This window comes from Paenibacillus filicis (genome assembly GCF_038070315.1).
Lineage (GTDB): Bacteria > Bacillota > Bacilli > Paenibacillales > NBRC-103111 > Paenibacillus_G > Paenibacillus_G filicis.
This window is the reverse complement of the sequence record NZ_JBBPCC010000007.1, coordinates 57,672-115,342: the sequence shown is the minus strand read 5'-3', so window position 1 is coordinate 115,342 and position 57,671 is coordinate 57,672. Positions and strand designations below refer to the sequence as shown.

At 54.0% G+C, this 57,671-nt stretch carries 52 protein-coding genes, 1 pseudogene and 1 other annotated feature (2 of these 54 cut by a window edge); of the genes and pseudogenes, 7 read left to right on the top strand and 46 right to left on the bottom strand.

Annotated features, from left to right (window positions below; genetic code table 11):
• The 21 genes and pseudogenes from WMW72_RS12830 to ggt form a co-directional block, all read right to left on the bottom strand.
• Window positions 1-1,067, bottom strand: the 5' portion of a protein-coding gene (locus tag WMW72_RS12830; protein WP_341415877.1) for a response regulator transcription factor. 538 nt of this gene lie to the left of the window's left edge; only the first 1,067 of its 1,605 coding nucleotides appear in the window; it begins with the start codon at window positions 1,065-1,067; its stop codon lies off the left edge, out of view.
• A 12-nt stretch (window positions 1,068-1,079) separates the two neighbouring features.
• Entirely contained in the window at window positions 1,080-2,849 is a 1,770-nt protein-coding gene (locus WMW72_RS12825; RefSeq protein ID WP_341415876.1) for a cache domain-containing sensor histidine kinase, read from the bottom strand.
• Between the two features lie 82 nt (window positions 2,850-2,931).
• On the bottom strand, window positions 2,932-4,524 hold the full coding sequence (locus WMW72_RS12820) for a type 2 periplasmic-binding domain-containing protein (RefSeq protein ID WP_341415875.1): 1,593 nt from the start codon (window positions 4,522-4,524) through the stop codon (window positions 2,932-2,934).
• A 77-nt stretch (window positions 4,525-4,601) separates the two neighbouring features.
• Complete coding sequence (locus WMW72_RS12815) at window positions 4,602-5,477, bottom strand: carbohydrate ABC transporter permease (RefSeq protein ID WP_341415874.1); 876 nt, start codon at window positions 5,475-5,477, stop codon at window positions 4,602-4,604.
• An 11-nt stretch (window positions 5,478-5,488) separates the two neighbouring features.
• Complete coding sequence (locus tag WMW72_RS12810; protein WP_341415873.1) at window positions 5,489-6,391, bottom strand: ABC transporter permease; 903 nt, start codon at window positions 6,389-6,391, stop codon at window positions 5,489-5,491.
• 228 nt (window positions 6,392-6,619) lie between these two features.
• Window positions 6,620-6,952, bottom strand: a pseudogene (locus tag WMW72_RS12805) (serine hydrolase domain-containing protein); the annotation flags it as partial.
• Complete coding sequence (locus WMW72_RS12800) at window positions 6,861-7,262, bottom strand: methyltransferase (RefSeq protein WP_341416026.1); 402 nt, start codon at window positions 7,260-7,262, stop codon at window positions 6,861-6,863. The pseudogene WMW72_RS12805 and the gene WMW72_RS12800, both read right to left, overlap by 92 nt.
• Before the next feature lie 217 nt (window positions 7,263-7,479).
• Window positions 7,480-7,683, bottom strand: a complete 204-nt coding sequence (locus tag WMW72_RS12795) for a hypothetical protein (protein ID WP_341415871.1) — start codon at window positions 7,681-7,683, stop codon at window positions 7,480-7,482.
• 514 nt (window positions 7,684-8,197) lie between these two features.
• Window positions 8,198-9,265 carry an ABC transporter substrate-binding protein gene (locus WMW72_RS12790; RefSeq protein WP_341415870.1) on the bottom strand — a complete coding sequence of 356 codons (1,068 nt, stop codon included), beginning with the start codon at window positions 9,263-9,265 and terminating at the stop codon, window positions 8,198-8,200.
• A 36-nt stretch (window positions 9,266-9,301) separates the two neighbouring features.
• On the bottom strand, window positions 9,302-10,621 hold the full coding sequence (locus WMW72_RS12785; RefSeq protein WP_341415869.1) for an FAD-binding oxidoreductase: 1,320 nt from the start codon (window positions 10,619-10,621) through the stop codon (window positions 9,302-9,304).
• Between the two features lie 42 nt (window positions 10,622-10,663).
• Window positions 10,664-11,533, bottom strand: coding sequence for a fumarylacetoacetate hydrolase family protein (locus WMW72_RS12780; RefSeq protein WP_341415868.1), 870 nt, complete (start codon window positions 11,531-11,533; stop codon window positions 10,664-10,666).
• Window positions 11,530-12,369 carry a creatininase family protein gene (locus WMW72_RS12775; RefSeq protein ID WP_341415867.1) on the bottom strand — a complete coding sequence of 280 codons (840 nt, stop codon included), beginning with the start codon at window positions 12,367-12,369 and terminating at the stop codon, window positions 11,530-11,532. Before WMW72_RS12775 ends, WMW72_RS12780 begins: the two co-directional genes overlap by 4 nt.
• A 47-nt stretch (window positions 12,370-12,416) precedes the next feature.
• A complete protein-coding gene (locus WMW72_RS12770; protein ID WP_341415866.1) occupies window positions 12,417-13,613 on the bottom strand; it encodes an amidase in 1,197 nt (398 codons plus the stop codon).
• A gap of 17 nt (window positions 13,614-13,630) precedes the next feature.
• A complete protein-coding gene (locus WMW72_RS12765) occupies window positions 13,631-14,080 on the bottom strand; it encodes a cupin domain-containing protein (RefSeq protein ID WP_341415865.1) in 450 nt (149 codons plus the stop codon).
• A complete protein-coding gene (locus WMW72_RS12760; protein ID WP_341415864.1) occupies window positions 14,077-14,859 on the bottom strand; it encodes a cysteine hydrolase family protein in 783 nt (260 codons plus the stop codon). Before WMW72_RS12760 ends, WMW72_RS12765 begins: the two co-directional genes overlap by 4 nt.
• Before the next feature lie 24 nt (window positions 14,860-14,883).
• On the bottom strand, window positions 14,884-15,939 hold the full coding sequence (locus WMW72_RS12755; protein ID WP_341415863.1) for an ABC transporter substrate-binding protein: 1,056 nt from the start codon (window positions 15,937-15,939) through the stop codon (window positions 14,884-14,886).
• 50 nt (window positions 15,940-15,989) lie between these two features.
• Window positions 15,990-16,772, bottom strand: a complete 783-nt coding sequence (locus WMW72_RS12750; RefSeq protein WP_341416025.1) for an ABC transporter permease — start codon at window positions 16,770-16,772, stop codon at window positions 15,990-15,992.
• Between the two features lie 155 nt (window positions 16,773-16,927).
• Window positions 16,928-17,743 (bottom strand): ABC transporter ATP-binding protein, encoded by an 816-nt coding sequence (locus tag WMW72_RS12745; RefSeq protein WP_423227544.1) that lies wholly within the window; start codon window positions 17,741-17,743, stop codon window positions 16,928-16,930.
• A gap of 309 nt (window positions 17,744-18,052) precedes the next feature.
• Window positions 18,053-19,432, bottom strand: coding sequence for an amidohydrolase family protein (locus tag WMW72_RS12740; protein ID WP_341415862.1), 1,380 nt, complete (start codon window positions 19,430-19,432; stop codon window positions 18,053-18,055).
• Window positions 19,433-19,444: 12 nt separating this feature from the next.
• Window positions 19,445-21,169, bottom strand: coding sequence for a CocE/NonD family hydrolase (locus WMW72_RS12735; RefSeq protein WP_341415861.1), 1,725 nt, complete (start codon window positions 21,167-21,169; stop codon window positions 19,445-19,447).
• Between the two features lie 139 nt (window positions 21,170-21,308).
• Window positions 21,309-22,889: a gamma-glutamyltransferase gene (ggt, locus tag WMW72_RS12730; RefSeq protein ID WP_341415860.1), complete on the bottom strand. Its 1,581-nt coding sequence runs from the start codon at window positions 22,887-22,889 to the stop codon at window positions 21,309-21,311.
• Window positions 22,890-23,116: 227 nt separating this feature from the next.
• On the opposite strand from ggt, the gene chrB reads away from it, so the two are divergent.
• The 3 genes from chrB to WMW72_RS12715 all read left to right on the top strand — a co-directional run bounded on the left by chrB (window position 23,117) and on the right by WMW72_RS12715 (window position 25,893).
• On the top strand, window positions 23,117-23,698 hold the full coding sequence (chrB, locus tag WMW72_RS12725) for a chromate efflux transporter ChrB (protein WP_341415859.1): 582 nt from the start codon (window positions 23,117-23,119) through the stop codon (window positions 23,696-23,698).
• Window position 23,699: 1 nt separating this feature from the next.
• The gene (gene chrA / locus WMW72_RS12720; RefSeq protein WP_341415858.1) at window positions 23,700-24,236 is read left to right on the top strand and encodes a chromate efflux transporter ChrA; all 537 of its coding nucleotides are present in this window, start codon (window positions 23,700-23,702) and stop codon (window positions 24,234-24,236) included.
• A 64-nt stretch (window positions 24,237-24,300) separates the two neighbouring features.
• Complete coding sequence (locus WMW72_RS12715) at window positions 24,301-25,893, top strand: PucR family transcriptional regulator (RefSeq protein ID WP_341415857.1); 1,593 nt, start codon at window positions 24,301-24,303, stop codon at window positions 25,891-25,893.
• Between the two features lie 36 nt (window positions 25,894-25,929).
• On the opposite strand, the gene WMW72_RS12710 is transcribed toward WMW72_RS12715, so the two are convergent.
• The 7 genes from WMW72_RS12710 to WMW72_RS12680 are packed head-to-tail and all read right to left on the bottom strand — an operon-like array spanning window position 25,930 to window position 33,819.
• Window positions 25,930-26,919: an ABC transporter ATP-binding protein gene (locus tag WMW72_RS12710; protein ID WP_341415856.1), complete on the bottom strand. Its 990-nt coding sequence runs from the start codon at window positions 26,917-26,919 to the stop codon at window positions 25,930-25,932.
• A complete protein-coding gene (locus tag WMW72_RS12705) occupies window positions 26,906-27,931 on the bottom strand; it encodes an ABC transporter ATP-binding protein (protein WP_341415855.1) in 1,026 nt (341 codons plus the stop codon). Before WMW72_RS12705 ends, WMW72_RS12710 begins: the two co-directional genes overlap by 14 nt.
• 12 nt (window positions 27,932-27,943) lie before the next feature.
• Window positions 27,944-28,747, bottom strand: a complete 804-nt coding sequence (locus tag WMW72_RS12700) for an ABC transporter permease (RefSeq protein WP_341415854.1) — start codon at window positions 28,745-28,747, stop codon at window positions 27,944-27,946.
• Window positions 28,748-28,760: 13 nt separating this feature from the next.
• Window positions 28,761-29,699, bottom strand: a complete 939-nt coding sequence (locus WMW72_RS12695) for an ABC transporter permease (protein ID WP_341415853.1) — start codon at window positions 29,697-29,699, stop codon at window positions 28,761-28,763.
• A gap of 27 nt (window positions 29,700-29,726) precedes the next feature.
• Complete coding sequence (locus WMW72_RS12690; protein ID WP_341415852.1) at window positions 29,727-31,349, bottom strand: ABC transporter substrate-binding protein; 1,623 nt, start codon at window positions 31,347-31,349, stop codon at window positions 29,727-29,729.
• Window positions 31,346-32,086 carry an HAD family hydrolase gene (locus WMW72_RS12685; protein ID WP_341415851.1) on the bottom strand — a complete coding sequence of 247 codons (741 nt, stop codon included), beginning with the start codon at window positions 32,084-32,086 and terminating at the stop codon, window positions 31,346-31,348. The genes WMW72_RS12690 and WMW72_RS12685 overlap by 4 nt, the downstream gene beginning before the upstream one ends.
• The gene (locus WMW72_RS12680) at window positions 32,083-33,819 is read right to left on the bottom strand and encodes a CocE/NonD family hydrolase (RefSeq protein ID WP_341415850.1); all 1,737 of its coding nucleotides are present in this window, start codon (window positions 33,817-33,819) and stop codon (window positions 32,083-32,085) included. Before WMW72_RS12680 ends, WMW72_RS12685 begins: the two co-directional genes overlap by 4 nt.
• A 385-nt stretch (window positions 33,820-34,204) precedes the next feature.
• Between WMW72_RS12680 and WMW72_RS12675 the strand changes: the two genes are divergently transcribed.
• Window positions 34,205-35,542, top strand: coding sequence for an LLM class flavin-dependent oxidoreductase (locus tag WMW72_RS12675; protein ID WP_341415849.1), 1,338 nt, complete (start codon window positions 34,205-34,207; stop codon window positions 35,540-35,542).
• A gap of 69 nt (window positions 35,543-35,611) precedes the next feature.
• On the opposite strand, the gene WMW72_RS12670 is transcribed toward WMW72_RS12675, so the two are convergent.
• Together WMW72_RS12670 and WMW72_RS12665 are read right to left on the bottom strand one after the other, a co-directional pair.
• A complete protein-coding gene (locus WMW72_RS12670; protein ID WP_341415848.1) occupies window positions 35,612-36,490 on the bottom strand; it encodes an SRPBCC family protein in 879 nt (292 codons plus the stop codon).
• A gap of 24 nt (window positions 36,491-36,514) precedes the next feature.
• Window positions 36,515-36,994 carry a MerR family transcriptional regulator gene (locus WMW72_RS12665; RefSeq protein ID WP_341415847.1) on the bottom strand — a complete coding sequence of 160 codons (480 nt, stop codon included), beginning with the start codon at window positions 36,992-36,994 and terminating at the stop codon, window positions 36,515-36,517.
• Between the two features lie 275 nt (window positions 36,995-37,269).
• On the opposite strand from WMW72_RS12665, the gene WMW72_RS12660 reads away from it, so the two are divergent.
• Entirely contained in the window at window positions 37,270-38,142 is an 873-nt protein-coding gene (locus WMW72_RS12660) for a LysR family transcriptional regulator (protein WP_341415846.1), read from the top strand.
• 2 nt (window positions 38,143-38,144) lie between these two features.
• On the opposite strand, the gene WMW72_RS12655 is transcribed toward WMW72_RS12660, so the two are convergent.
• From WMW72_RS12655 to WMW72_RS12645, 3 genes are all read right to left on the bottom strand, one after another.
• Window positions 38,145-39,221, bottom strand: coding sequence for an NAD(P)H-dependent flavin oxidoreductase (locus WMW72_RS12655; protein ID WP_341415845.1), 1,077 nt, complete (start codon window positions 39,219-39,221; stop codon window positions 38,145-38,147).
• A 32-nt stretch (window positions 39,222-39,253) separates the two neighbouring features.
• Window positions 39,254-39,571, bottom strand: a complete 318-nt coding sequence (locus WMW72_RS12650; protein WP_341415844.1) for an NIPSNAP family protein — start codon at window positions 39,569-39,571, stop codon at window positions 39,254-39,256.
• Between the two features lie 109 nt (window positions 39,572-39,680).
• Window positions 39,681-40,424, bottom strand: a complete 744-nt coding sequence (locus tag WMW72_RS12645; protein ID WP_341415842.1) for an SDR family NAD(P)-dependent oxidoreductase — start codon at window positions 40,422-40,424, stop codon at window positions 39,681-39,683.
• 413 nt (window positions 40,425-40,837) lie between these two features.
• On the opposite strand from WMW72_RS12645, the gene WMW72_RS12640 reads away from it, so the two are divergent.
• Window positions 40,838-41,206: a MerR family transcriptional regulator gene (locus WMW72_RS12640; RefSeq protein ID WP_341415840.1), complete on the top strand. Its 369-nt coding sequence runs from the start codon at window positions 40,838-40,840 to the stop codon at window positions 41,204-41,206.
• Between the two features lie 86 nt (window positions 41,207-41,292).
• Here the strand turns inward: WMW72_RS12640 and WMW72_RS12635 are convergent, their stop codons facing one another.
• From WMW72_RS12635 to WMW72_RS12590, 10 genes are all read right to left on the bottom strand, one after another.
• A complete protein-coding gene (locus WMW72_RS12635) occupies window positions 41,293-42,726 on the bottom strand; it encodes an aldehyde dehydrogenase family protein (RefSeq protein ID WP_341415839.1) in 1,434 nt (477 codons plus the stop codon).
• Window positions 42,727-42,888: 162 nt separating this feature from the next.
• Window positions 42,889-43,905, bottom strand: a complete 1,017-nt coding sequence (locus WMW72_RS12630) for a serine hydrolase domain-containing protein (RefSeq protein WP_341416023.1) — start codon at window positions 43,903-43,905, stop codon at window positions 42,889-42,891.
• A 44-nt stretch (window positions 43,906-43,949) separates the two neighbouring features.
• Window positions 43,950-44,774 (bottom strand): MerR family transcriptional regulator, encoded by an 825-nt coding sequence (locus WMW72_RS12625; protein WP_341415838.1) that lies wholly within the window; start codon window positions 44,772-44,774, stop codon window positions 43,950-43,952.
• 244 nt (window positions 44,775-45,018) lie between these two features.
• Window positions 45,019-45,558 (bottom strand): GNAT family N-acetyltransferase, encoded by a 540-nt coding sequence (locus WMW72_RS12620; protein WP_341415837.1) that lies wholly within the window; start codon window positions 45,556-45,558, stop codon window positions 45,019-45,021.
• Window positions 45,559-45,655: 97 nt separating this feature from the next.
• Window positions 45,656-46,366, bottom strand: coding sequence for an amino acid ABC transporter permease (locus WMW72_RS12615; RefSeq protein ID WP_341416022.1), 711 nt, complete (start codon window positions 46,364-46,366; stop codon window positions 45,656-45,658).
• Window positions 46,356-47,093 (bottom strand): amino acid ABC transporter permease, encoded by a 738-nt coding sequence (locus WMW72_RS12610; RefSeq protein ID WP_423227543.1) that lies wholly within the window; start codon window positions 47,091-47,093, stop codon window positions 46,356-46,358. The genes WMW72_RS12615 and WMW72_RS12610 overlap by 11 nt, the downstream gene beginning before the upstream one ends.
• Before the next feature lie 65 nt (window positions 47,094-47,158).
• Window positions 47,159-47,983 carry a transporter substrate-binding domain-containing protein gene (locus tag WMW72_RS12605; protein ID WP_341415836.1) on the bottom strand — a complete coding sequence of 275 codons (825 nt, stop codon included), beginning with the start codon at window positions 47,981-47,983 and terminating at the stop codon, window positions 47,159-47,161.
• 153 nt (window positions 47,984-48,136) lie between these two features.
• On the bottom strand, window positions 48,137-49,474 hold the full coding sequence (locus WMW72_RS12600) for an LLM class flavin-dependent oxidoreductase (RefSeq protein WP_341415835.1): 1,338 nt from the start codon (window positions 49,472-49,474) through the stop codon (window positions 48,137-48,139).
• 41 nt (window positions 49,475-49,515) lie between these two features.
• Entirely contained in the window at window positions 49,516-50,535 is a 1,020-nt protein-coding gene (locus tag WMW72_RS12595) for an LLM class flavin-dependent oxidoreductase (protein WP_341415834.1), read from the bottom strand.
• A gap of 255 nt (window positions 50,536-50,790) precedes the next feature.
• Window positions 50,791-51,813: a LacI family DNA-binding transcriptional regulator gene (locus WMW72_RS12590; RefSeq protein ID WP_341415833.1), complete on the bottom strand. Its 1,023-nt coding sequence runs from the start codon at window positions 51,811-51,813 to the stop codon at window positions 50,791-50,793.
• A gap of 353 nt (window positions 51,814-52,166) precedes the next feature.
• On the opposite strand from WMW72_RS12590, the gene WMW72_RS12585 reads away from it, so the two are divergent.
• Window positions 52,167-55,178 carry a glycosyl hydrolase gene (locus tag WMW72_RS12585; protein WP_341415831.1) on the top strand — a complete coding sequence of 1,004 codons (3,012 nt, stop codon included), beginning with the start codon at window positions 52,167-52,169 and terminating at the stop codon, window positions 55,176-55,178.
• 77 nt (window positions 55,179-55,255) lie between these two features.
• On the opposite strand, the gene asd is transcribed toward WMW72_RS12585, so the two are convergent.
• From asd to WMW72_RS12570, 3 genes are all read right to left on the bottom strand, one after another.
• Complete coding sequence (gene asd / locus WMW72_RS12580; RefSeq protein WP_341415830.1) at window positions 55,256-56,332, bottom strand: aspartate-semialdehyde dehydrogenase; 1,077 nt, start codon at window positions 56,330-56,332, stop codon at window positions 55,256-55,258.
• Window positions 56,333-56,425: 93 nt separating this feature from the next.
• Window positions 56,426-56,693: a binding site (T-box leader), on the bottom strand.
• Between the two features lie 63 nt (window positions 56,694-56,756).
• Window positions 56,757-57,098, bottom strand: coding sequence for a DUF1801 domain-containing protein (locus WMW72_RS12575; RefSeq protein ID WP_341415829.1), 342 nt, complete (start codon window positions 57,096-57,098; stop codon window positions 56,757-56,759).
• Between the two features lie 47 nt (window positions 57,099-57,145).
• Window positions 57,146-57,671 carry the 3' portion of an SDR family NAD(P)-dependent oxidoreductase gene (locus tag WMW72_RS12570; protein WP_341415828.1) on the bottom strand. Its footprint extends 197 nt past the window's final position, so 526 of the gene's 723 nt are visible here — the last part of the coding sequence; its start codon lies beyond the right edge, outside the window — the gene reads right to left on this strand; the stop codon is at window positions 57,146-57,148.

Sequence of the window (57,671 nt, the reverse complement as noted above, 5' to 3'; positions counted from 1 at the left end):
TTCAGAAGCGACGACAGCTCGTCTCGATCGGAAGCCGTAGATACTCGGTCCAGCAGGCCTTCGAACCGCTCGAACAGGACGTGCGTATCGGCTTCGCTGTAGACCAGACGGCGGCTTGGCGTTACGACCATGCCGAAGCTGAAGTAAAACGAATCCGCTAACGCTGCCGAAGCTTGGCGATAAGCGGCCGCTGCCTGCTCCCAGCCCTGATGCCGGCGGCTCACCCCGATGGAAACGGATAGACGCAGGAAAGCTTTCATATGGGCAAGAATCTCCTCGGCCAGCTCCAGCCCTTTGGTATCGGCACCGTGTTCTCCGGCTGCTTGAAGCTTGGACAAGCCGACCAACGTGTCGGCGGACATCTCGCATACGAAACATCCGCCCGAAGCCTGAAGAACCTCCTCCATAATATTCAGCATGCCGTACTTGAGCGAATGACGGTCGGCAGGCGAATACTCGGCGGAGAAGCCCGCATAATCGTCAAGACGCACTACAAAGCAGGCGTACTGGCTAGGCTGAAAGTCTGGGGCATACTCTTGGCTTCTTCGCTTCATCGCCGAGGCGCTCAGTTCGCCTCGCAGCAGCTCCTCGAGCAACTGCTTGCGCATCCGATGCGAATCGCCCTTCACCGATCCGCTGAGGCTGTGCAGCCGGCGGTCTCTCTCCTCCCAAGCCAGCACATTGTCCCGCGCCTTGGCCAGAGCGGCCAGCACCTCCTGCTCCCTAAGCGGGACCTTGACCAAATATTCGAAGACCCCCATGGCGATCGCCTGCTTGGCGTAGGCAAAGTCCGAATAGGAGCTCAGGATGATAAACTCAATGCGAGGATGGCTGACTCGAAGCTCTCGGATCATCTCCAAGCCGTTCTTGCCGGGCATGACCACATCGGTCACAATCAAGTCTGGCTTCAGACGGGAGGCCAGCTCCATTCCTTCATCGGCTGAATAGGCCGTACCGATCAGCCTATACGGCAGGCGCTGTTCCTCCCAACGCTCGAACATCCGCTGCAGCCGCCGCACCATCGGCGGCTCGTCGTCGACTATCAGGCAAGTGATGACTTCTCGCATGTTCAGTCCCCCTTAAGTGGCTAGGCTGCTCCGCTCGCCGGCTCCCAGATCGGGAAACCGCAGCGTGACCCGGGTCCCCCTGTTTTCCTCGCTCCAAACGCTGAGGCCATAGCATTCTCCGTAATTCAGCTGAATCCGCTGATGAATGTTATACAAGCCAATTCGTTTGCGCCGTCCCGCTTCATCGCCGTTCTCCTGAATAGGCAAAAGCAGGGCCGACACCTTCTCGGCAGACATCCCCACCCCATCGTCCGTAACCTCAATTAGGAGCTGCCCCTCCATTCGAACCGCAGTCATTCGAATTGCTCCTGCGAATCTACCGCCGCTATAGCCGTGAAAAATACTGTTCTCGACGATCGGCTGAAGTGCCATTCGGAGTACGGGATGCGACAGCATGTCGGGATCGATCTCTTCTATCAGCTCGAACACGCTATCGTAGCGAATATTCTGAATATGCAAGTAATCCCTTACATTACGCAGCTCCTCGCTCAGGCTAGCCCGGTCGGAGAAGTCCGTAATGCCATATTCCAGAATGGCAATCAGCGCCCCGATCAAATTGTCTACTTCCTCGTATCTGCCGGCCTCGACCACATTGCTGATGGAGCCTAACGTATTATAGAGAAAATGCGGATTGATCTGCGATTGCAGCACCTGGATTTCGAGCTCCTTCTTCCTGCGCTCGCTGAGGTTGACATGGTCGAGCAGCGTACGGATTCGCCCTAGCATCGTGTTGAACGTGTCGGTCAGCTCGCCGAATTCATCGCTCCTGATCTTCGGAATCGTGACATTCAGGTCGCCCTGCCTTACCTGACTCATCTTACGGATCAAGGCATAGACCGGTCTCCGAATCATCCGGGCCACGATGGCAGCCGTTACCATACTGAGGAGGATCCCTACCGCCAGTATCCCGAAGAAGAAGGATTCCAGCCGTTGAAGGGAATTCTTCAGCGAGGTATTGTCCGAGAAGGCGAACACAATCCACTTCGTACTAGGAATAAAGCCTTTCATCACAGTGACGGGAATGCCGTTCATCGGCTCCCGGAACACATCATCCTTCTGATGGATCAGCTCCAGGCTATCCCGTTCATCGAACAGAAGCCGGTGGTCCTTCACCCGAAACGGTCCGCTTGCAGAAGGCTCGACAATGACGTGTCCCTGATCGTCGAGAATGGCCAACTGAAGATTGCTGCCGTGACTGATCCGGTCCATTCGCTCCTGCAGAGCCGTCAGATTGAGATCGAGTGCAATGACCATCGGCTCCCCGGCGAACGTTAACGCTTTGGTGAACGTCACCGTCCAGCCGGAGAAGAACGATGGATAAGGTCGGCTTACCGAGATACTGCCGTAAGCATTGCTGTAGGCCGACCAGTACAGTTCCTCGCGGGCTGGCAGCGGATCGTTCAGTACCTTGGTGACGGGATTGCCTCCGACGATGGACAGGTCTTCCCGGATAAAGTACACATCCGTCAGCATCTCCGAATGCGTGCGATATACTCCCTCAAGCCCCGTTTGAGCTGCGCTCATATCGCCCCGCCACGTTTCGGATGACGAAGATAATAAGGCCATCGTGTTGTGAATAAGAGCCACATACAAGTCCATATACTGCTGCTCCTTCAAGAGAAGCTGCTTGGCCCGTTCCAGCTGGCTGGAGGAAATTTCATTCTTAATGTACCGGTACGACAGGGCGCTCACAATCACTTCCGAGCTCAGCACAAAGATGAAGCATACCAGGAATAATCGGAACGAAATCGTGTGAAACAGCCTTCGAGCCCTGCCCGGCATACAGTCCACTCCTGTAGGGTTAGTGTCGTCCGAATCCTCAGACGGAAGAAGAGGAGAACGGCATCTCCTCTTCTAGGTACGATTATCTCAGCACGCCATCGCTTTGGAGCTGTTTCGTGTAATGGGCGACGGCTTCGTTAAGCTTAAATTTATCCTGCAGGGTCTTCACGTACGTATCCCAATTGCCGAGCGGCTCCTTGCCGGTGACGAACTTGAGCATCATCTCATTGACATATTTGACGCGGTCTTGCGCGAGCGGATCGTTCGGGTCGTCGAATACCCGAGGATTGACGTTATTGTCCTTCAGATAGCTAGTATTGATTTTCTGATTGGCCCCTGTGACCTGGGGATTCTTGAAGTCGAAGTATACGTTGTCATTGGCTTTACGGACGAAGGCGTAATTATAGCGCCACTCCACTTCCTTCTCATTGTAGGTCGTCCTGTCGATTAAGGCAGGCTGGCCGTTTGTGATCTTAAAGGTTTTATCCTTCAGCCCGTAAGCCAGATACAGATAAGCATCCTGATTCGTGTACAAATATTGAATGAACTGCATCGCTGGCTTGGTCTTGGCCGTATCCTTAAGCGCTTCCTTGGAGAGCCCGATCATGGCTTGCTGGAAAGGCTTCACATCGAGAATCTGGTCGCCGTACGGACCTTTCGGCGGAGGGATCTGCTTCCACTCGGGCACGCTTCCGCCAGCATCCTGCATCTTCTTTTGTTCGGCCGGCTCCATACGGCGCCAGTCTGCGATCATGATGCCGACCTTGCCCTGATACATCTTATTATCCCGCTTCAAATTGTCGTCAATGGTTACCCAGTCGGGATCTACCACCTTAGCTTGGATCATATCTTGAATGAACTGCAAGGCTTCTTTGGTTTTCGGGTCTGTGTTGTACACGACGACCTTACCGTCCCTGATATCAACGAAGTTAGGCTGTACCCCGAACATCCAGAAGATTTGCTGGAAGCCTTGACCGCCGCCGGTGCCGTACCCGAGCGAGCCGTCCTTCGGCAGCATGGCCAGGAATCCGTAGGTGTCGTTTTTGCCGTTTCCGTCCGGATCATTGAATGTAAACGCCTTCATAACGGTTAATAGCTCTTGCGGATTCGTCGGGACCTGCAGATTCAGCTTCTTCAGCCAAGTCTCATTGATCCACCAGCCGTTTACACCACCTACCGCTTCAGAGCCTGGAAGTCCGATCATATGGCCCTTATATTTCATAGGCTCTAGCCGGGAAGGATCGAAGGCCTTGGTCAGCTCCGGCACTTCTTTGAGCGCATCGTCGAGCTCTGCGACGAGCCCTTGCTCGTAATATTTAATCGCGCTGGCACGGTCCGGGAACGTGAGTATGTCGGGAATTTGGTTCGATGAAATGAGCAGGTTCAGCTTGTCTTTCCAATTCTCGCCCCCGAGCGTCATTTCCAACTCGATGTTATTATCCTTCTCGATCATTTGGCGAATCGGATCGTTTTCCCTAGAAGGCATCGGCGTCGTCTGTCTGTATCCGATCGTGTTGTAAAAGTTAAGCTTAAGCTTCTTCTGCGCTTCCGTCGGGGTCCCGCCCCCCTCCTTGCCGGTTGCTTCCGGCTTCGGATCGCTCTTGCTGCAGCCGTTGGCTGTGATGCCCAGCACGATTGCGAGCGCGAGCATAGCATGTGCCTGTTTTTTTCTCATGAATGAACCTCTCCCCTTCGTTTATTATACAGGTTTATATCAAGAGTTTCCTCAAGATAATGATCATGAAGATCTCGCTAGCCCTTTACCGAGCCGAGCAATACACCCTTGGTGAAATGCTTCTGGATGAACGGGTACACGACTAGAATCGGCAGCGTCGTCACCACAACGGAAGCCATCTGTACCGAGATGGGATTCACCGAATTGGTGGCCTCAGCCGCATCTCCGCTGATCGCTACGGAGGCCAGCAAGATTTGTCTTAAGAAAAGCTGCAAAGGCTGTTTCGAGGTATCGTTGATATATAATAAGGCATCGAAATAGCTGTTCCAGTGCCACACGGCGTAAAATAAGGAGATGGTGGCGATAATCGGCACGGAAAGCGGCAGAACGATACGGAACATAATGGCTATCTCCCCCGCTCCATCGATCCTTGCAGCTTCATCGATAGCTTCTGGCAGCTGCTCGAAGAAGCTTTTGACGATCATCAAGTAGAAGGCATTGACGAGGCCGGGAATGATGAGAGCCCACGGCGAGTCGAGCAGACCGAGCTCCTTCACCAGCAAATAGCTCGGGATGATGCCCCCGTTGAACAGCATCGTGAAGACGATGAACATCAGAAAGGCGCTTCGGCCGGGCAGCGACTTGCGGGATAAGGGCAGCGCCGTTAAGAGGGTGAAGAAGAGATTGAGAGCCGTACCGACCCCGACCCGGAACAACGTAGCCTGATAAGCGTCCGTTAACCGGCCGCCCTTCATAATCTCCTGATAGGCAGTCCAGGTTACCTTGGCAGGGATCAGGACAAGTCCGTCACGTTTGATGACCTCGGATATCGGGGTGACCGAAACGCTAATGACGTAGATGAACGGAATTACGCAGGTAATGGCGAACAAGGCGAGCAGCATATAGTTTAGGATTTGGGCGATGCGCTCGCTGCGGGTCAGATGATGATTCATAGAGCTTCCTCCTACCAAATTTGTCCGTCGAATCTTTTGGCCAGACGGTTAGCGCCGAGCACGAGCACGAAGCCGATGACGGACTTGAACAAGCCGACTGCCGTCGCGAGTCCGATCCGCCCCTCCTGCAGTCCGACCCGGTATACCCAGGTTTCAATGACATCGGCTTTTTCCTGATTCAGCGGATTCATCATCATATAAATTTGATCGAAGCCTACATCGAGAATGGCGCTCAGACGCAGGATTAGCATCAGCACAATAACGTTGCGGATCCCCGGCAGCGTGACGCTCCAAAGCTGTCTCCAGCGCGACGCCCCGTCGACCGTTGCCGCTTCGTACAGGGACGGATCAATTCCCGTTAAAGCCGCCAAGTAAATAATGGCTCCCCACCCGACCGACTGCCAAATATCTGTTCCCACGATAAGAGGTCTAATCAAGCCAGGCTCAGTGAGGAAGGAGATGCGATCCAGATGGAAGGCGGTGAGCAATTGGTTGATGAGGCCCGTACCGGGCGCGAGGAAGGCGACCAGCAGGCCGTAGATGATCACCCATGACAAAAAATGAGGCAAATACGTCAAGGTTTGAATGGTACGCTTGAATCCCTTGGATGTGACGCTATTCAGCATCAAAGCCAAAATGATCGGAGCAGGGAAAGAAAACAACAGTTTATACAACGAAATGAGAATCGTATTTCCAATAATTTGGTAGAAATAAACCCCTTCGAAGAAGAGCTTGAAGTTTTGCCATCCCACCCATGGACTTTCCCAAAGCCCCTTGAGCACGTTGTAGTTTTTGAAGGCGGCGGTGATATACACCATGGGGACGTACTTGAATACTGCAAAATACAGCAACCCCGGGAGCAGGAGCGCATACATGATGCGGTATCGGTAGACCTGCCGAGCTATTCGGACCATAAGTGTCTCTCCTCTTTCTCTGTCTGATAGCTTTATTTTAGCTGCTGGAGCAAACCTTACGGTCCAAAATCTTCGGTAAATGGTTCGTTATCTTCGAGTGTCCAATCCATTCGTCGTTCTTTGGAGACCTAATCATAGGAGGAGCATGGGTTTCGGGTGAGAAGATTCTAACCGGACAGATTCGGCCAACAAAAAAAGCCCGCGCCTTAAGGCGGGCTTAGCATGGTGCTAATCGAGTACAGCCGGGAGAATACGTTCCTTAATCAGGCTCCACCGATCACGGGGATTGACCATGAAGGCCGATGAAATAACTACGATCATGTCTTGCTCAGGCATGCAGCAAATGATATGACCGCCATCGCCTATGGCGGCAAAGGCGCCGTCCCCTTCGTTCAGCCACCATAGATAGCCGTATTTATGAGGAGTCATCGCTGTGGATTCGTCGATCCATGCACGGGAAATGACTTGCTTATGGTCCCACATGCCGCGGTTCAGATAGAGGAATCCAAATCGAGCCATATGGCGGGGGCTTAGGGTAAGCCCCCACCCACCCGTGGAAGAATACGTGGCCGCTAGCGGCGATATTGCGGCGGGCACATTGCACCGCAGAGGGGTCGACATCTGCGGCGTACAATTCAGCCTGCCTCAGGCATCTGACTATTGCGGTACCCACTGCGCCCGAGCCGCAGCATAGATCAACGACGATGGGATTTGCCAACGGCTCAGCCAGCCGGATAGCCTGCTGAACCAGAAATTCGGTACGCCTGCGAGGGATAAAGACGCCGGGGTCCACCGCGATCCGCAGGCCGCAGAATTCCGCCCAGCCGACAATATGCTCGAGCGGCAAACTGGCGATTCGCCGGCTTACCATGTCCTCAAGCTCCGAGCGTGACTGTGCTGCAGAGATGAGCAGCTCCGCCTCATCCTCGGCGAACACGCAGCCGGCAGCCCGAAGTTGGTTGGAGATCCTAGTATGAATGCCGTATCTACTCCTATGTCTAGCAGAATGAGGTTCGTATGCTATCTCCACTGAAAGTGCCCGTAGAGCGATATACATAATTATCCACCTAGTCCTGGCCGTATGCAACCTATGCTCGTGAGGAATGACGAATCTCTTGATTCCATAATGCCTGGAAATATTCGCTGTTACGGATCAAATGGTTGAAGTCACCCTCATCGATGATCTCGCCGTCTTTTACAAGTAAGATTTGATCCATGTCTTTGATAAATTGAAGCCGATGAGCGACGATGATTAAGGTTTTGTCACGGAACAACTGTAATAAGGTGTTCATACTACTTTTCTCCGTCAAAGTCTAGGCTGCCGTTGCTCCATTGAACTCTTCCCTTCAACTTCCAGAGGAGCCCCTGATCTTGAATTGCCCAATTTCATGCTGACCCTCAACATCGTATAACGGAATTAGCCGATCTCTGTTTGAAGCCATACGGGCCAGTGCTTCCTCTGGTGTGCGAGGCATATCGCCTCGTAATTCCTTAGATTTCACATATCCAAGAGTTCCGTCAACGCCGTAAGCTTTAATTAAATTCGGTTCTGTATCTAAAGAAGAAGTGTCCAATCCAGAGCCATAGGTTTGTCCATTTTCATTCTTGGGAAATGGTATAGATCGATATCCGTTACTATAACATATAGCAGCGTTCATAAACGTAACAAGTGAATGATACGTGAATAACCGGAGTCTGACTTGATGGAGTCATTCCCCTCTCCCTCTTCTCATGAACACGACGACAAAACAATGGCTGCCTGCGGTATAATTCAAATCCGCAGGCAGCCATTTAGGCTCAGCTTTTTTATTTGGCAGGCAAGAACTGGGTCGTGAACGCACGTTCGATCGGCTCGCTTTTCTTCAGGACGCCCATTTCCAGCAGCTGTTTCTGCACTTCTGACCAACGCTCCTTGGTCATCGTGCCCGTGCCCTTCGTCGCTGCATCTCCGCTATAGGCGAAATCTCCTAATTGCTTCGCACTGAACTGCATCATCTCAAGGCTCAGGTCCGGATTTTTCTCATGGATCGAAGGATTGATTTCATCAAAATGATCCTTGTAATAGTCCCAGCCCTTCACGGTTGCTTCAACAAACGCCTTGACTTGGTCCGGGTGCTCGGCGATCATCTTCTCCGTCGTGAAGTAGACGTTCGAATAGATGTTATAGCCGGAATCCGCGTTGAGCAGCATGCCGAAGTTGACCCCCTGCTTTTGTAAGGTGAACGTCTCGGATGTCGCGTACCCTTGGGTAACAGCCTGCGGATCGTTGACAAAATTGACAAGAGACCCGGTGTATTTCATCTCTTGCGCCTTGCTCAGCTTATATTTGTTTTTCATAAACTCCCAGAAGCTAGCCGTCGATCCGACATACACCTTGTGGCCATTCAAATCGGAAAAGTCTTTAATCCCGGATTCCTTGTGATAGAACAACGCCTGAGGGCTTTTCTGGAATGCCGTGGCGATCGCCACGATCGGAATGCCTTCCTGCCGGGCTACTAAAATATCATCCCCGTTCGCCATGCCGAATTCCGCTTTGCCTGAGGCGACAATCTGGGTGGAGGATACCGAAGGACCGCCAGGCGTCAAGGTCATGTCGAGACCGGCATCCTTGTAGAAGCCTTTGGCCAGTGCAGTAAAGTTGCCGCCATGCTCAGGCTGAGGGAACCAGTTAAGAACCAGCGTCGCTTTGACGGAAGTTTTAGGGGCCGAAGCCGTCGGTGTGGAGCTTGCCGCAGGGGAGCTGGAAGCATTCGACGAAGGTGCGTCGAGTTTACTTCCACAAGCACCGAGAAATCCCATGGATAAGACCAAACCTAGCGATAAGAATAAGCGGCGTTTTTTAATGGCTCCGACAGATGTGCTCAACTGCTTCATAAGAACGTCCCCTCCGATTGGTTGTTTGTCTCTAAGTCATCCGATTTTGCCAGGATTCAGCAAACTTAGCGGGTCATTGGCTTGTTTGCGAAGCTGCATGCTGACGACTGCGCCTCGTCCGCCGTTATCGAGCATCCACGTATGCGGATCGTAGATTTCCACGCCGATGGAGCGGCATGTCGCGATGATATGGTACAGCCGCTCTTCCGTCGTGAAGCGCACCACGGGGAGCGCATTGGGCAGCAGCTGTCCGCCGCTCCGAATCCATTCGAAGTGCATCAGCAACTCGTCTCCGAACATCGCCTTGAGCGTTCGCAGCTGTTCCAGATAACGACCCGGTTCGAACCCCGCCTGCAAATACGTGTACGCAGAGTCCGCTTTCAGTGCCCACAACGTCGTATGATTCCATGTAAAGTCGGACAAGCCGATGGTTTTACGGTACATCTCCGGGCCGATGATATGGCCTACCTCTCCCTTGAAGGAGGCAGCGATCTCCGATAATTGGGTCAGCGAGCCTTCTGCGACCTCGGTGAAGACCACATGCTTATTCGGGGACAGCACCTTTTGAAGAGGCTTAAAGAATGAGGGCAGCGGCCATTCGATCGGAGTGACGAGCCTCTTGGGAACGGAGTCGTCCAGGGATAGTGCCTCGCCGAACTGGAGCGCCCCCTCAAATTCGTCAAACTGAACGACAACCTGTGTCCAAGCCGTCTTCGCCGCGAGCGGAATCGTAACCTCGGTCATAATGCCTGTCGTTCCGTAATTGTGAATGTAATCCACCAGCGCCTCGCCGGAAATCTCAAGCCGCTGCGGTTGCTCCTCCAACGAATAAACGACCGCCGACAGCACATTGCCGTCCCAAAGGCTGCCCCAGGTGATGGAGCCGACTCCACCGGAGCCGCCGGACACAAACCCGCCTACCGTCGCCTTTGCATACGTGCTCGGATAAATCCGGAGCTCCTGCCCCTGCTCACGCGCCGTTTTCTCCAGAACCCCCAGCTTCACACCGCACTGTACACGCGCATAGCCGTCACCGATCTCCACAATCCGGTCCAGTCTGCTCAGATCGAGCACGATGCCGCCTTGCAGCGGAATCGATTGGCCGTAATTCCCCGTACCTGCCCCCCGCGCGGTAACCGGGATCCGGTGCCGATACGCGAAAGCCAGCACTTCTTCGACCTCCCGCTCGTTCTTGGGTGCGATGACGGCATCGGCTTTCTTATCTTTCAGCCGTTTATCGAGTACCGGGGAATACCAGTAAAAATCCTTCGAAAGCTTTTCCAGCGTTTCCTCATCCGTATAGAGCAAAACGCCATCTAAATCCGCTTCCGCTCCTGCTCTCCATGTCAGTGACATGCACCGCACCTTCTTTCTCGAATAGTTATAGCGTCCTATCACTTACGGAATTTCTAACTGCACCGGGTTGATCAAGCCGTCGAAGCCACTGATTCGGCACTCCGCTTCGTCCCCTTCGTGGATATCGATCGAACCTGGAGTTCCGGTCATAATGATATCGCCGGGAAGAAGTGTCATCATCTGTGAGAAATAAGATACAATAAACCATGGATTGTAGATCATGCTCGACACCGTGCCTTCGTGAGTCACTTGGCCGTTCAACGCGGTTTGCACTTTCAGAGCCTCCAGCTCCTCCACCTCGTCCAGTGTGACCAGATGCGGACCGAAGCTGAAAAATGTATCGAAGCATTTTGAGCGGCCGAGAAATCGGGGGTTGCGCGCGTGAATATCTTGCGCCGTCATATCGAGCGTAGGCACCAGACCCGCTACAACGTCCCTGGCCTCCTCCGGGCTTATGGATTTACAAGCCTTGCCGATCACAAGTCCAAGCTCGGCTTCTGCGGTAATGCGCCCTGCCCCCTGCGGCAGCCTGATCAGGTCACCAGGACCGATTAAGCTCGTATCGGGCTTCATGAAGCAGATCGGCTCAGCATCTGGAGGAGTAACCTTCATCTCGCCGGCTTTCTCCGAATAATTAGCGCCGATCCCCCATATTTTTCGAGGGTTCCGATATAGCGGACCGTAGACAGCATCTCGCAGAGGAAGAGCTTCCAGCCCGAGCAGCCGTTCTTCTCCCTCGTCCCGATACCAGGCACTCAGTCTGTCCAGCTCCCCCAGAACGAGAAGACTCATAAGGTCTGTGCTCCAGCTCATGTCCAGCGCTTGATTTAAGGTTCGGAGTGCAACGACGCCTTGCCTCGTCACGATCGCCGCTTCCTCGGAGCTGCCGAGCTTAACTGTCGCGAGCTTCATCGCTTAACCTCCGCTTCCAGCGGGCTCAAGCCTCCCCTAACTTGCTCCACGTCGAAGGAGCAAAGCTCGGCTAGCGCCAGCGCAAGCGTATCGGTAATTCTTTCCTGCATGATCTCGCCTTTGGCCGCGGTCGCTTGAGTCGCATCCCCGCATATGCCGCTGGCTGATATATCTTCCATGCGCCACGCAAAGCGAATGCGTCCCTCTAGCGTCAAAAACTTCATGCCGCCCAGATCTGGCACCTCGGCAATAAGAAACTCATCCTGTACCCATCCCGGCTTAATCGCCTTCACGATAGAGGTCTCATAATCTCCACCGTGGATGCCGTATTCCAGCTCCTCCGGAGCGATAATACCTTCCGCCCCCCCAAGGCTGGACGGGGACAAATAAAACACCGTCATCCCATATTGGATGCGAATTTCCCGCGAGACGACATTGAGCAGATCGACATTGCCCCCATGCGTATTGAACAGCAGCAGCTTACGGAAGCCGCTAAGGTGCAAGCTGTAGGCGATGTCCATAATGAGCCCTTGCAGCGTAGCGGCTGAGATGGAGATCGTCCCAGGCAGGCCGAGATGCTCATTGCTTTTGCCGTAGGATATCGGAGGCAGCAGCCAGATTTGCTCCTGCCCGCCGACTTTTTCAAACGCCTGAGTCAGCGTCGCTTCTCCGATCAAGGTATCGGTCATGACCGGCAAGTGCGGGCCATGCTGTTCGATCGCACCCACGGGCAGGATGACGAGTGCACGCTCCTTCGGCAGCTCCCTCACCTGCTTGCTCGTTAGACGGGGGAGGAAACGTTCCTCCCAAGCGGCCCCCTCATATCTCGTAAACATAAGCATGCTCCTTTTCTATGATCGTTTCTATGATGCTTTGTTCTGCCTCATGGGCGAACGGCTTCGAGCGGCGCGAGCAGCACAGCCACGACATCCCTGACGAAACGAAGCAGCCGCAAATCGCTGCGTGGTCCGGCGATGAACGAAAGACCTACCGGACGACCGTCCATATCCGTAAAGGGAACCGTTACCTGCGGCAATCCGCTGAGGCCTGCTATGCAGGAAAGCTGCATGACTTTGGACCGAGTCCGCTCCATAAGCTCTCCCTCAAGGCCGATTTCCGGCGCTGGGCAAGGGGCTGTCGGAATGACGAGCAAGCCGTCGTCCATTAGCAGCCCTGTAAGTGAAGTCTGTATCTGCTTCCGAACGATGCTTTGACGCTCATAATCTTCGCTCCGCAGCGTGCTCGTCCATTCGAACCGTTCCTTGATGCCCGGGCCGAACTGCGGCTGGTGGCGCGTAATCCATTCCCCGTGGTTGGACCAAATTTCATAGCCTTGTATCGTACGGAACGTGTCCACCCACTCGGCGAGCCCATTCGGAGCCATAGAAACCCACGTGCTTGGCATCACACTTTCCAAGAGCTTCACACTGCCGGACAGCACCTGCAAGCAGCTCTGTTCAGCGGCTTCCCAAGCCTCCTGCGCGAACAGCAAGCGCTGGAACTCGCCGCTTTCCGGACAATCCGGCACCAGCGACTTCCCCACCTGCAGCAGCATAGCTGCATCACGTGCCATCCAACCGACCGTATCGAAGCTGTCTGCAAGTGGGATGACACCATCCATGGGCACAAGGCCGTGCGTCGGCCGTATGCCGTAGATCCCGCAATACGAAGACGGGATGCGGACTGAACCTCCGGTATCCGTGCCAAGCGCGAAGTCGGCAAGCCCCGCCGCCACTGCAACGGCAGAGCCGCTGGAGGAGCCGCCGGGAATGCGGCCGGGCGCCTTCGGATTGACGGGAGTGCCATAGTGGGCATTTTCACCGTTTAAACTAAACATCAGTTCATCGGTGTGTGTCATCCCATTGAGCTGGGCCCCGCTCCCGAGCAGCCGCCGGACCACTTCGGCGTGCCTTGCTGCAGGATGATGAGTGCGAAACCAATCCGGATTACCCGCCGCATTCGTATGTCCGGCCATAGCGAACACATCTTTGGCTGCGAAGTGCAAGCCTTGCAGCGGGCCGCTGCCTGTCGGTTCGATGATCAAGTTCTCCTTAATATAAGCCTTCCATTCGTCCTCCATAGCGTCCACCCCGTCCTCTACACCGTTGAAGGCTTATTAGCGGAGTGAACCCCTCTCAATACCTTCAAGTCCTCCTCGTCAAGAGACGACTCCGGCCCCGACTTGATCAATTCGGAGAAGCTCTCATCCGGCACCATCGTCGTCAAGACATACAGCCGGCCGGTGCCTGTATTGCGGACTTGATGATTGTGTCCTGGAGGGACGATAAAATACGAACCGGTTCGGATCGCTACATCAGAGCTTCCTACCGTTGCCACCCCTTCTCCACCAAGCACGTAAAAATATTCGTACGCTTCCGAATGCTCGTTCGGAGGCGTCTGGCCGCCGACGTCGAAAATTTCCACGACCGACACGAACGGCACCTGCGTACCGTCGCACAGCAGGACGAACTTATTGGAATCGGAGCTTGAAATTTTACGAACGGGACATTGCTCGAAATGGCCTACAACCAAACCCTCTATTGTCATTGAATTTCATCCTTTCCGGCGTTTACCGCCCAAGCGTCCAATAGGGACTCGGAGCTTGCGACGAAGCCGTAGCATTGTTTGATATTGTAAATAGCAGCGTCCTTGCAAAATAAGGGAGAACTCGTCGCGCAGCAATCCTCAAGCAGCACCGCATCGTAGCCAAGAGAAACGGCATCCTGAAGCGTATGCATGACGCACTGATCGAGATTAACTCCGGTAAATAGCAGCGTGTGTACGCCGAGATTGCGCAGAATGCTGTCCAAGGGCGTATCCCAAAACCCGCTCATCCGGAATTTATCGACATGAATATCGCCCGGCTCAGCCGTCAGGCCGTCGATCAGGGCGGCTCCCCAGCTGTTCTTCTCCAGGACGCGGGAGCCGCTGCCCGGCAGTGGACTGCCGATGCCCGCTCCCGATCCGTCGGGATCGTAGACATGAAGCACGGATGGGCTCAGGTTGAGCCGGTCCTCGCGATTCCCCCAGTTTACCCATATGACAGGCACTCCTTTGCTGCGGATCATCGGCAGCAGCCGGTTTAGAGGCTTCACCGGAGTGAGCAGCGCCGAAGTATCGACGCCGATGGAATCTAGCCATCCGCCAGGCGAACAAAAATCGTTCTGCATATCGATCACGATTATCGCGCACCGCTCCAAATCCAGCGTAAGCTGCTGCGGCTGAGCCTCAAACGTCACGGGCATCGGCGGACGCGCCTCCCGGCGCAGGTCGACCGCCTCTCGCGAAACCCTCCAATAGCTTTTATGGTTACCCAACTGTCGCATCGCGGCCCAACTCCTTACGTATCGTCAAGGCTTTGTCAAAAATTCGGCTGTGAACGCCTTCGTCACATCCTGCTTCCCCTTCAGCCCGCCGATCTGCAGCAGCTGATCCTGAATCGTGTTCCACCTCTCCAGTGTCATGTGGCCGATGCCGTTCGCCTTCGTCTCCTCGGTCAAAATGAAAGGCTTCTCCTGCTCGGCCTCGTAGTTCATCGCTTCCACAGTCATGTCTTTATTGAACGTTTGGATGAACGGATTGACATCCTTATAGTTGTTCAGGTAGTGCGACCAGCCCTTCTGGGTTGCCTGAACGACGGCTTTGACAATATCCGGATGCTTCTTCAAATAATCCTCCGTCGTAAACAGCACGTCGCAGTAGTTGGCATACCCGGAGTCAGCGACCTTCAGAACGCTTACGTCAATTCCCTGCTGACCGAGCGCATAGGGCTCATTGGTGATATACCCCTGGTTCAGGGAACCCTTCGTGTTAATAAAATTGACCAGCTGCCCTGTATAAGCCATCTCCTTGACATCGTTCAGCTGATATTTATGCTTGATAAACTCCCAGTACAGCACGCCGGGCTGCATGAAGATCGTTCGCCCTTTTAAGTCCTCGAAGCCGCTGACCTTATCTTCCTTGTGATATACGAGCACCTGGGGCGTATACTGGAAGCCGGCGAAAATCCCGACGACCGGGATGCCCTGCTCACGGGCCCGCAAAATATCGTCCGCATAAGAGATGCCGAAGTCGGCCTTACCGGATGCGACGAGCTGCAGTCCTGAGACTTGAGGCCCACCGGGCTGGATCGTCATGTCAATGCCCGCGTCCTTGTAATAGCCCTGCTGCAGTGCGGAGAAATAACCGCCGTCCTCTCCTTTGGCATACCAGCCTTCCACGAGATGGGCTTTTTGCAGCTCCTTTGCCCCGCCGGATGCCGAAGCGGCCGGTTTCGAGTCAGTAGGAGCCGATTGCACAGCGCCGGCCGGTGCATGAGAGCCGGAGGTTGCTGTAGACGAACAAGCCGATAGAAGTCCTGTGAGCGATAAAGCGATTAATGTCAGTACCGGTATGCGTCTAGTCATCGGGGGGTGCCTCCCTTATTTGTCTGTATGAGTCTAGTTAGCGGGGGTGTTTACCCGTTCATTGCCGAATCGTGCCACGAACGCAACAGCCGGTTGGAAAGGGCGTTGATGAGCAGGAAGAAGACGATGCCCACCAGTGCGGCGGATAATCCGCAGGCGAATAAGTAGGCGGTTTGCAAGCGGGTCGACGCTACCGTGATGGCGTAACCGAGACCGCCCTGCAGACCTCCGATGCCGGCGATGTATTCACCGACGATTGCGCCGACGACCGACAGCGAGCAAGAAATTTTGAGTCCGGCCAGCATGTACGGCAGCGCCGCAGGGATGCGAAGTCTCCAGATCGTCTGCATCTTCGTAGCGTTGTAGAGATAGAACAAGTTCTTCATGTTTTGCTCCGTGGAATTGAGGCCAATCAGTGTGTTAGACAAAATCGGGAAGAAGCCGATCAAAAACGCAATGACGACGATCGCATTCATGCCCGCTCCGAACCAGATGACAATAATCGGGGCGACTGCAACGATCGGGATCGTTTGCAGAATGATCGCATAAGGGTACACGCTTCGCTCCACCGTTTTGGACAATGCGAGCAGAATGGCGAACGCTACGCCCAGCACGACGCTGGCCAAAAATCCAAGCACCGCCTCGACGATCGTCGTGCTGACTGAGGCAATCAAATTGGACCCGTTTGCCGCTGCGGCGATCACGATATCGGACGGCTTGGGCAGCAGATAGGCTTTCGTCCCCGTCAGCCTCAGCACGATTTCCCATAGGCCTACGAAGAGGATAAACACCGCAAGCGGGGGCACCACCTTGTTGGTCAGCTTCGCGAGCATTTCGTTACGCGAACGCGTAGGGCGATCCTTTCCGTGTGACCGTTCAGCAGCAATAGGCGGTGTGGCGGCGGGAGACATGACCGCATCCGACAGAGCACTGGCAACCATCTTGTCCATATTGATTTCCCCTTTCTCACTTTACGGCTCAGCCGTCATTAGTGTTTGAGCACCTCGGATACTTGGCGCACATAGCTGCTGAATTCCGGAAGCGTCCGGAACTCGTCGGTTCTCGGGAACGGGATCGGAATATCGATGATCTCGGATATTTTACCGGGTCTCGGGGTCATGACGACGACTCTCGTAGACAGATATACCGCTTCGAATACATTATGGGTAATGAAGAGCACGGTCATTTTTTGATCCTGCTGCCAGATGTTAAGCAGTTCATCCTGAAGGGTCTGGCGGGTAATCTCGTCCAAAGCGCCGAACGGCTCATCCATCAGCAGCAGCTTCGGCCTGGCGATCAACGCCCTGGCAATCGATACCCTCATCTTCATGCCGCCGGACAATTGACGGGGCAGCACCTTCGTGTAGTCCTTCAAGCCGACTAGCTCCAGCACCCGCTCACCTTCGGCGATCCGCTGCTTCTTCGGCACACCGCGCAGTGTCAGCGGCATCGTGACGTTATCGATCAATTTCGCCCAAGGCAGCAGGGTGTGCTCCTGAAACACAAAGGCGATTTCATTTTGCTTGCGGGCTTCCTTGGGCGTCGTCCCCAGTACGGAGAGCTCGCCGGAGGTCTGATCGGTCAATCCTGCAATCATATTGAAAATTGTGGATTTGCCGCAGCCCGACGGTCCGACGAAGCAAAGAAATTCCCCTTCACCCGCCTGCAGATTGGCTTGTTGGACGGCTATGGTACCGTTCGGATATACCTTGCCTACTTGATCCATATGGACGAGAAGCTCGGAAGCGCCGATTCGACCGTTTCTTGCTGATAGGTCTTGTGCAACTGCCAGATTCACGCTCATTCCAATCCCTCCTCGTAATCTATATGTCATATTATATTACGTATATTTCAGTTTTAACAATGTATACGTTAGATATATGTGCATGATTACAATGAAAACGTATTAAAACTGGTTGAAATTACGAAAAACAAGATTTTATATGTAATATTACATTACATAAAAGAAAAAGAACCCGGGAACGGCCGTCTTACTTAGCCATTACCACAGGTTCGAGTGTTGTTCCGAGAGGCCGCGGCTTCTCAGTGCTGAACGACAGCTGTGCCCCTTTTTTCAAGCTTCCCATTCTTTACGTTGCAAGGACGGCCGTCATCATGATTTCACTGCATCGGCAGATTCACTGCGAAACGTTATAAGCTCCGACGCCTCATCCCAGCGTTCCTTCAGCACCCGCTGCTTCCATTCCGGCTTGCCGCCGGGCTTCTTCACGCAGAGCCCTTTGCTCCACACCCAACGCCGTTCCGGGACCATGGTAAATAGCTCCTCCACCGCCGCCGCATCGAAGATGACGAAGTCCGCGGCATTCCCGGCAGCAATCCCGTATCGCGCTAAACCGGCAACCTGCGCGGCTTGGGTTGTCATCATACGCAGCACGGTGCGGATATCGGATGGACTGCCCATATGGGCGGCGTACGCCGTGACCAGCCCGATCTGCAGTAAATCCCCTCTGCCGAATGGATGAAACGGGTCATGAATGTTATCCGAAGCTGTCGCCAGAGGGATGCCAGCGGCGAGCAGCTCCTTCACCCGTGTCACCCCTCGCCGCGCCGGAAATCCGTCATGCCGCCCTTGCAAGTAAAGATTCGCCCCCGGCAGCGTAACCGCTCCGAGCTTTGCCTCCGCCATGAGTGAAATGGCTGCTTCCGCATCGGCATCCGGCATAGCGGCGAGTGAGCACAAGTGGTCCACGGTCACCCTACCTGCCCAGCCGTACTCCATCGTGCGTCTCGCGATGTGAAGCACGGTATTCTTGCAGGGGTCGTCGCTCTCGTCTGTATGCAGGTCAATGGGACATCCTAGCCTATCGGCCAACGCAAACAGCCGATCGATGTCCGGATTAGGGAACGGAGATAGGTGCGGGGCACCACCTAAGCCTGTCACGCCCATCCTGAGCACTTCCTCAGCCAGCTCAAGGGCATCCGAGGTGAGATCGAGATACGGCAGCATCGGGAACAGCTGAAGGGTCGCATAAGCGGCAAGCTCTTCCTTAACCTCCAGTGCCGCTTCGATCGTTCGGAGCGCAACATCCTTGCCGTATTTCACATGAAAATCAAGATGCGTACGCATCACGGTCGTACCGAATGAGATCGCCTGCAGAGCGGCCCGCATCATACGTGCTTTCAGCTCTCTCTTCGTGAACGACGGGACAGCCGTCGAATAATTCAGCACAGCTTCCTGCAAAGTCCCGGATACATTCCCGACCTTCGGCAGAGAAAATGCCTTGTCCAGATGCATATGCGCATCCACGAATCCGGGAAGCACAACGTTGCCTCCGGCGTCGAGCAGAAGCAATGCCCCGGGGTCACCGCTTTCTCCATCCCACTGCTCCAGCGAAACAGAGTCAGGCGATGACGTCGGAGAAGGCTGCTCGGTAACCGACAGCCAAACCCCGTCCTCAGCAACCAGCGTGTACAACTGACGTTCATCTTGAAGCGGCAGCGCGGCATTCACGATTTTCAGCACGGTTTTCATAGGCGCGTCTCCTTATCCTTTGATATCCGTATAAGCTTCTGCTAGGGGCAATTCGATCCATGTTTCTGCGCCTGGAACGCTGGATACGGCTACGACAGCCATGGCAAGCTCGCCCGCCCCTGCTTTCATCGCCTCTGTCCAAGGTATGCCGTTCGGATGCCGAAGCAGCAGCGGGTACGCGCTGCCTGTGAGCTCCAGTCTGATCGCCGAACCGACCGGACAGCGGAAGCTCAGCGGCCTCATCAAGATGTCAGCCGCTTCGGGTTCACCAACCCCGCTCGTCGAGGGTGCGCGTCCGACTTCCACTCTTCCCACCGACAAGAATCTGGCCTCCCCGCTTGGCATCACGACTGAAAGAACGGCGACCAGATCGGTGGGTCCGTCTATCGCTTGGCACATCACTTTCACTCTCGGAGTCCCCAGTATTTCTACTTCCTTCTCCAGTGGATCGCCAGTGTATACCAAAATTTCGTAACGGTCCTGCTGAACACTTCGATCGGCCGGAAGCACCGAGGCCAAGGACATCGGAAGACGGGCGTCGTATACGAAAACGTCTGGCGCTGCAGATTGGCTGATGTTTTCCTTGGATTCAGTCAGCACACTGCCGCCGGAGGCGCCGTTTGCAGGAAGGGTCGAACCGGAGACATACAAATGTTTTACCGGTGTGCGGCTGTCTTGCTCCTCCATGCCCGGGAAAGGGAACTTCTTCGTGAGCTTCCACGTTTTGCTCCATGGCTCGAAGTACCGGACAGGAGCTTCCTCGAACAAACCGCTCTCGCCTTCATCCTTCAGCCAGTAACGGAACCATTCGGCCTGCCTCAGATGCATCTGGCCGTCGGCGTCCGGTCCATGATCCATACCGCCCGGCTTGCGCCCCCAGGGGATGTGGGTCCATGGCCCGATGTGAAGCTGGTGGAACAGCTTCGGGGACTGCTCCTGCGCTGATAGAGTCTGAAACGATTGCAGCGTACCCTGAAGCAGGAAATCGTACCACCCTCCGATGTGAAGCGTAGGTATCGGTTTCTCCATAAAGGCATCCAGCCAGTTGAATCTGGCCCAATACTCATCGTATTCCGGATGCGCTAGCCAATCGAAATAGGCGGGCAAATATTTGTCCAACACCGGATGTCCCTGATCAAGCGGCAGCTGCCGGAGTGCAGGCGCCGGATTGAGCATAACCTCCGTGCACAACGCTTCGGCCTCTGCATCACCGGCTCGTCGGGCCGAATCTCTCGCCAGCTGGTAAGCCCAGGGCAAGCAGCTTTGCAAATCGAAGCTTCCGTATGCGTACATCCAGCCAGGATACAAATTCGCAGCTGTCATGCTCGGCGCAATCGCCGTTAAGTGCGGCGGATGCAGCGAAGCGGCCGCCCATTGGGTCGCGCCCTGGTACGAAAACCCATACATGCCGACTTTTCCGTTGGAACCCGGAAGCGAAGCGGCCCATTCTACGGTATCGTAGCCGTCCTCCGCTTCATGCGCGAATGGTGAAAACTCCCCTTCGGAATCCCCTCGGCCGCGAACGTCTTGGATCACGACCATGAATCCTTGAGAAGCATACCAAACCGGATGTGCGTGGCTCACGGTAGAAGCAAGCTTCCTCCCGTAAGGCTGTCTCATCAGCAGTACCGGATAGCCTCCCCCGCCAGCTGGTCTGTAAATATCCGCATAAAGCGTAACGCCGTCTCTAAGCACGCAGGGTACTTTCCGCATCATGTCGACTCCACCGAAATTCATAACTGCATCTCCTCTCAGATCGCACGGAGCGATTAGGTTAGATTCTATGACAAACTTCTTTTTCGCCACAATCGGATGATCCTGTTTTTGTAAAGGCGCACAAATATCAGGTGCAATTGTTGTAATCAAGGTGGAAGCCCTACCACCCGATGGACGCTCCGTCGCAGCGCGGATCCGAGCCGCCGATGCGGAAGCCCTGGCTGTCGATCAAGATCGCCTGGGCATGACCGACAATCCCGTCATATGCCCTGACCTTGCGTACGAGATGGCCGGCGGCTGCGAGCTGAGCCAGCACCGCCTCATCCACTCGGCTCTCCACCTTAAGCTCGCGGGTTTCCTCTCCCCACGTTCTCCCCCACACCCAGCGCGGTTCGTTAATGGCTGTCTGCGGGTCCATCCCATAATCGACGACTCGCGTCAGCAGGGCGGTTTGCGTTTGTGGCTGCCCCTCCCCTCCTTGCGTCCCATACAACAAATAAGGACGGTCTTCCAGCATGGCCATGGCCGGCATCAAGGTGTGGAATGTCCTCTTTCGAGGTGCAAGCCGATTCACATGAGAAGGATCAAGCGAAAAGAACGAACCGCGATTTTGCAGCAGCACCCCAGTGCCTGGCACCACGACCCCAGAGCCGAACTCAAAATACAGGCTTTGGATAAACGAAACGGCGTTCCCTTCCGCATCGACAACTGCCGCATAAGCCGTATCGCTGCCTAGCTGCTCCGCTTCCATCGGCAGCGCCCGGCTCATATTCAAGCGGGCCGCCAGCTTTTTCGCGTATGGCTTATCCAGAAAGCGCCCGACAGGAATGTCGGCAAAATCCGGATCGGTCAGCCATGCATTGCGGTCGAGGAACGACAGCTTCAGCGCCTCCACTAGCAGATGGTAATACTCGTAAGAACCATGCTGAATCCCTGTGAAATCGAAATGTTCCAGGATGTGAGCGGTCATTATACCGGTAAACCCCTGTGAATTGGGCGGAAGCTGAACCAGCTGAAGCCCGCGGTAGCTCCCCGTGAGCGGGGTTGCCCAATTTCCCGTATGCTCCGCAAAGTCATCCGCGGTCAATATGCCTCCCTGCCCCTGAAGGTAATCGCCCATCCTTTGTCCTAGCTCGGCTTTGTAGAAATAATCCCGTCCTTTGGAGGCGATTTCTCTCAAGGTCCGGGCCAAATCCTTCTGCAGAAAACGGCTCCCTGCTGCGGGAATCCGGCCCCCAGGCAAATAAATGGCAGAGGCTGCCGGATCGCTCGCCAGAACGTCTTGCTTCAACCGTGTGTTCTGATGTTGATCGGGAGAGAGCGGAAATCCTTCTGATGCGTAGCCAATGGCCGCCTCCAGAACGTCTGCAAGCGTGAGCTTGCCGTATTCACGCAGGATCGCATCCCAGCTGTCCACCATACCCGGTACGGTCACGATGCTCCGTATGCCTCTAGACGGAATCGCCGCTTCACCCGCGTAAGCGCTCAGATCCGCGCGGTAACCTGAACGGCCGCTGCCGTTATAAGCTCTCACAGCTCCGTCCTGCGCACTGTACAATAGCCAGAACGAGTCTCCGCCAAGCCCTGTCATATGCGGATAAACAACGGCCAAGCATGCGCTCACGGCAATCGCCGCGTCAAAGGCATTTCCTCCCTTTTCCAGCACGCGCGCCCCCGCTGTCGTCGCAAGGTAGTGCGGACTCGTTACCATTGTTTTCGTGCCGATTGCCGCTTTCTTCATCCATACTCGACCTCCTGCGCCTTCGAATTGTTATATAAGTTAACATTAATATTCGTTTTTTTGCAATATTTTTCTGAATATCGCAGCTAAGCATTGCCTAAACCAGAGATTAGTCATATATTTATACAAAAAGGTGCTTGATTCCACCTATTTTCGCATATTTGAGTTAGATTATCTAACATTATGAATGCGACTAACTAAGATTGCGCACAAGGGAGTGGGACATCATGATCAAACCCTATGGGGAATTATGCGCGGCCATGCTTCGCACGGGCCTATTAGGGTACGGTGGCGGTCCGGCCACGGTACCTCTTATCCGTTACGAAGCTGTCACCAAGTACGGCTGGATGAATGACGAGGAATTTGGCGAAGTACTGGCGATCGCCAACGCGTTACCCGGACCGATCGCGACGAAGCTTGCCGCGTATTTGGGATATCGGATCAAAGGTTCGGCAGGTGCGGTCGTTGGCGTAGTAGCCCATATTGCCCCTACCTGCATCGCTATGATCGCCTTATATGAATTTATCAATTTCTTCAGCTCTTCCCCTGTCATTAAAGGGATGATCGCCGCCGTCGTACCCGTCGTAGCGGTTATGCTCGGGCAAATGGCTTATGAGTTCGGGGAAAAGGCTGTCAAGGGAATGGGGAGATACGCCGCTCTCGGCTTAGGCATCGCCGTATGGGTCCTGCTTGAGTTCGTCAAGCTTCACCCGGCGATCGTGATTGTCGCTTGCTTGGCTTACGGCTCGGTTCACTTCAAGCTCGTGGGCAAGTGGAAGCAAGCCCGGGCTGGGAAAGGAGGCATTTGATGTGGATGAGCTGCAGCTGTTGATCGGATTTTTCCTCGCCAATGTGTTCGGATATGGCGGCGGTCCGGCCTCCATTCCTCTTCTGTATAACGAGATTGTGAACCATCACCACTGGTTAAGCGGCTCCGCATTTTCCAACATGCTGGCGCTCGGCAACTCGCTGCCGGGACCGATTGCGACAAAGATCGCCGCATTTGTCGGTTACGACCTCTCGGGTTGGATCGGCGTTCTCATCGCTGTAGGCGCCACGGTCGTTCCGTCGGCCATAGCGTTGATCGTGCTGCTTAACCTATTAAACGCACACCGCCAATCTCCGGTCGTGAAAGGAATGACACTGCTCGTCCAACCTGTCATCGCCGTGATGATGCTGCAGGTCACTTGGCAAAGCACCCGAGACTCCGTGCTTTCCATCGGCATGCTCCAATTTGCTGGCATCGCCGGGATTGCCGCCTGGGCCATGCTCCACCGAAAAGTTCATCCGACGCTCGTCATCGTGGCTGCCTTCGTCTATGGGGGAATTTTCCTGGGGAATTCTTGATCGTTGCTCCATGAACCTTGATCGCAGCTAGGGGCAATTACCGGCATAAGGAGGTAAATTCGGCATGTATATCACTGTGGAAGACGCACTGACCATCTATCCGCTATCGGAGGGAAAGCTGACGGCCGGACGAAAAGGCCTCCATCGCATCGTCAAATCCGTCAATGTGATGGACGCACCGGATATTTCGGATTGGGTTCGCGAGGGGGACATTTTATTTACCACGGCCTACCTGATGAAGGACGAGCCAACCGAAGGGATCAAGCTGTTGAGAAAACTGGCGGAGAAAGGAGCTGCGGGTCTCGGTATTAAGCTCGGCCGATTCTGGTCCAGCGTTCCCGAAGACATGCTGGCTGAGGCGGACCGAATAGGGTTTCCTCTGATCGAGCTGCCGTTCCCCTTTACCTTCTCCGATCAAATGAGAGGCCTTTTCAATGCCGAACTGCAAAAAAGCACCCGCATGCTGCACGGTGTGCTCGAGAAGCAAAAAGAATTGATTCGCTTCGCCCTTGCGCCGGACGGAACCGGCGAAATGTTCAAGAGGATCGGAGGCATTCTGGAATCCCCCCTCGCTGTCGTTGGCTTACGAGGGCAAATATTGTTCAGTAATCTTGAGGGCGGGGATCTGGCGCTCCTACAAAACCGTCCGAATAAACGGATTATTCCTTCCATTCGTACCGAAGGCGGCGACAAACTGCTGTGCATTCCGCTGAAAAGCGCTGCAGCAGGTGACGAGGGCTTGGGCTACGCCGCCTTTCATACCCGCGGGGGCATACCGCTCAAAGAGGAAGAAGGGCTGTTCCATCAAGCCGCTGAAATCATTTCGCATCATTTGAACACGCTTGAACGTGAGCATATGGAACAGTCGACTCAGAACGAGTTCGCCTCCCTGCTGAAAAATTACTTGAAGCAGCAAGTTTCGATCGAAACTCTGCTCGAATGCGCCGTGAGGCTGAGCATTCCGTTCGGTACCTCCCCGTACTATGGCGTGCTGACCTCCTTGTCGGAGGCAGACCGGACCAAGCAGGAGCGAATATTCCGAACGATCCGGCAGGAGCTGCAGTACCATCCGCTGCTGAAGGACTTGTCCCAACTGCATGTTCCGATTGAAGGCGCCATGTTGTCCATCTACCCTTCCGGAGCGCATACGGACGGCGGCAAGCTGGCCAATCTGCTGACCCGAATCTTTACGGATATCGCAGCGGAGTCGGATGAAAGTCTTCGCATCACGGTAAGTCAAGTCAAGCATAAGCCCGAGCATCTGGGCAAAGCGTACCAGGAATGTTTGGATGCGAAAGAAACGGCGGAGAGGCTGCGCGTCCAACCGTTCGTCGTCGAATTCGGCGCGGTAGAAATGGCTTATATTTTCGAATCGGTGCCGAAGGAAAAAATGCGGAGATTCGTCGATATGACCTTGTCCCCGCTAATCGACAAAGCGCCCGATTCGGCTCAAGAGCTGCTCCGTACCCTGGAGCTGTATATTGAGCATAACGGTCAAATCAACGAAACCGCCAAGCAGCTGTTTATTCACCGCAACACCGCGGCTTATCGGCTTGAGAAGATCGGCGAGCTACTGCAGGTCGACTTCAAATCGTATCCGCATCTGCTGAAGCTGAAGCTCGTCCTGCTGTTCAAGCGCATCCTCGATCTGCGGTAGCGCATTATCCGGCGTCCACGGTGGATTCGGTATTCGTCAACTCCACAGATGGCAAGCAACCTGTCGGCCAGAGCTAACCTCAACGAGACCCGGCTGCTGTCCGCATCGTTCATGGGCGTGCAGGCAGCGTGACCGGAACGCGCAGCCCTGGGGAAGATGGCGAGGGTCCGGCAGCTCGCCTTCGATAACCGCCGCCGCTACGGGCACAGAGCCCGGTTCGGCCGGAATGGAGGCGACGAGCGCCTGCGTGTATGGATGCAGGGGCTTGGTGTACAAAGCGTCGACCTCGGCGATTTCCACGATACGCCCCAGATACATGACGGCAACGCGATCACTCATATAATGGACGACGTTCAGGTCGTGCGAGATAAAGAGATAGGTCAGGGACAGCTCTTCCTGGAGCTCCTTCAAGAGATTCAGGATCTGGGCCTGAACCGAGACGTCCAGCGCGGAGACTGGCTCGTCCAGCACTAGGAATTCCGGGCGCAGCATAAGCGCCCTCGCAATCCCGACACGCTGCCGCTGGCCGCCGCTCAGCTCATGCGGATACCGCTTCGCATAAGAGGCCTGGAGTCCAATCCTCTCCAGCATATGCTCCGCAAGCCGTCTTCGTTCTTCACGAGTGCCCTTGCGTTGAATAGCCAGCGGCTCCTCCAGGAGGCGGCCGATCGTGAATCTCGGATTCAGCGAAGCGTAAGGGTCCTGGAACACATACTGGATCTGCGATCTGGCGGGTCCCCGAGCACCGTCGCGGTCTACGGCCAAGGCTGTGCCTTTAAACTTGATGCTTCCTGCGGAAGGCTGCAGCATCAGCGAGGCCATCTGGCCAAGCGTTGATTTGCCGCAGCCGCTCTCGCCAACGACGCCCAGCGTCTCTCCCCTCTGGATATCGAGGGAGACGCCGCCCACGGCATGCAGCGTCTCGGCCGGAGCTGGCCAACGCCGCTGAGTGTAGCTTTTCCGGATATCGCGAAGCTCCAGCAGCGTCTCTTGCCTGCGCTCCCCATCCCGCTCAGCTTCCAGCATAGACCTTCCCTCCTTCCTCTTGAGCCAACAGATGGCAGGCCGCGTAATGCCCTACCCCAGCGCTCCAAAAAGCAGGCGCCTCGCGCCTGCAGTGCTCCGTCGCATAATCGCAGCGTGAAGCGAACAGGCAGCCATCCCCCCGCTCATGAAGAGCGGGCACATGACCCGTGATCGGCGTGAGCTTGCTTCCCTTCTTGGAAGGCAGCGGAATAGACGCAAGCAGACCCGACGTATAAGGATGGCTAGGCCGCCGGAGCACTTCGGCGGCCGGCCCCTGCTCTACGATCCTGCCAGCGTACATTACCAGCACACGGTCACAGATGCCCGAGATCAGGCCGAGGTCATGCGAGATGAGGAGAATGGAAGTTCCATCCTCATCCCTCAGCTTCCGCATCAGCGCGAGAATTTGCGCCTGAATGGTGACGTCCAGCGCCGTCGTTGGCTCGTCGGCGATCAGCAGCTGCGGCCGGCAGGAGACCGCCATGGCGATCATAACCCGCTGCCGCATGCCGCCCGAGAGCCGATGCGGATACTCGTTCAGCAGCGACTCCGGCCTCGGCAGCCCTACTTTGCGGAACATAGCCACGGTCCGTTCCTCGGCTTCACGGCGTGAGCAGCCCTCGTGCAGGCGAATCGCCTCGGCGACCTGGCGGCCCACGGTCAGGCTCGGATTGAGCGAGCTCATCGGGTCCTGGAAGATCATGGCGATCTCCTTGCCCCGGATGCGCCGGATGTCAGGGGCGCCTAGCCGGTTCAACGCCTGCCCGGCCTTGTTGTAGATCTCTCCCCCCGCCACGCGGATCGCGGGCGGCAGCAGCCCCAGCACAGACAAGGATAAGATGCTCTTGCCGCAACCGGATTCCCCCACGATGCCGACGATCTCGCCATCATTCACTTGAAGCGAGACGTCTTCCACGACCGGCAGTGCCCGCTTGCGCCCGTTCTGAAGCTCCAGGCGGAGTTCGCGGATCTCCAGCACGGGCATGGTAGACGGTCTTCTGAGTTCCTTCATCGATGTCACCTCTCATCCCCTCCGGTCGCGCGCATCCCGGATGCCGTCGCTCAGCAGATTGAACCCGAGAACGGTGATCGTGATGAGCGCGCCGGGGGCCAATGTGAACCAGGGTGCTTTGGCCAAGTAAGTTTGTGATTCGTTCAGCATTCTGCCCCAGCTCGGATTCGGTGGCTGCACCCCGAGTCCGAGGTAGCTCAGCGCCGCTTCAATCAGAATCGCCGTGGAGAAGCTGAGTGCAGCCGTGGTAATGATCGAGGAAGCAATATTCGGAAGAATCTGGACGAACAGGATGTTGAACGGCCCTGCTCCGAAGCCCTGAACCGCCCGGACGTATTCCGCCTCCCGATGCTGTAAGACGCCGCTGCGGACGACTCTCGCGAATGACGGCATAAACAGGATGCCGATCGCTAATATCGTTTGATACAGGTTGGGCTTGAACACGGAGACCAGCAGCAAGGCAAGCAGAATGCCCGGGAAAGCGAGCAGTGCATCTGTCGCCCGCATCAGCAGCTCGTCCACCCATTTGCCGGCATACCCGGCGATAGTACCGACGATCAGACCGCCTGCCGCCCCGACCGCCACGGATGCAGTTCCGACGAGGAAGGCGGTCTGTGCGCCGACCATCACCCGGCTCAGCACGTCCCGCCCGAAGTTGTCGGTGCCGAGCAGATGTGCCGGTCCCGGCGCCTGCAGACGTGCGGCGATACGCATCGCATTGGGCTCATACGGCGTGTAGAACAAGCTGAGCAGCATCAGAGTCGCGAGTATCGCCACGAGCGTGATGCCCAGAGTCAGATTTACGCTTCTTTTCATAAGGGCTCCCTAACTAATATTTGATCTTGGGGTCAAGCCACCGGTACGACAGATCGACCAGGAAATTGATCGTGATCACGAAGAACGCGATCAGCAGCACCAAGCCTTGAACGAGCGGATAATCGCGGTTGCCGATCGCCGTGATCAGCAGGCTGCCGAAGCCTGGCATCGTGAACACTTGCTCCACGACGAGACTGCCGGCCAGCAGCTCGCCGAACTGAATGCCGATGATGGTCACGACCGGCAGGAGTGCGTTGCGAAGCACGTGGCCGTACAGCACGATTCCTTCCGCAAGGCCCTTGCTTCTCGCTGTTCTGACATATTCGAGGCTGAGCTGCTCCAGCATCGTCGTCCGCAGGTAGCGCACGACGATGGCGATCTGCGGGATAGCTAGAGCGACAGCCGGAAGTATCGTTGATCGCAGCGCCAGGAGCGGACTATCGGACCATCGGACATAACTGCTCACCGGCACCCAGCGCAGCGTCAGACCGAACAGCAGAATCAGCAGAATCCCCATCCAGAAGGAGGGGATCGCGAGTCCTAGCTGGGTGCTGATCGAGACGAGGAGATCGGGCAGCCTGCCCCGGCGTCTAGCAGCCAGGATCCCGAGCGGGATCGCCACGACTACGATGATCGCTACGGCCTCGAGGGCCAGCATCAAGGTTACGGGGAATCGGGCTGCGATCAGGCTGGACACCGGCTCGTCAAATCGGAGCGATGTGCCGAGGTTCAAGGTTAGCGCCCCTCGAAACCAGTCCAGCAGCTGAATAACTAACGGCTGATCGGTTCCGAGCTTGGCTGACAACAGCTCGATTTGCGCCTCGGTAGCCTCGAGGCCCAGAATCGTGAGTGCAGGATTACCCGGGATGATCCGGAATACGCCGAACGTTAGAAGCAGAACGAACAGGACGGTTAGCAGCAGCGTGAAGACTCGTCTGACATAATAATTCATGGTCTATTCTCCGGCATATGCGGCTGCTTACTTCGTAAAGTAAACGCTGGTCAGGTCCTGCACGTAGAGCGGATATGTTTTATACCCGGCCAGCTTCTTGTTCAGCGCAATGTTGGTATTCGGGTCCATGATATAGATCGCAGCCGCATCCTGCGTGAGGATGGTCTGTGCTTTCTTATACAGCTCGATCCGCTTGGCATCGTCCGTCTCAACTACCGCTGCGCGAAGCGTACTGTCGTACTCAGGGTTCTTATAATTGAAGAAATTGTTCGGCGAATCGGATAAATACTTGTTCAGAATCTGGAATGGATCGAGCTTGCCGTCCAGACCGATGATCGTGGTGTCATAATTGCGCCCTTTATAAATCCGGTCCAGCCATACGGCCCACTCGACCGGCTCAATCTTCACCTTCACGCCAATTTGCTCCAATTGGGCAACGACGACTTGGGCGGTATCCACGTGGAATTTATAGTTGGAAGGCACCGATAGCGTCGTTTCGAAGCCATCCGGATACCCGGCCTCCTTGAGCAGGCTCTTGGCTTTCTCCAAGTCCGTCTTGTACGTATTCTCCAGCCCTGCTTGATAGTACTTAGCCAATACGGGACTGAGGTTCGAGCCTAATATCGTTCCTTTACCCAGAGCGACGCCGTCGATGATCTCCTTCTTATTGATCGCGTAATTGAGAGCCTGGCGCACCTTCACATCGTTGAACGGCTTCCGCGTGATATTGAAGGTCACCAGCTGAACGAGATTCTGAGGCGTGCTGATCGTATTGAAGTCCTTGGCAACTTCCTGAAGCTGCTCGGTCCCGATCCGCGGATAGATATCTACTTCGCCTGACTTCAAGGCAAGAAGCCCCGCTTGCGAATCCGTGATGATCTTAAATGTCACTTGATCGAGGGAAGGAATCCCCTTCTGCCAATAGTCTGCAAATTTCTCGACGACCAGCTGCTGGCCTGGTGTATATTGCTTGTACTTGAACGGCCCCGTGCCAACCGGATTCTTGTTGCTGTCCTGGTAGCCGCTAGGGATCACGGTTGCCGTAAGTGCCGTGAGGAAGGAGGAATTGTTCTGCTTCAGCGTAATCACGACGGTAGAGGCATCGGGAGCCTCTACCGACTTGACGCCATCGAACGAGGTTTGGAGGGGCTTGCCCGTATCCAGGCCCGCCAGCCGGCTGTACGAATATTTGACATCGGCGGAGGTGAGCGCCTGCCCGTTGTGGAACTTGACGCCGTCTCGAAGCTTGAACGTATAGGTCAGACCGTCCGGCGATACGGTGTAGGATGCAGCAAGAGCCGGGAGAAGCTCTCCCTTCTCATTGGGCTTCAGCAGCCCTTCGAAAATATTGAACAGCACTTCATTGGTCCCTGCGGCCACCGCCAGGTGAGGGTCCAGGTAGTCCAGATCCTGCAGAATCAAGACGGTGACCTTGCCGCCGTCCGACTTGGCGCCCGTCTTCTCCACAGCCGCCCCTGAGCTAGTCTGGGGCGAAGCCGGACTGCCAGTGTCAGACTTGGCTTCCCCGGACGGCCCATTCCCTCCAGCATTTCCTCCCGCATTGCCCCCTCCCCCGCAAGCCGCCAGGACCCACACTAACAACATTACGACCAGACCGTTAAACAGCTTGGAATTCGCTTTTCTTTTCATCGTCCAGATCTTCCTTTCCTCATACTAGAGTAAGTGCCGGTGTGTGAGGTGCCTAGATGTACCTGCAAATCTTGGATGGAGGCGAGGATGGCCCCGCTTCCGATCTCTTGGATGCCTTCTCTCCCAAAACGGTTGATGAGGCAGCTCTTCATCCCCACCCGTTCGCTGCCTATGACATCGTCGTAATAATTGTCTCCGACGTATAGGCACTCTTCGGGCGGGACGCCAGCCCGCTCCAGCGCAAGCTCGAAGATTGCCGGGTCCGGCTTGGCGATGCCGACCTCTGAAGAGATGATAATCGGGTCCAGCAGAGGAAGCAGCCCGGTATTTGCGAGTACATCTCTGGCGGAGATATCCCAGTTGCTGATCAATCCGACGCCAAGACTGTGACTCTTAAGCTCCCGCAAAACGGAGACAGCTTCAGGAAAGGCTTGCCACGAGCGGTCGCGCGGTCCTTGCAGCTCTCTTAGCCGAATGCACTGCCTGCTGAGGTCGAAGTGCAGGCCGAGGGAATGATTCAGCACGCCCATGTACCAGGGAAAGAATGTGCCCGGTTCCCGGCCCAGGACGCCCGGATACTCCCGCATGAACAGCTTGTCCGTGAGATGGTAAGCCAGCTCGATCCGTTCAAGGTCAAGCTCGATACCTTCCTCGAGCAGGAAGCGCTGGAAGACCGCCTCGCGTTCCTGATAGACGAGGGTGTAGCCCAGATCGAACCAGATGAAGGAAATCGTCATGGCTCGCCTCTTCCCTCCTTCGCCTCATTACGGATGGTGGGCAGCCACAGGCGAGACGGATAGAGCTCGTCATGGTAAACCGTCTGCGTCGCGGTAACGAAATCCGCCTCCGTCGCCCTTCCTGGATCGATCAGCCGGTTTGGATGACGGTCGAAGGTCGGGAATAACGAGCTTGTAAGGTCTAGCCGAATCGCGTGTCCCTGCTGGAGCTGGATCGCCGTCGGTCCGAGCGACAGCTCGTAGCGCAGCACCTCGCCGGGCGGGACGGCCTCCCGCTTCGTCAGACCGTTACGGTAGCTGGCCCTGAGGATACCCTCCGCGATATTGTAGGCCCGCCCGTCCGGGTAAACGTCCACTAGCTTGGCGACGAAGTCAGTGTCTTCCGCCGTCGTAGCCGCATACAGCTCCAGCACGATCTCCCCTGCGAGCTCCAGCTCCTCCTGGAGCGGCTCCGATGTGTAGACCAGCACATCGTTTCGAACCTCGATAGGAAGCTGATTGCGCGGTCCCATCGGCGTTAGATCGGGGACGGCGCCTGATCGTCCTCCCAGCGCTGGTACAGCAATGGAGGGATGATAGACATAGACGTCGGGATGCTCGTCCAGCGGCTCAGTTAAGGAAAGTTGCCCGTCACCGTTGATCGAGTTCGCCCGCGAGGAGCTATGCAGGTAATAGGCTGTCCGCGTCGATCCTGGGGGCGGCCAGTTGGGTGCTTCCTGCCAGGTGTTGCTTCCCATCTGGAAGTAGCGGGCCGGAGCCGGTGCGGAAGCGGGCTCCTGCCCCTTCAGCCACTGGTCGAACCAGGCCAGCTGCAGCTCATCGATCCGGTTGGCGGCCTCGGGCCCGAAGTCCAGCTCCCCAACGTACCGGGACCAGGGCATATGGTACCAAGGCTCGATCACCAGGTATTGATGCTCGCGCGCTATGGCCGTGGCGCCCTGTGCGCGAACGCCGGCGAAGTTTTCAATCGTGCCGTCTACGAAGATGTCATACCAGCCGCCGAGATGCAGCGCGGGCACAGCGACGGAGCCGTAGCTCTCCTGGAGCGATTGGCCCAGCCAGTACTCGGATCGGACAGGATGCTCCAGCCATCGCTCGTAATAGGGAGCCAGCTCCCTAACGGCTTCCGGCGGCTCGGATAACGGCAGTCTTCTATAGTACGCCTGGATGTTGGCGTAATAAGAGCCGAGCTCCGCGATCCAATCAGACCGGCCACGACGGATGGCCGTATCTTGCGCCGCAAATAATACCCAGGATTGCAGCAGCGCCAGCGAGAAGGCGCCGTTGCGGTACGCTTTGCCTTGGTAAGCATCGGATCCGATCATCCCTGGAGCGATGCACACCAGGTGCGGGGGCTGTAGAACCGCGGCTTGCCACTGCACCGATCCGCAGTACGAGAATCCGTACATGCCGACCTTGGGCACGACGTACGGAAGCTTGGCTGCCCACTCGATCGTGTCGTAGCCGTCCTTCGCTTCATGCGTATAAGGGTCGAACTCTCCCTCCGACGTCCATCTGCCGCGCGTATCCTGAACAATGACCACATATCCTTGTCTGGCATACCAGCTAGGGTGAGCATAGTTCATCGTTTGCGCGTCTTCCTTGTTATATGGCGTTCGGAGAAGCAAGACAGGATGCGACTCATCGTTCGCTGGCCGGTAGATATCGGCGAACAGCCGGACGCCGTCCCGCATAGGCACCGCCACGTTTTTCTCTACGATCACTCGAGACATCTCGCTGTAACCTCCTCGTTCCTGTCTCAACAAACAAAGGGGACACTGCTCCATGACAGAGTCAGCATCCCCAGTTGACTGGTAAACGCAATAATTCCTATGTGTTAAATGTGATTTATGTCGGCAAGATGAATAATAATCCAGTTTTTCCAATACGTCAATTGTTATTTGTTGCGTTTGCGGGCCGCTTGATAGACCTGATTGATTGACAACCCTTCAATTACACCGTATCATGACACTCATAATGAACGTAGCCGGATGCCCGTGCCGGAACAACATCATATCGTTGTCAACCATATGAATGGAGACACTTTTTCGACTTAGTCGGAAGTGTCTTTTTTGCATTTTGACGGGCGTTCGGCGGCACTTGAGGAGATGAGTAACCATGACACGCAAGCGGCAGATCAAGCTGTCGGCCTACCTTGTCGGGACCGGCATGCATGCTTCGTCCTGGCGCCTCGCGCAGGCCAGTCCAGGCGCCAGCATCGACATCGATTATTATCGGGAGCTCGCCGTGACGGCGGAACGCGGCTGCTTCGACATGGTGTTCCTGGCAGACAGTCTGGCGATCAATGAGCGATCTCACCCCAACATCCTGAACCGGTTCGAGCCGCTGACCCTGATCGCCGCCCTGGCCGGGGCGACTTCTCGCATAGGCTTGGTCGCGACGGCGTCCACGTCCTACACCGAGCCGTTCAACCTCGCACGCCAGCTGCTATCTGTCGATCGGATCAGCCGGGGCCGCGCGGGCTGGAACATCGTGACGACGCGGGATCTCTCCGGCAGTACCGCCCGCAACTTCGGCGCTGAGTCGCACTACGAGCTGGAGCACCGGTACCGCCGGGGCGAGGAGTTCGTCGATGTCGTCCGCGGTCTCTGGGATTCGTGGGAGGACGATGCCTTCGTATTCGAGAAGGAAACGGGACGTTTCTTCGACCCGGGCAAGCTGCATCGCCTTCAGCATCGGGGCGACTTCTTCGCAGTTGAGGGCCCGCTGAATATAGCCCGCTCCGAGCAGGGCTACCCCCTGCTCGTCCAGGCCGGGAATTCGGATGCTGGCCAGCAGTTGTCAGCCCGCGTGGCCGAGGTGGTATTCGCGATCAAGTTTAACGAGGAGGACGCCAAGGCCTACTACGATGAGTTCAAGCGCAAGGTGGCCTCCTACGGCCGGAACCCGGATGACGTCTATATCCTGCAGGGAATCTCACCTGTCATCGGAGCGACGGAGGAAGAAGCTCAGGCGAAGAAAAGACAGCTGGAGGCGCTGCTCTCGGACGAAACCATACTCGGCTTTCTGGCGGATTATTTCAAGGAAATTGACTTCAGCCGCTTCACGCCTCACACGACGGCCTCCGACGCCGGGCTTGATACACTTCAGTCCGCCAATCCCGATTACAAGAAGCATCAGCCCGTCATCGCCAGAGAGAACCCGACGCTCCGTGAGGTCTACTCCCTGATCATTGGCTCATTCAGCGGGGATCATCTGGTAGGTACGCCTGAGAAGATCGCGGATACGCTCGAGCGGTGGTTCCACGGCGGAGCGGCGGACGGCTTCATGCTCATGGCTCCGGCGCTGCCGGAAGGACTGGACGATTTCGTGAATCTCGTCGTTCCGCTCCTCCAGGAGCGCGGCCTCTTCCGCCAGTCATACGAAGGCTCGACGCTGCGCGAGCACTTTGGCCTTCCAGTACCGCTGAGCCGGTACACGCGTATCGTCAACTAGCCGGCAACGCCGAACAAGCGCCTCCCGTTATGTCGGAGAGGCGCTTGTTCGGCTTGTGTCCTTCGCTGATTAGCTTTTCTTCGTCTGGGCAGTCAATAGCGCTCCTAGCCTGTCCAAGTTTTGTTCATTCGCTTCTTCGCACATGGATTTGAGCTTGTGATAGTCGCTCCCGCTTTCGAATGTCTGCCGGAACGTGAGCTCTGTGCCGCCGCTAACGCTCTCGAACGTGCCAGTCAGCATAAAGTGAGGGCTGGATTCGTGCCGTAGCACGATACGCTCAGACGTGACTTCATGAAACACGCTGCGGTTTGGATAATTGGCACCACCCGGGCCATGCATCGTATATTCCCAAACGCCTCCAGGTCTTACATCAAAAGTGTGGAATGTATTCGTGAACCCGTTAGGTCCCCACCACTGAGCGAGCAGCTCCGGTTCCGTCCATGCCCGGTACACTTCGTCCATAGGGGCATCGAATTTCCGGCGAGAAATAAGCTCGAACGTCTCCGCGTTGCTTTCCCCCAGAGATTTTCCGAGCAGGTCCAGCATGTCATGTGTCCCCAGCTCGCGCTGCTCCGGCATGTCATGGCCGTCGAAGAACGTTCCCTGCTCGGTAAAGATCATCTTGACCCCATCCGAGGTCGGTATGAATTCAATGGTTGCGATGGAAACGGAGATCCGGATGTCTCCTTGATCCAGACTGTACGTGTAGACCAGACGTTCATGGGGCACAATTTCCTGATAATGGGCTTCAAAGGTAAAGACAGGCCCGCCTGGGGGGCCGCCCCGGCTAATTTCTCTCCCGCCTACGCGGAAGTCAAAGTCCTCGGCCGGCTGGAACCAGCGTGCCTTGGCGCTTCGGTCGGACCATGCAGCAAATACGCGCTCCGCAGTGGCGCGATAATTGCGCTCGATTCGGAATGTAGAGTGAGTCGTAAATCTTGGTTTCATCAGGTATTCCTCCCTATTGGAAGCTTAGATCAAGTCTTCATTTAGCACATCGCCAAGCTGATCGAAACGTCGTTCCCAATTCAACCGGTGTTCCATGATATACTTTTCGTGACTCAGCTTCATCGTCTCCAGCAGTGAAATAAACGCTTCGTTGGAAAGCGGCTCCTCATCGTTCATTTTTTCGGCGACTCGTTCGAGCTCGGCCAGCAGCCTCTGCTGGGTTTGAATTTGTTTCTGCACCCGCTTAATCTGCATAGCCACGATGTCAGCTGGGGCATACGTGTGCCCGTTAAGCACCGATTGAATGTCTTCGAGCGATAATCCCAAATCCTTAAGTGACAAGATTTGGTGCAGTCGTCTGATGTCAGCTTCGTTGTATAACCGATGACCGGTAACGGAATGCCCGGACGGCGAGAATAAGCCGATCTGATCGTAAAACCGCAGGGTGCGGACGGTAAGGCCCGTCATTTTGGCAAGTTCCCCGACTTTCCACTGCTGCTGCATAACCCACTCCTTTTGTTGGCGCTAGCTGTCTACCGGTATCTTGAGTATAAAACGTGACGTTACGTAAGGTGCAAGAGAATTTTAAAAAAGACCAGATTTCCTTGAAATAAGGAATTCCAGTCTTATTCGTACCTCGAGCTTTACGTATCGTGCGGAAGCTGGGGAACAGTTATGCACAATCGGATACAATGACTTCTGTTATCACGCATAATGTGTAATAATGATAATAGATATCTAAAGATGAGATATCTGGCTTATACATTCAGGGGGTCCGTATGGATATTCAATTGCTCAAAGTTTTTTTTACGACAGCGCAAGAAGGCAGTCTATCCAGAGCGGCGCAAAAACTGAATTTCGCCCAATCCAACGTGACGCATAAGATTCAGCAGCTGGAAGCGGATTTGCAGACGCAGCTCTTTTATCGTCATAATCGGGGGATTACGCTGACCCCTTCCGGGCAAATTCTCGTTTCCTATGCGGAGAAGATCCTACATGTCATTCAGGAAGCCAGGCTAGCCGTCGGAGACTCCGCCGTACCCGCAGGGCCGCTTCATATCGGCTCTCTGGAAACAACCGCTGCCGTTCGTCTGCCAGCTCTATTAACCCAATATCATACCGAATATCCGGCGGTCGACTTCTCCCTCATCACCGGCCCTACTGAGCAGCATCTTCATGCCGTGTTACATTATGAATTGAATGGGGCCTTCGTCAGCGGGCCCGTGGAGCATCCCGATGTGATTCAAGAGCATGTCATCGATGAGGAGCTGGTGCTTGTCACCGCTGTCTCCCATCCTCCCGTCCATACCATCCAGGACGTGAAGCTGCGTACGTTTCTTGTCTTTTACAGCAGCTGTTCGTATCGGGCCAAATTAAATCAGCTGCTCCAGGAGGAAGGGATATTACCCGTCAAGCTGATGGAATTCGGCTCGATTGAAACGATCATCGGCTGCGTCGGCGCCGGCCTCGGCATTTCTCTCTTGCCGCGTTGCATTATCACTGAGGCGGAGCAGCAAGGCCGGATTCGCTGTCATGAGATCCCCGGCAAGCATGCCATCGTCAACACTGTGTTCATCAGGCGCAAGGATGCGTTAATTACACCCGCGTTGTCAGCCTTCTTATCGGAGATGCGGACCCATTTCAGCTCATGATCTTAATCGATTAATGCCTTGGCCTGCTGGATGACTTCGTCTACAATCTGCTTGGCGGTATGATCCGCTGTCAGCATCCGGGTACCTTGTCCTGCCCATAAGGATAAATACTCCGCCTGCTGCCGCGCCCCTGCCGCATTCCGGATATCGCGAGTTATGGTGTTTTGCGTCGGGAATGCGAGCGGGGCTACTCCGGTTGCTTCCCATTGCCGGATAAAGGTATTCTTGATGCCGCGAGCCGGTCTTCCGGAGAATGCCTTGGTGAGCACCGTGCTTTCTTCGTTGCTAGCAAGCAGGGCTGCCCGGTATGCGGGATTCGTTCCGGATTCCACGGCGGTCAGGAAGCGCGTACCTAGCTGCACGCCTTGGGCACCCAGCATCAATGCAGCGGCAAGACCGCGGCCGTCCATAATTCCGCCCGCCGCGATAACGGGAATCGTTACTTTATCCACAATCTGTGGGATAAGAGCCATCGTGCCTATATTGGCCCCCATCGGATGATCATCTAAGGCAAATGTACTGCGATGTCCGCCCGCTTCACTACCCTGAGCGACTATGGCATCACAGCCCATCTCCTGGGCAAGCACAGCTTCTCGTACCGTCGTCACCATGGATACGACTTTAATGCCAGACGATGCTGCACTTTGCATGAAAGCAGCCGGTAATACACCGAAAGCTGTGCTGATGACGGGTACCTTCTCTTCGAGCAGCACGGCAAATTGCTCTTCAAACCAATGGGGAGTACGAACTTCATTCCCCGCTGCGTCGGGAAGACCAAGCTGATGCCTCATCTTATTGAGTTCGCTCTGAACTTCATGAATCCGGGTGTTGTCATCACCGGCTTGCGTCACAAAGAGATTGACTGCGAAAGGCGCGGCCGTTCGTTCTTTAATCCGGCGTACAGCCGCTCGGATGGCTTCCGGCTCCATGTAGGCCGCACCCAGGGTGCCGAGTCCGCCTGCCTCGGATACGGCTGCCGTAAGCTCAGGCGTAGAGGGTCCGCCTGCCATTCCGGCGAGAAAGATCGGATAACGAATTTGAAGTTGTTCGCACAAGGCGGTTTGCAGTGTTATTTTCATAGAATGCTCACCCTTCCTGCTGAGTCAGAAGCTTATTGGAAAAAAGGGGCATTTTCCATATATATAATTTCGATTTTATCATACATGGGACCACTTTGCTCAGTTCTCTGCCTCAGATCGATCCATTCTTGATCCTCGAGAAACGCCTGGAAGTTCTGCTCTCGTGCAGATGCATCCGGATGCTCAAGCACATAGTACAGCCGATTTTTCGCGGGGTCCGCATCCACCCAGAAATTCGTTACTTTCATCCCATGCTTGGCAAATATTTTTATCGTATCATCCCGGAACCGATCCAGCATTGCCTGCATGCGGCCGGGAAGGACATCATAAATCCGCAGTTCGTACAGCATCAGCGTGTTCCTCCTCTTCTGCCCTCAGGGATTGGGTAAAGACTACCCGATCTATGCTAGGGTTACCTGTTCACACTCTCCAGATGCGCGCCAATCATACCTGGTCTGCTTACCACTGGCCCGCGCTTTGGCCGCCATCCACATGAAGGATTTCTCCGGTCACGAACGGTGCGGATTCCAGATACACTATAGCGTCGACAACCTCCTGAACCTCACCCATTCGGCCCATAGGGTGCAATTTGTTCAAAAAGTCATGGGCTTCAGGCGGATGCATCGGGGTCTTGATAACTCCCGGCGCAACGGCGTTCACGCGAATGCCTTTGTCTGCATATTCAATCGCCAGCGACTTCGTAGCCGACGTCAAACCTCCCTTGGTCAATGCGGCCAGCACAGATGGCACAGCTTTGATGGGCTGCTCGGCGACCCCGCTGGCTGTGATGTTAACGATGTGGCCGGAGCCTGCCTTCAGCATCTTTGTCACTGCACGCTGCGTAACATGGAAGAAGCCCGCTACATTCGTGGACAGCACCGATTCAAACTCGGCCTCCGAATAGTCCGTGAATGGCTTCGCTACAAAAATACCGGCATTGTTCACCAAGGTGTCAATCTGCCCAAAGCGGGAAAGTCCTTCCTGGATCAGGCGCTCAGCTATTTGGGGATTTGAGATATCTCCGGCAACATAAGCGACATGCGCTCCAGTGGGATCGATTTCCTTGGCAGCTTCAGCCAGCGCTTGTTCACGACGACCGTTGATAACTACTTGTGCTCCCCGTTTCACCAGTTCAATAGCCACTGCCTTTCCGATCCCACTGCTTCCTCCTGTAATCACTGCCACTTTACCTTGAATAGTCATTGTGTTCATTCCCCTTTATCTACCTATCCATAAATAGGTTAATTGGCTTGAATGTATCCGCCCGCCTTTCTTCTTAAAGCTGTAGCGGATCTTCATGCGTCAGCGTTGACCGCAAGCTAATCATACATCGGGCCTTATTATCATGTAAAATACATAATTAAGATGCATGGTATCTCAAATCCAGATATCTGATCCTAAAGTTAAGGAGTGCTTGCATGCAGGAGCTCTCTTCTCCCCTCTTACGACCTCCCATGTTACAATGTCCTTAGATTGCCGGGCCTCGGCGAAAATACAATGGCTAAAGAAGCTTATGGAACACGAGCCCCATAAACTTCTTTAGCCATTCGAATATTGAAGTTAAACTTACCACTGTAACCGGACATACCTATGATCAGCATGCGGAGGAATCAGACATGGAATACACCATTAAGGATGTTTCAGAAAAATTTAACTTGGCGCCCCATACCCTGCGGTACTACGAAAAGGAAGGCTTGCTGCCTCCCGTTCACCGATTGGAAAACGGAAGGCGGCTTTATAACGAAACCGATCTATTGAGAATTCAGATGATATGCTGTATGCGGGCAACGGGAATGTCTGTCGATGCCATCAGACATTACAATGATTTGAACCTGCTCGGCGATGAGACACTACCGGAAAGGCGTCAAATTATCGTTAACCAAAAGGAGAACGTCGAGCAGCATATTCAAGAATACAACAAGCTTCTTGAGCTGTTGAAGCAAAAACTGGACTATTATGATTCGTTGATCGCTGAGAAAGTTTAAACAACGACGAAGCCTGATCGTTCCTCATAGCCTCCAATCAGTTGCTCCTTGGTTGCCAATTTCTCCATTCCCTTTCCATGCTAGATTTAAGCAAGAACCGCGTAATGGCCTAGAATCGCCTTCGGCTCCAGATACTCTTCGATGCCATACGTCCCGTGCTCCCGTCCGATGCCGGATTGCTTGAATCCGCCGAACGGCGCTTTCGGCTCGTCATGCAGTCCATTGACGGATATGCGTCCTGCTACGATTTGCTCGGCAACCCGATTTCCACGCTCCGTACTCCCCGAGAAAACGAAGGCTTGCAGGCCGTAAGGGGTATCGTTTGCGATTTCGATCGCTTCTTCTTCCGTCTGGTAGGTAAGGATAGCTAGCACCGGTCCGAAAACCTCTTCCCTTGCGATCGTCATATCGTTCGTTACGCTCGCGAAGACCGTGGGCTTCACGAAGTAGCCGGTATGGAGTCCTTCGGGGCTGCCTGGGCCGCCGGCTACCAGCTCGGCTCCATCCTCAAGCGCCTGCCGGATATAGCGCTGGACGGTATCGTACTGCTTTTGGCTGGCCATCGGGCCGATCAGGGTTGCCTCATCCCACAGATCTCCGACCTGTACAGCTTCGATGGCAGAGGCCATCAGTTGCTTGACTTCCTGCAGACGAGATGCCGGGACAATGACCCGTGTACCGGCCAGACATGCTTGGCCGCTATTGATGTAACCGGCCCTCACAGCCAGCGGAATGGCCTTGGACAAGTCGGCATCGTCCAAAATAACAGTAGGAGACTTGCCGCCTAGCTCAAGCGTAATCCGCTTAAGTTGCGCAGCTGCGCCTGCGGCGATTCGTTTGCCTACCTGGGTCGAGCCTGTAAAGGCCATAACCCCGACATCCGGATGACGGGTCAGCTCCTCGCCGACAACCTCGCCTTTGCCGTTCACGATATTAATCACACCTGCCGGGATACCTGCTTCATGAATAGCTTCTGCGAATAGCTGCGTTTGCGCCGCGCTGAGCTCGCTCGGTTTCACGACCAGCGTACATCCAGCGGCCAGGGCCGGCGCAATTTTATTGGCCAGATGCGTTGCATTCGCATTCCATGGCGTAATCGCACCGACAACACCGATCGGTTCCATCCGTACTTTGGCCTTGCCGGCTGTTCGTGTAAAGGAATACGACTCCAGATCTTCCTTCGTATGCAGAAAAGCATCCACGGCGATTTGGGTCAGCATCCTGGCTACCGATACCGGCGCGCCGTATTCCTCGACGGTCGCTTCCGTCAACCGGTCAAATCGGCTTAATAGGGACTGGTGGAGCCGCAGGAGCATATCGGCACGCTCTTGAACCGTCGTTTTGGAGAAATGTTTGAAAGCGGACTTCGCCGCGGCGATCGCAAGCTGCGTATCTTCAACGTTTCCAAGCACGACTTTTCCGGTTACCTGCTTATTCGCAGGGTTGATGAGCTCCAGCTCCTCTAAGCCTATCGGTTTGACAAACTGTCCATTTATATAAATCTTATCGAATACATGCATAGCTTATTTCCTCCCTGAGATATGATGTCCGATTCGCATCGGAAGAAGCGATCCGGCTTGTGATTATCATAAATCTTAAAGTTGACTTTAAGTCAAGGGAAAGAAATGAACTGGATGGGATCATAAAAAAAGCCCGCGTGTTATGCGGGCTTTAGCTTACTTTTAGTCGAGTACAGCAGGAATGATATGCTCCTTGATCAGTGTCCACCTGTCCCGAGGGTTCATGATAAATTCAGAGGCAATGGCTACGACCAGATCTTGCTCGGGCAGGCAGCAGATGATATGACCGCCGTCGCCTACTGCGGCAAAGCCTCCGTCCTCTTCGGATAGCCACCATAAATAACCATATTTGTGAGGGGTCATCGTAGTGGATTTGTCGATCCAGGCTTTAGAAATCACTTGTTGATTGTCCCACATGCCACGGTTCAGATAAAGCCAGCCAAAACGTGCCATATCGCGGGGTCTCAGTGTAAGTCCCCACCCTCCTGTGGAGTTGCGGTTAGGGTCTTCGACCCAGCCTCTCACCTTTTTCCCGAATAAATCATCAAACCCGAACGATGTCATGGGATAATCCGGGATTTCCTTCATGCCGATGGGTTTGAATAAGCGTTCGTTGGCAAACTCACGGGCGCTTTGCCCGGTACTGCGAGTGATAATGGCTGACAGCAAATGCGCTCCCGCGGTGGAATACTTAAACTCTCCCATACGTCCCTGTTGCCCCAGCATATCCAGTGTATACGTCACCCAATTCGGCTGCATGCACATCTTGTCCAGCGGTTCTTGCCAGTTCTCAAATGGATACGGAGCCGTCATCGTGAGAAGATGACGCAGGGTGATATCTCGTTTCTGGGGCTCCGCAGCATCCGGCACGTAGTCCGGGAAGAAATCCAGCACCTTCTGATCTGCACCTTGAATAAATTTGGCATCGATGGCAATTCCCATGAGGGCGGACAGAAGGCTTTTCGTTACTGAAGCGACATGATGCGTATCGTCCGGGCCATAACCCTTATAGTATCTTTCATAAGCGATATATCCATTTCGCACAATCACGATTCCGTTCATATTGCTATACTCGGACGTGATCACAGGGTCAAGTGCCGCTAGCTTCTCAGCGTCCATGTTCAAGGCTGCCGGATCAGCGGCTTGCCATTCTGGTGTTGGCCAGTCGTTTCTTTGCACGATCGATCCCTCTCTATAGACCAATTTGTTGGCTCCCTTGCTACTTATTTTTTCTTGACAGGAAAATACACCTCGGTCACTAACGACTCGGGATCAGCGGCTTCATGGGGATCGGTTACATATACTTCATAGGGAGCTTGCACCCATTCATATCGTTCATCCTCTATCCACTTCCTGAGCCTGGCATATACCGAAGTCAATTCGGAATAAGAGCCCTTGAATACCGACTTCGCACAAAGCCCTCCAGGCAAATCTCTCGTTCCCTGCACAGCCTCTTTGATCGGAAGGGCAAACTCTGTATCATTACCGGCAGGGTTGTAATCAGGGCTGTGATAAATAGTCATGGGCGTTCCGAGCAAAGTGAGCTTTTCAGCAGCAATTTTTTCATACAGCCTGCTAAAATGCTTCCCATAGCCTGCAGTATAGTCATCCCTACTTAGCATCTGCCGCATAGAAAGGATATTCATGGGCGGAGTTTCAACAAGTTGTACTTCGATATCGTCCAAGTAGGACATCAGGGGTATGCCCTTTTGTAAATGGAACATATCATGACTCATTTGTTTGAGGGTATACTCTAAAGCACTCGCTTTTTCCTGGATTTCCCTGCTTTTGCGGGCAAGGGCCATACTTAACCTCTCTTCGGATTGATCCTCTTCCGCGTCCAGCAAGTCTTTGATTTCGTCCAGGGAAAAATGATAAGACTTCAACCGGCTGATCAGCAGCATTTTTTTGAGCTGCTTGATGGAATAATACCGGTAACCGTTCTCGGGATTAATCTCATCGGGATTAATTAATTCAATTTCTGCATAATATCGAAGCGTTTTAGTAGATACTCCGCATATCTTTGAGAATTCTCCGATCGATAGCAAGAGGTCTCCTCCTTTCTTCATCATGTATCATGTTACACGGACTAGCTACTGGGCAACATCGATTCTTTGTTCCATTCCACTATGCACCTTACCCTAAGGGAAAAGTCAACTGCAAAAATACCCGTGCTTCTTTCGTTGAGTAAATAAAAATAACACCAGCCATCTTCCTTCATAGAAGATGGCTGGTGTCACAATAGTCGCTTGCTTCATGTCATCGAAACTTACTAGGACGCTGCAGGAAAGCTCAATGATGATTAGATCCGGATAAACTTTCTTCGGTTTCTCGTTGCCTGCTTTCAGCTTGAACCGGCGGCAACGGTTTGGTGAGAAAGATTAGCTGGTCATCTGTGCCCAGCGCCCGTTCGAAAAAGCGCTCATATCCTCTTCGCTCATACATCGGGAGCAGCCAAGGGTGCTTTCTAGACGTGGCTAGTGTGACGGCGGATGCCTTCAGTTCGTCCCTCACGACAGTTTCCTCCACATACGTTAACAGCAGAGAACCGATCCCCTTGCCGCCCCACGCCGGATCGACGGCAAACCAGTACAGGAATGGATGCGGAGTTACCTCTGAATTAGAACGAAGCGATAATGTGGCGAGGATGGTCCCATCCTGAACGAGGACATAACAGGACTGCTGGATGATGTTATCCAGCACCATGTCCAAGTCTGCATGCACAGCCCGGAAGGCTATGCCGAGCCTTTCAATCGATGTATAAGCCCCTTTGATGACCCGCAAGATGTGTTCAGCATCCTGCGCCACTGCCAATCGATATGTGATACTCAAGTTCTTGAGTCTCCTCTCTTAATCAGACCTATGGTCGATGCTTCGCAATCCCTCATGCTTCCCGAATCCCCACGATGTCTGGAGAAGTTCAACAGGATCATTGGATGCCTCCCCGGTTATACCGAGTTAAGCGATGCTCGAAAAACGCCGTAATTCTCTCCGCGATAAAAGTCAATCCCCAATAAATGAGCGCGGCGGCGATGAAGGCTTCTAAAAATTTCAAGTTGGTTGTCGCCACGATATGCGCTTTCCCGTTTAATTCGACGAGTGAGATGGTAAAAGCCAAGGAAGAGCCATGCAGCAACCCGATGAATTTGTGAAGCAAATTCGGAAGGCTGGCCATCAATGCCTGCGGCATGATGACACGCCTTAGCCCTTGCGCCGTGGTCATGCCCACGGAGTAGGCCGCCTCCATCTGGCCGTGAGATACGGACAAGATGCCGGAGCGGATCGCTTCAGACATATAGGCGCCCGAGTTCAGCGAGAACGCAATGAGAACAAAGGTAATGAGCGGGATCGATTTGGAGCGGATGCCCCAGCCGTACAGCTCAGACAAATAGTCGAACAGCATCGGCAGCCCGAAGTAAATGAGCATAATATGCAGCAGCAGCGGCGTTCCCCGGATGAACGATACATAGAAATCGGCGATCCAGTGAATAAAGCGCACTTTGTAGATGCGGATGAGCGCTAGGGCCGTGCCGATAACAAAGCCGAACAGCAGCGGGATGATCGATATCACGAGCGTGAGCGGCAGCGCCTTCAAGATGTCGAAGAACGCTTTTGCGATGAAGGGAATGTCAAGAGTAATGTTGCAGCCCTCCTGCCCGGTCTACGGTTATTTTTCGTTCGTGCCGCATAAGACGCTTCTCCCCGGCAGCGAAGAGCCTCTCCAGCACGATGCAGATGGCATAGTAGATGATAGCGAGCGACATGTAGATTTCGAGAAAATGATTCGTCGTCAGCAGCGTCTCCGCCCGTCCTACCATGTCCATCACCCCCAGCGAGAAGGCCAGTGAGGTGTCTTTCATCGAGGAAATCACGAGATTGCCGAAGTTCGGAAGTGCTATGACGAGCGCCTGCGGCAGTACGATTCGAATAAAGGCGTCCCGTCCGGTCATCCCTGTTGCATACGCCGCCTCAAGCTGCCCTCGATCGATGCTAAGCACGGCCGAGCGGACGATCTCCGACACATAGGCTCCTATGTGCAAGCCGTATGTGATAATGACGAAGACTATCGCTCCCACGTTAGTCACATCGATATGTACCAAGTGCAGCAGCTCGGGGAGTCCATAGTACACCAGGACCAGTTGGATGAGGATAGGTGTCCCCCGGATAAAGGAAACGTAGATCATGACAAGCCGATTAAGCACCGGTACCTGATACAATCTGGGAATGACGATGATGAAGCCGATCAGGAGGCCCAGCAGCAAGGCGGCAGCCAATATGAATAATGTAATATGAAGATAGGAAAGTAATTTCGGTAGAAATACCCCGATTAATTGAATATCAAACGATTTGCCCATCGTACCCCCCATTCTCATCCGGACCGCTGCGAACAGGTGGGCAACCTGCTCCGCCTGTCCGCATCCGGCTTACTCTCTTACTCAGAGACGGAATAATCCGCACCCAGCCATTTTTTGCTCAGAGTAGAAAGCGTCCCGTCCTTCTTAATCGATTGGAGGGCTTCGTCGATCTTGGCCTTCAGTTCTTCATGGTCCTTGCGCAGGATGAAATAAATCTTGGAGTTGGATATCGCGGGTCCTACCGTTTTTTGCTGGGCATCGGCGCTTTCGTTACGCTGATCCACGGCAAATGGCGTACTGATGGTCGCATCCACCCTCCCTGATTTAAGCTGGGCGATGGTATCATTGGTCCCCCCGCTTCCCGAATAGACGATATTAATGGCGTCTTGATGGGTTTTGTTGTAATCCTGCAGCAGCACCGAGGCATTGCTCGTAGCGCCCACGATTACTTTTTTACCCTTCAAATCGTCAATCGACTTGATATCGTTGCGGTCTTTGTGAACAACGACCTTGTTAGGGAAAATGTTATATGCCTCGTCATTGAACAAAAATTTCTCTTGACGTTCTTTATTCACTTCCATCTGATGAGCGATTAAATCGATTTTCTTTGTTTCCAGACTCAGAAGAAGATTCGCGAATTCCATGGTTTTGAACTCGAACTCATACCCCGGCAGCCGCTTATCGATTTCCTTCACCAGCTCGACATCATAGCCTGTCAAATTGCCCTTGTCGTCGATAAAGCAAATATTGGGGAACTGCGTGCCTGTACCGACGATGATCTTTTTGACGTTGGCGGCTTTGGGTGCGGCTCCTGAAGCAGCTTTATCAGCTGGCGCTGTACCGCAGCCAGCGGTAATGAATAATAAAGCGATTATGGATGCTGCGAGACTCTTTTTTCTCATACACATGTCTCCCTATCATGGCCTCTCGGCTTTTAATATATTTAACTTATCGATTTACTTGGTATTTAGGCCGAAGCTGCCTCGCAGCGTATCCGTCTCCCGCTCTATACGAAATTCGGGGAAACATTCGTCCAAATTCCTTTCGTATTCGTTTCAGCTTTTCACAATGGGTTCTTTCGCATATCGGTTAGCTGGGATAGGCAGCCCTAGATTGCCGCGCAGCGTATCGGACTCGTATTCTGTCCGGTAGATGCCGCGCTCCTGCAGGATCGGAACAACGTAATCGACAAAATCATGGAACCCGTTCGGCACGCCAGAGCCTACAATAAAACCGTCCGCCCCGCGTTCTTCAAACCATTCCTGAATCAGATCGGCGACCTGTTCGGGAGTTCCGATGAACTGCGTTTTCGGGGTCGCTTCCTTGAGCGCCACTTGACGCAGCGTCAAGCCCTGCTCCCGGGCTTGTTTTTTGATGCGATCCGTCGTGCTGCGGAAGCTGTTTTGTCCCAGCTCGCCAAGATCGGGGAACGGCTCATCGAGCGGATACTGGGTAAAATCGTGATGCTCGTAATAACGGCCCAAATGGTCCAGTGCCTTCTCAATCGTCACCAGATTCACGATCTCCTGATACTTGCGTTCCGCCTCCTCCTCAGTTTGTCCGATGATCGGACTGATCCCGGGCAGAATGACAAGGTCATCCGGATTCCGTCCGAAGGAAGCCGCTCTGCTCTTCACATCCTGATAAAACCGCTGCGCGTCGGCTAATGTAGGATGACCGGTGAAGATCGCATCAGCTTCCCGAGCCGCCAGATTTCTGCCGTCTTCCGAGGAACCGGCCTGGAAGATAACCGGCTGGCCCTGCTTGGACCTTGCAATATTAAGCGGACCTTGTACGGAAAAAAACTCGCCTTGATGGTCGAGCCGGTGCAGCTTGTCGGGATCGAAGAAAACGCCAGACTCTTTGTCCCGGATAAAGGCGTCGTCTTCCCAGGAGTCCCATAGCCCTTTCGTCACCTGCAAGTATTCGGCTGCAATCTTGTACCGCTTCGGATGGTTCGGATGCTCCTCCAGTGTTTTATTGAAATTCAAAGCGGAGCCTTCCAGCGGAGAGGTCACGACGTTCCAGCCTGCACGTCCGTGACTGATGTGATCCAGCGAAGCGAACTGTCTGGCTACAGTGAACGGCTCGCTGTAAGAGGTGGATAAGGTGCCGACCAGCCCAATCTTCGAAGTAACGGCTGCGAGCGATGACAGAATCGTAATCGGCTCGAACCGGTTCAGAAAATGTGGAAGGGATTTCTCGTTAATATGTAGACCATCAGCGATAAACAGCAAGTCAAACTTGCCCGCTTCGGCTTTTAGGGCCTGCCGCTTATAAAATTCGAAACTGACACTAGCATCGGCAATGGCATCGGGATGCCTCCAGGCGCCCATACTGCCTCCCACACCGTGAATAATCGCGCCGAGTCTAATCTTTCTTTGAGCTGTCATGGTAATATACCTCCTTATGAATAGCTAACATGTCCTTGCAGTCAGACGGGTTGTTCCGAGAACGCCTCCTGCAGCAGCTCGTAAGCACGAAGCCGTCTGGAGAATCCCTTCATCGATAGGCTCACAATCAGTTCGTCAAGGCCGTATCGTTCCTGGAGCTCCAGCAATTGCTGGCGGACCGCATGCTTGGATCCATGAATGATCGGCGAGTCCTTCACCTCGACGGTATACTTCTCATCGGCTTGCCTTCCGTATTCTTCTGCGGATTCCAATGTCTTCACATTAATCGTTCTTCCGCTTTCCAGGTGAATCTTCACATGCTTGGAATCGGCAGCCAGCCACAGCTCCTCCGCTTCCTCATCCGTTTCGGTTACAATCACGGATACTGCCATCAGTGCTTGCGGCTCGCTGCGTCCATCCGATACAAACTGCGAGCGGTAGGCAAGAAGTGCCTCCTGAATGACGGCTTCATCGCCGTTAATAAATTGGGCGAACACATACGGAATGCCTGTTTTTGCAGCCAACTGGGCGCTGGATATGCTCGTTCCGAGTAAATACAGCTCGGGCGGCTTTTGCGGCAGCGGAGAAGCTTTGACTCCATAGAGCGGATGTTCCTCGGGCACCCGCTTGTGCAGGTACTGCTCGAGCTCGATCAGCTTAGCCTCCAACGGCTTGGCGTTTGGCTCGCTGCCTTGCCGCAGCGCCTTCGTGGAACGCGGGAATCCTCCCGGTGCGCTGCCGATGCCAAGATCAACCCGGCCAGGAGCCAGAGCTGACAAGACATTGAAATTTTCAACGACCTTATAAGGGCTGTAATGCTGCAGCATGACCCCGCCGGAGCCAATTCTGATTCTCTGAGTGTGAGCGAGCAGGTAAGCGATCAACACTTCCGGGGAAGAGCCTGCCAGATACTCCGAATCGTGATGCTCAGATACCCAGAACCTGTGATACCCGAGCTGCTCTGCTTTCTTCGCCAGCTCTACCGTGTTGCGGAACGCTTCCTCCGCCGTCTCTTGTTCTCCGATTGGACTCTGGTCCAGAATGCTTAGCTTAAGTCCCACGGTACACCTCCCCAAAATTAAATAACTAGATATCCTATAGGTTTTATGTGTTTTGGTACATGCTTCCAGCTTATCATTGCCTTTATGGAGCGTCAACGGTCCAACTAATCGCGCTTTTCTATCAATAAATTAAAACATCCTATCGATTATTCGGCTGCAGCAGCTCAGATCAAATAAAAATAGCGATAACCTGGCGGACTCCAAGTTAATCGCTATTCTGAAAACGTTATTCCGAAATATTTTCGTGAATTGTCGTTATAATGCAAGGCTGCATCCGCAGGATTCCCGCACAATGAGCTCAGGCTCCAGCACGAAGGAAGAGATGGCCGACTGGTTATTGATCATATCATACAGCATGTGTGCGGCCAGTTTGCCAAGCTTATCTTTGTTCTGACGAATGGTTGTCAACGGAGGGTCCACATATCTCGAAGCTTCGATGTCGTCGCAGCCTATGATGGCGATGTCTTGCGGGATGCTGAGCCGGTGCTCCTTCAGCGCTCTCATGGCCCCAAGGGCAATGAGATCGGAGGAAGCAAAGACAGCTCTCGGCAAATCGCCGGTTCTTATCCATTTCTGCATCGCCTGATAGCCGCTCAGCTCGAAAAAAGTTTCGCCACTTACGAACCAATCCGGGTTTATCTGCAAGCCGAAAGCCTCCATGGCGTTCATATAGCCTTGTTTCCGTATATTCGAAATTTCCGAATCCGGAGAACTGCCTATGTACCCCAGCTCCTTATACCCCAGTACGTAAAAATGCTCGACAGCTTTCGCCGCGATCTTCATGTTATCTGACATAATATAACCTGAGCCCGGGCCGTTTAACTCCAAATCCACGCCGATACAAGGGATTGGGCTGTGATCCAGGTCTTGAATGGAGGGTTCAACCTGATCTCCCGAGATAATGATGCAGCCTTCGACCTGGGAGGCCAGGCATCTGGATAAATAATCGCCTGCCGTTGGAATTTTTTCGTTAGAGAAAAAAAGCAGATCATAGCCGAGCACACCGATTTGCTTTTTGAATGAGTTAATCACTTCGACAAAAAAAGGATGCGTGAAATCGACATTCACTTCACCGGCAAAAATAACACCGATTAACCCCGACTTTCGAGAAGCGAGAGCTCTAGCCGAATAGACGGGAATGTAGCCGGTTTGTTTCATAATCGCAAGAACTCTGGTCTTTGTTTCCTCTGAAACATCCGTGTAATTATTCATAATTTTGGATACTGTAGAAACGGAAACTCCTGCGAGACTGGCAATTGTCTTCATATTTGCTCTCATGTAGGATGACCCTCCCAAAGACAATTGTGCTTGCCTGTACAACGAAACGTTACGAGCGGTTCGTATGCAATGTTTCCATATGACTAAAAAGGTTTCGTGAATAAATAGTAGCGAGGTTTCACAAACAAGTCAAGATATATCCTATTTATCCATTAAAAAGTTATTAAAATTCATACTTTACAAAATAGGATAAATTAGGTAATAATGAAATTGTTTCGAAAACGCTTTCGCTTTACTCGCCAACGATAGCGTATTTTCGGAAAGTTTAGGGAGAAAGGAGTGATTTGGGCCGCTTTGCAGGAGAATGGGTTTCTTGCTTCTGGATTTGAGTCGAATTAAAAAGGAGGAAATTTGTGAGAAATCGCGCGAATAAGCTAGGTTCACTAACCTTATCTGCCGTATTGGCTGTTTCCATGTTTTCTTCGTTCGCAGGTTCTGCGAGCGCTGCGACCATCCATGTAGGAGCGGGAAGCTACACGACGACACTGCCAGCCGGGCAGATCGGGCCCCAAGCCGCCATCTCTAAAACCGCCAATGTGCCAGGACCGATGCCGACCAATGATTGGTGGAGCTCCTTGGCATGGACGCCGTACTCGGATGTCATGTTCCCTCATCCCCTAGCCGTGCAGGCCAAAGCGGATGGATTGGGACTCGGATATCCCGTACAATCGGCCAGCGCGGACGCCATATTCGGTGCCTATGTGAATGATTTTACACTCGGCCATTCGGCGCAATCCAATTTCCCGGATGCCCGTGTCGATGGGTATTCGGATTCGACCGTATCGATGCTGTTTAATAGCGGCGGGTCGTTACGTGTCACGACAGGACATGGACTCCCCTTTATCTACAGCACATACACCGGCGGAACGCCGAAATTAACGTTTAACAGCACACCAATCGTATGGTCGGGGACGGCTTCCGGAAGCGTGCTTGGCGTAACGGTTAACGGGCATCACTACGGCTTGTTCGGCCCGACGGGTTCAACGTGGTCCGGCATCGGCTCTTCCACCCTGACGAACTCGCTTGGCGGCAAAAACTATTTCTCCGTGGCTGTGCTGCCGGATAATTCGCCCGCTACGTTAAGCGCTTACAAGCAATATGCCTACTCCTTCGTAACAAATAGTACGATCAACTATGCGTATAATGAGTCTACGAGTCAGGTGGCTACGACGTATAACTTCACGACCCAGGCTATGGAAGGTACCCAAACGGGCACGATCCTGGCACTCTACCCCCACCAATGGAAGCATACCGGCAATACTCTCCTGCCCTACACCTATGATAGCGTCAGAGGTACGATGAAAACGCTATCAGGAACTTCTTTTACAACGACCATGACCTACCAAGGTATTCTGCCCTACCTTCCTGCCGTCGGCAGCTACGACAATACAACACTCAATAACTTGATTGAAACGGTTCGTCAGGAACCTAACCACACAGTCGGTGCCAAAGACACCTACTGGTTAGGCAAATACTTGGGGCGTATTGCTAATCTGCTGCCGATCGCTCAGCAAGCCGGCAACGCAGCGGCTGTCAGCAATTTTCAGTCGTATCTGGAAACTACGCTTAGCAACAACCTGACGGCTGGCTCGAAGACCAATGATTTATTTTATTACGATGCGAACTGGGGGTCGTTAATCGGCTATCCAGGCAGCTACGGCTCCAATGATGTGTTAAACGATCATCACTTCCATTACGGTTACTGGGTTCGTGCGGCGGCCGAAGTGGCCCGCAACAACCCGGCATGGGCCACAGCTTCGAATTACGGCGGCATGGTTGATCTGCTTATCAAGGATTTTGCGAATTGGGAACGCAATGATTCCAGATTTCCATATCTGCGGAATTTCGACCCTTATGCAGGCCATTCCTGGGCGTCCGGCAACTCACAGTTCGCTGACGGCAACAACCAGGAATCTTCCTCCGAATCGATCAACGCATGGGCAGCGATGATTCTATGGGGCCAGGCCACAGGCAATACGGCGATCCGGGATGCCGGTATTTACATGTACACGACAGAGGTTAATGCCATTAATGAATATTGGTTCAATACGAGCGGTACGAATTTCAAGCCAGGTTACAACCATAACTACTCATCGATGATCTGGGGCGGCAAGTCCGTCTATGCGACCTGGTTCTCGGCAGACGTACAGGCGATTCGAGGGATCAACATCTTGCCGGTAACCGCAGCTTCCGCTTATCTGGGCTACTATCCGGCCTATTCCGCGTCCTTCATCAATCAGGCCAAAGTAGAGCTAGGGACAAATGACTGGACAATGTGGAAGGACATTTTCCTGGAATACCAGGCCCTATACGATGCGCCGGGCGCTATCGCCTTGTACCATGCGAATCCGAATTACACGCCGGAGGACGGAGAAACCAAAGCTCACACCTACAGCTTCCTGTACAATATGCAGGCGCTGGGGCAAGTCGATACAAGTGTGACGGCCAATACGCCAACTTACGGGGTATTTAAGAAGGACGGCACCAAAAATTATGTGGCCTATAATCCAGGGAACGCCGCCAAGGTCGTTACCTTCTCTGACGGCAAGACGCTGAACGTTCCGGCCAAATCTGTGGCCTCCAGCGTAGGAGGGCCCGTGAACAATACCCCTACCATCAGCACCCTGAGCCCTGCCAGCGGCCCTACGGGAACGAGCGTTACGCTCACGGGAACTAATTTCGGAGCGTCGCAAGGTACTTCTACGGTGAAGTTCGGTACGACTGCGGCCAGCGTAACGAGCTGGTCCAACAACGCCATCACGGCCGTCGTTCCAAGCAGCCTGCCCGCAGGCAGCGTGAATGTCACGGTAACGACGCCGTCCGGGACCAGCAGCGGCAGGACATTTACGGTAACCACCGTGAATACGGGCTTTTCCAATGTTCTGTATGTGAACGCCAATAATACGCTGAACGCCAGCGCAGGCACAGGAGCGCTCAACGCTACGATTGCGAGCGCAGGCGGAATCAATTATGACGGGACCCCTCATAACCCTGTCACCTACACGATTTCAGGAGTTAATGCCACTTACGATTCCAGCAAATCAACCGGCTTCAATCTGTATGCGGACGCCGGAAGCAACATTGGCAACGGGGTTCAGGTTCAAATCACCTATGATTTCACTGGAAACGGCACGTCAACCCGTACCGAAACCTATAACTATTTTGCGCTCAATGATGTCCCCAATTGGGAAAACTACACGCATAATCAAGGGTTGAAATCCGCAACAGGCAATTTCAGTAATATGACGAACGGTACAATCACTGTTAAAGTATGGAATGCGATTGGCAACTCCACCAGTTCACTCCGTATCAACGCGAGCTCGGCGGACGGTTCGCAATCTACCTTCACGATTCCTTTTAAGTAATATCAAGACAGCTTGAACAAAAACCACTCCATGACCTGGAGTGGTTTTAGCTTTGCAGGGCTGAATAACAGGCCTGCTTATTTATTCAATAATCCTCGCGCTAGCATCGATTCCGCGAGCAGTACGGCTCCTTTTCCCGCGCCCATCTTCGTATTATGGGAGACGAGCACATACTTGACGCCACCGAGTACGGGCTCTTCTTCCAGTCTTCCCAGACTGGTGGTCATCCCGCCTCCTAGCTCGCGATCCAGCCGGGGCTGCGGGCGGAATGGATCATCAAAGATATGAATCATGCGCTCGGGAGCCGAGTGCAGCGGAGTGCCGCTCCCGAAGGGATTATAGCTGTCGATAGCCTCTCTGACCTCAGCCAGGCTCGCCTGCCGCTTCAGACCGACAAACACAGATTCCGTATGTCCATCCAGCACATTCGCTCGCGTACAGATACAATTGACGTTAATGTCGGCCGGAGTAATGCCTTCCCCGGAATACTCGCCAAGTATCTTGAGAAGCTCCTTACGAACCTTCCCCTCTTCGTTCGGGATGTACGGGATGATATTATCCAGAATGTCCAGAGAACGTACGCCCGGACTTCTCCCGGCCCCGCTGATGGACTGCATGGATACCATAAGCACATTTTGGATGCCAAACTGCTCATGCAGAGGCTTCAAGGTGATTGCAAGTCCCGTGACCGTACAGTTGGGGACCGCCAGCACAAAGCCCTTCCAGCCCCGCTCCTGCTGCTGCTTCCGCACTAATTCCGCATGATCGTCATTGACGCCGGTAATGAGAAGCGGTGTATCCTCAAAATAACGGAAAGCCGATGCCGTTGAAAATGTCGGGGTCGTCTGGGCGAACCAAGGCTCCAGTTCTTTGGCCAGATCGGACTCAATCGCCGTGAAAATCACATCGACGGAGTCCGGCTTGAATTCCTGCGAAGACAGGACGGGAACCTCCAGCATATCTTCGGGAACCGGGGTGCTCTGTGTCCATCTGGAGGAACCGTCCCCTTCCCGTAAAGCTTCTTGATAGGTATTCACCGTTCTCGATGTCACCATGACGACAACCTCAAAGTTCGGATGATGGGATAAGGCCTGCACGAATTGCTGTCCGGCCATGCCTGTTGCTCCGACGACAGCCGCTCTTAATCTTGACATATGGCTCACTCCTTGTATGGGTTTAAGTTTGGAACTACACTTTTCGTATCACGTTGGCAAAAAAAAAAATCTCACCCCCAAGACTATCATAGTCTCAGGGACGAGATGCGTATGCTCGTGGTACCACCCAGGTTCGCCAATATGTCGCCATATTCGCCTCTTCAAGTACGGCATCTCTCTCCAAACGAAAAGATGCTTATACTCTAGCTCTGTAACAGGAGCTCCCGTTACACCATCCCCTCTTCGGTTCCGATGTACTGCTCAGAGGCTTTCTTCAGTAAAGCAGGCTTCACTCCTTTTCAGCAACTGGAGCTCTCTGTGGAAGCTTGCTTTTACTTACTTTTCTCGTCATCGCATTTAGAAATATGAATTGGAAACAGTATACACAATCCTTGCAATAGAGTAAAGATATTTTTGCAGGGGTCTAAAGGCTACCCGAAGCCTGGCTCAGCCACGATACCAGCTGCTCGGAATCCACGGAGTTCCCTTGGCGGAGCTTCACCGTTTTCCTCTCGGGGGGACTCTCGAACAGGTTTTCCGGGAGCTCCAGCGCGGCAGCGTTAAAGATCGTGAAGCTGACCGCGTCTTTCGAGGTCGAGATAACCGCAGCGTATTTTCCGTTCTTCAAAAAATGCGGCTTCTTGTACTGAATCCGTTCTTGAACGTCCGGGATCGCCTGGTGAACCACTCCTCGTAACTGCGTAGACAGCTCGGCCTGCCACGGCTCTTTCATGGCTTCGATAAAATCAATGACTTCCTGATTCATGGGCACACGCTCCTTGATCTCATGCAATAATGGATCTGAATCAATGATTAGGCATTTAAATCTGTCATGGCAGGAACGTGAATCTCTTTTACACAAGCAGCCTTCGATAGACTGACTACACACTTCACCAGAGCCACGATATCCTGGACGGGGATGCGAGTCCCGCCATATTCCTCAATCGCTTTGTCCGGTCCCTCTTCGTAAGGAATTTCGGTAGCCAGCTCGCCCGGATTCATGCAGGTCACCGCAATCCGGTCATTCCGGACATGCTCCCGCAAGGCATGGGCGATACCGCGTAGCCCGAATTTAGAAGCGACAAATGAGACCTGGGCATTATTGGTATGATCCAAGCCAGCCGTCGAACCGGTCAAAATGATTTTGCCTGCATCCGATTTTCGCAGATTCGGGAGTAGCGCCTGAATACACGTGATGGTCGAGGTCATGTTCACTTGAATGATATTGGCAATCTCCGCAGGCTCGTCCTTGTCGAAGTCATAATGATCCTCGAAGCCTTCTTTCTCCCAAATCCCGACGTTATACATAAGCACATCGATCGTCTCGTTCTGCAGCGAC

What these genes read in the sequence shown, in the direction of transcription:
- WMW72_RS12655 (WP_341415845.1), bottom strand. Translation starts at nt 39,221, where the DNA reads ATGAAAATAACACTGCAAACCGCCTTGTGCGAACAACTTCAAATTCGT.
- WMW72_RS12745 (WP_423227544.1), bottom strand. Translation starts at nt 17,743, where the DNA reads ATGAGCGTGAATCTGGCAGTTGCACAAGACCTATCAGCAAGAAACGGT.
- WMW72_RS12575 (WP_341415829.1), bottom strand. Translation starts at nt 57,098, where the DNA reads ATGAATCAGGAAGTCATTGATTTTATCGAAGCCATGAAAGAGCCGTGG.
- asd (WP_341415830.1), bottom strand. Translation starts at nt 56,332, where the DNA reads ATGTCAAGATTAAGAGCGGCTGTCGTCGGAGCAACAGGCATGGCCGGA.
- WMW72_RS12695 (WP_341415853.1), bottom strand. Translation starts at nt 29,699, where the DNA reads ATGAATTATTATGTCAGACGAGTCTTCACGCTGCTGCTAACCGTCCTG.
- WMW72_RS12610 (WP_423227543.1), bottom strand. Translation starts at nt 47,093, where the DNA reads ATGGGGGGTACGATGGGCAAATCGTTTGATATTCAATTAATCGGGGTA.
- WMW72_RS12715 (WP_341415857.1), top strand. Translation starts at nt 24,301, where the DNA reads ATGTATATCACTGTGGAAGACGCACTGACCATCTATCCGCTATCGGAG.
- WMW72_RS12825 (WP_341415876.1), bottom strand. Translation starts at nt 2,849, where the DNA reads ATGCCGGGCAGGGCTCGAAGGCTGTTTCACACGATTTCGTTCCGATTA.
- WMW72_RS12605 (WP_341415836.1), bottom strand. Translation starts at nt 47,983, where the DNA reads ATGAGAAAAAAGAGTCTCGCAGCATCCATAATCGCTTTATTATTCATT.
- WMW72_RS12755 (WP_341415863.1), bottom strand. Translation starts at nt 15,939, where the DNA reads ATGACTAGACGCATACCGGTACTGACATTAATCGCTTTATCGCTCACA.
- WMW72_RS12820 (WP_341415875.1), bottom strand. Translation starts at nt 4,524, where the DNA reads ATGAGAAAAAAACAGGCACATGCTATGCTCGCGCTCGCAATCGTGCTG.
- ggt (WP_341415860.1), bottom strand. Translation starts at nt 22,889, where the DNA reads ATGAAGAAAGCGGCAATCGGCACGAAAACAATGGTAACGAGTCCGCAC.
- WMW72_RS12705 (WP_341415855.1), bottom strand. Translation starts at nt 27,931, where the DNA reads ATGAAGGAACTCAGAAGACCGTCTACCATGCCCGTGCTGGAGATCCGC.
- WMW72_RS12680 (WP_341415850.1), bottom strand. Translation starts at nt 33,819, where the DNA reads ATGTCTCGAGTGATCGTAGAGAAAAACGTGGCGGTGCCTATGCGGGAC.
- WMW72_RS12710 (WP_341415856.1), bottom strand. Translation starts at nt 26,919, where the DNA reads ATGCTGGAAGCTGAGCGGGATGGGGAGCGCAGGCAAGAGACGCTGCTG.
- WMW72_RS12800 (WP_341416026.1), bottom strand. Translation starts at nt 7,262, where the DNA reads ATGGTAAGCCGGCGAATCGCCAGTTTGCCGCTCGAGCATATTGTCGGC.
- WMW72_RS12650 (WP_341415844.1), bottom strand. Translation starts at nt 39,571, where the DNA reads ATGCTGTACGAACTGCGGATTTATGATGTCCTTCCCGGCCGCATGCAG.
- WMW72_RS12690 (WP_341415852.1), bottom strand. Translation starts at nt 31,349, where the DNA reads ATGAAAAGAAAAGCGAATTCCAAGCTGTTTAACGGTCTGGTCGTAATG.
- WMW72_RS12685 (WP_341415851.1), bottom strand. Translation starts at nt 32,086, where the DNA reads ATGACGATTTCCTTCATCTGGTTCGATCTGGGCTACACCCTCGTCTAT.
- WMW72_RS12700 (WP_341415854.1), bottom strand. Translation starts at nt 28,747, where the DNA reads ATGAAAAGAAGCGTAAATCTGACTCTGGGCATCACGCTCGTGGCGATA.
- chrB (WP_341415859.1), top strand. Translation starts at nt 23,117, where the DNA reads ATGATCAAACCCTATGGGGAATTATGCGCGGCCATGCTTCGCACGGGC.
- WMW72_RS12645 (WP_341415842.1), bottom strand. Translation starts at nt 40,424, where the DNA reads ATGACTATTCAAGGTAAAGTGGCAGTGATTACAGGAGGAAGCAGTGGG.
- WMW72_RS12675 (WP_341415849.1), top strand. Translation starts at nt 34,205, where the DNA reads ATGACACGCAAGCGGCAGATCAAGCTGTCGGCCTACCTTGTCGGGACC.
- WMW72_RS12750 (WP_341416025.1), bottom strand. Translation starts at nt 16,772, where the DNA reads ATGCTCGCGAAGCTGACCAACAAGGTGGTGCCCCCGCTTGCGGTGTTT.
- WMW72_RS12600 (WP_341415835.1), bottom strand. Translation starts at nt 49,474, where the DNA reads ATGACAGCTCAAAGAAAGATTAGACTCGGCGCGATTATTCACGGTGTG.
- WMW72_RS12660 (WP_341415846.1), top strand. Translation starts at nt 37,270, where the DNA reads ATGGATATTCAATTGCTCAAAGTTTTTTTTACGACAGCGCAAGAAGGC.
- WMW72_RS12775 (WP_341415867.1), bottom strand. Translation starts at nt 12,369, where the DNA reads ATGTTTACGAGATATGAGGGGGCCGCTTGGGAGGAACGTTTCCTCCCC.
- WMW72_RS12780 (WP_341415868.1), bottom strand. Translation starts at nt 11,533, where the DNA reads ATGAAGCTCGCGACAGTTAAGCTCGGCAGCTCCGAGGAAGCGGCGATC.
- WMW72_RS12665 (WP_341415847.1), bottom strand. Translation starts at nt 36,994, where the DNA reads ATGCAGCAGCAGTGGAAAGTCGGGGAACTTGCCAAAATGACGGGCCTT.
- WMW72_RS12590 (WP_341415833.1), bottom strand. Translation starts at nt 51,813, where the DNA reads ATGAGAGCAAATATGAAGACAATTGCCAGTCTCGCAGGAGTTTCCGTT.
- WMW72_RS12795 (WP_341415871.1), bottom strand. Translation starts at nt 7,683, where the DNA reads ATGAACACCTTATTACAGTTGTTCCGTGACAAAACCTTAATCATCGTC.
- WMW72_RS12770 (WP_341415866.1), bottom strand. Translation starts at nt 13,613, where the DNA reads ATGGAGGACGAATGGAAGGCTTATATTAAGGAGAACTTGATCATCGAA.
- WMW72_RS12790 (WP_341415870.1), bottom strand. Translation starts at nt 9,265, where the DNA reads ATGAAGCAGTTGAGCACATCTGTCGGAGCCATTAAAAAACGCCGCTTA.
- WMW72_RS12785 (WP_341415869.1), bottom strand. Translation starts at nt 10,621, where the DNA reads ATGTCACTGACATGGAGAGCAGGAGCGGAAGCGGATTTAGATGGCGTT.
- WMW72_RS12765 (WP_341415865.1), bottom strand. Translation starts at nt 14,080, where the DNA reads ATGACAATAGAGGGTTTGGTTGTAGGCCATTTCGAGCAATGTCCCGTT.
- WMW72_RS12815 (WP_341415874.1), bottom strand. Translation starts at nt 5,477, where the DNA reads ATGAATCATCATCTGACCCGCAGCGAGCGCATCGCCCAAATCCTAAAC.
- WMW72_RS12735 (WP_341415861.1), bottom strand. Translation starts at nt 21,169, where the DNA reads ATGAATTTCGGTGGAGTCGACATGATGCGGAAAGTACCCTGCGTGCTT.
- WMW72_RS12640 (WP_341415840.1), top strand. Translation starts at nt 40,838, where the DNA reads ATGGAATACACCATTAAGGATGTTTCAGAAAAATTTAACTTGGCGCCC.
- WMW72_RS12670 (WP_341415848.1), bottom strand. Translation starts at nt 36,490, where the DNA reads ATGAAACCAAGATTTACGACTCACTCTACATTCCGAATCGAGCGCAAT.
- WMW72_RS12740 (WP_341415862.1), bottom strand. Translation starts at nt 19,432, where the DNA reads ATGAAAACCGTGCTGAAAATCGTGAATGCCGCGCTGCCGCTTCAAGAT.
- WMW72_RS12635 (WP_341415839.1), bottom strand. Translation starts at nt 42,726, where the DNA reads ATGCATGTATTCGATAAGATTTATATAAATGGACAGTTTGTCAAACCG.
- WMW72_RS12810 (WP_341415873.1), bottom strand. Translation starts at nt 6,391, where the DNA reads ATGGTCCGAATAGCTCGGCAGGTCTACCGATACCGCATCATGTATGCG.
- WMW72_RS12760 (WP_341415864.1), bottom strand. Translation starts at nt 14,859, where the DNA reads ATGCGACAGTTGGGTAACCATAAAAGCTATTGGAGGGTTTCGCGAGAG.